This window comes from Gemmatimonadaceae bacterium, assembly GCA_035533755.1.
Lineage (GTDB): Bacteria > Gemmatimonadota > Gemmatimonadetes > Gemmatimonadales > Gemmatimonadaceae > JAGWRI01.
Map to the genome: position 1 here is coordinate 57,672 of DATLTC010000089.1, position 50,269 is coordinate 107,940.

At 70.7% G+C, this 50,269-nt stretch carries 45 protein-coding genes and 1 tRNA gene (1 of these 46 running past the window's edge); 4 read left to right on the top strand and 42 right to left on the bottom strand.

What is annotated here, in order from left to right:
* From mraY to tilS, 42 genes are all read right to left on the bottom strand, one after another.
* On the bottom strand, positions 1 to 268 hold the 5' end (the start) of the coding sequence (gene mraY / locus VNE60_12535; GenBank protein ID HVB32349.1) for a phospho-N-acetylmuramoyl-pentapeptide-transferase. Its footprint begins 878 nt before the window's first position; 268 of the gene's 1,146 nt are visible here — the first part of the coding sequence; the start codon lies at positions 266 to 268; its stop codon lies off the left edge, out of view.
* 102 nt (positions 269 to 370) lie between these two features.
* Positions 371 to 1,774, bottom strand: coding sequence for a UDP-N-acetylmuramoyl-tripeptide--D-alanyl-D-alanine ligase (murF, locus tag VNE60_12540; protein ID HVB32350.1), 1,404 nt, complete (start codon positions 1,772 to 1,774; stop codon positions 371 to 373).
* Positions 1,771 to 3,237 carry a UDP-N-acetylmuramoyl-L-alanyl-D-glutamate--2,6-diaminopimelate ligase gene (locus tag VNE60_12545; protein ID HVB32351.1) on the bottom strand — a complete coding sequence of 489 codons (1,467 nt, stop codon included), beginning with the start codon at positions 3,235 to 3,237 and terminating at the stop codon, positions 1,771 to 1,773. The genes murF and VNE60_12545 overlap by 4 nt, the downstream gene beginning before the upstream one ends.
* A complete protein-coding gene (locus VNE60_12550) occupies positions 3,237 to 5,270 on the bottom strand; it encodes a penicillin-binding protein 2 (GenBank protein ID HVB32352.1) in 2,034 nt (677 codons plus the stop codon). Before VNE60_12550 ends, VNE60_12545 begins: the two co-directional genes overlap by 1 nt.
* On the bottom strand, positions 5,257 to 5,565 hold the full coding sequence (locus VNE60_12555; GenBank protein ID HVB32353.1) for a hypothetical protein: 309 nt from the start codon (positions 5,563 to 5,565) through the stop codon (positions 5,257 to 5,259). Before VNE60_12555 ends, VNE60_12550 begins: the two co-directional genes overlap by 14 nt.
* Positions 5,550 to 6,497, bottom strand: coding sequence for a 16S rRNA (cytosine(1402)-N(4))-methyltransferase RsmH (rsmH, locus tag VNE60_12560; protein HVB32354.1), 948 nt, complete (start codon positions 6,495 to 6,497; stop codon positions 5,550 to 5,552). The genes VNE60_12555 and rsmH overlap by 16 nt, the downstream gene beginning before the upstream one ends.
* 133 nt (positions 6,498 to 6,630) lie before the next feature.
* Positions 6,631 to 8,349 (bottom strand): tetratricopeptide repeat protein, encoded by a 1,719-nt coding sequence (locus tag VNE60_12565; protein ID HVB32355.1) that lies wholly within the window; start codon positions 8,347 to 8,349, stop codon positions 6,631 to 6,633.
* A gap of 65 nt (positions 8,350 to 8,414) precedes the next feature.
* Positions 8,415 to 8,488 (bottom strand) — tRNA-Val (locus tag VNE60_12570).
* A gap of 257 nt (positions 8,489 to 8,745) precedes the next feature.
* Entirely contained in the window at positions 8,746 to 9,786 is a 1,041-nt protein-coding gene (locus VNE60_12575) for a hypothetical protein (GenBank protein HVB32356.1), read from the bottom strand.
* A complete protein-coding gene (locus tag VNE60_12580) occupies positions 9,729 to 10,577 on the bottom strand; it encodes a tetratricopeptide repeat protein (GenBank protein ID HVB32357.1) in 849 nt (282 codons plus the stop codon). The genes VNE60_12575 and VNE60_12580 overlap by 58 nt, the downstream gene beginning before the upstream one ends.
* Positions 10,570 to 11,052: a chemotaxis protein CheW gene (locus VNE60_12585; GenBank protein ID HVB32358.1), complete on the bottom strand. Its 483-nt coding sequence runs from the start codon at positions 11,050 to 11,052 to the stop codon at positions 10,570 to 10,572. The genes VNE60_12580 and VNE60_12585 overlap by 8 nt, the downstream gene beginning before the upstream one ends.
* Positions 11,049 to 11,738, bottom strand: coding sequence for a chemotaxis protein CheW (locus tag VNE60_12590; protein ID HVB32359.1), 690 nt, complete (start codon positions 11,736 to 11,738; stop codon positions 11,049 to 11,051). Before VNE60_12590 ends, VNE60_12585 begins: the two co-directional genes overlap by 4 nt.
* Positions 11,735 to 12,532 carry an AAA family ATPase gene (locus VNE60_12595; protein HVB32360.1) on the bottom strand — a complete coding sequence of 266 codons (798 nt, stop codon included), beginning with the start codon at positions 12,530 to 12,532 and terminating at the stop codon, positions 11,735 to 11,737. Before VNE60_12595 ends, VNE60_12590 begins: the two co-directional genes overlap by 4 nt.
* Complete coding sequence (locus VNE60_12600) at positions 12,529 to 13,593, bottom strand: chemotaxis response regulator protein-glutamate methylesterase (protein HVB32361.1); 1,065 nt, start codon at positions 13,591 to 13,593, stop codon at positions 12,529 to 12,531. Before VNE60_12600 ends, VNE60_12595 begins: the two co-directional genes overlap by 4 nt.
* Positions 13,583 to 14,065: a chemotaxis protein CheD gene (locus VNE60_12605; protein HVB32362.1), complete on the bottom strand. Its 483-nt coding sequence runs from the start codon at positions 14,063 to 14,065 to the stop codon at positions 13,583 to 13,585. The genes VNE60_12600 and VNE60_12605 overlap by 11 nt, the downstream gene beginning before the upstream one ends.
* Positions 14,062 to 14,886: a protein-glutamate O-methyltransferase CheR gene (locus VNE60_12610; GenBank protein HVB32363.1), complete on the bottom strand. Its 825-nt coding sequence runs from the start codon at positions 14,884 to 14,886 to the stop codon at positions 14,062 to 14,064. The genes VNE60_12605 and VNE60_12610 overlap by 4 nt, the downstream gene beginning before the upstream one ends.
* The gene (locus tag VNE60_12615; GenBank protein ID HVB32364.1) at positions 14,886 to 16,505 is read right to left on the bottom strand and encodes a DUF4388 domain-containing protein; all 1,620 of its coding nucleotides are present in this window, start codon (positions 16,503 to 16,505) and stop codon (positions 14,886 to 14,888) included. Before VNE60_12615 ends, VNE60_12610 begins: the two co-directional genes overlap by 1 nt.
* Position 16,506: 1 nt before the next feature.
* A complete protein-coding gene (locus VNE60_12620; protein HVB32365.1) occupies positions 16,507 to 18,453 on the bottom strand; it encodes a DnaA/Hda family protein in 1,947 nt (648 codons plus the stop codon).
* Positions 18,454 to 18,474: 21 nt separating this feature from the next.
* Complete coding sequence (locus VNE60_12625) at positions 18,475 to 19,080, bottom strand: GTPase domain-containing protein (protein HVB32366.1); 606 nt, start codon at positions 19,078 to 19,080, stop codon at positions 18,475 to 18,477.
* A gap of 19 nt (positions 19,081 to 19,099) precedes the next feature.
* Entirely contained in the window at positions 19,100 to 19,573 is a 474-nt protein-coding gene (locus tag VNE60_12630) for a hypothetical protein (protein HVB32367.1), read from the bottom strand.
* Positions 19,570 to 19,917 carry a roadblock/LC7 domain-containing protein gene (locus tag VNE60_12635; GenBank protein ID HVB32368.1) on the bottom strand — a complete coding sequence of 116 codons (348 nt, stop codon included), beginning with the start codon at positions 19,915 to 19,917 and terminating at the stop codon, positions 19,570 to 19,572. The genes VNE60_12630 and VNE60_12635 overlap by 4 nt, the downstream gene beginning before the upstream one ends.
* Positions 19,914 to 20,765: a tetratricopeptide repeat protein gene (locus VNE60_12640; protein HVB32369.1), complete on the bottom strand. Its 852-nt coding sequence runs from the start codon at positions 20,763 to 20,765 to the stop codon at positions 19,914 to 19,916. Before VNE60_12640 ends, VNE60_12635 begins: the two co-directional genes overlap by 4 nt.
* A complete protein-coding gene (locus tag VNE60_12645) occupies positions 20,758 to 21,906 on the bottom strand; it encodes a DUF4388 domain-containing protein (GenBank protein ID HVB32370.1) in 1,149 nt (382 codons plus the stop codon). The genes VNE60_12640 and VNE60_12645 overlap by 8 nt, the downstream gene beginning before the upstream one ends.
* Before the next feature lie 2 nt (positions 21,907 to 21,908).
* The gene (locus VNE60_12650) at positions 21,909 to 24,614 is read right to left on the bottom strand and encodes a tetratricopeptide repeat protein (GenBank protein ID HVB32371.1); all 2,706 of its coding nucleotides are present in this window, start codon (positions 24,612 to 24,614) and stop codon (positions 21,909 to 21,911) included.
* Position 24,615: 1 nt separating this feature from the next.
* Positions 24,616 to 25,236, bottom strand: a complete 621-nt coding sequence (locus tag VNE60_12655) for a chemotaxis protein CheC (protein ID HVB32372.1) — start codon at positions 25,234 to 25,236, stop codon at positions 24,616 to 24,618.
* Between the two features lie 10 nt (positions 25,237 to 25,246).
* On the bottom strand, positions 25,247 to 27,241 hold the full coding sequence (locus tag VNE60_12660; GenBank protein HVB32373.1) for a chemotaxis protein CheA: 1,995 nt from the start codon (positions 27,239 to 27,241) through the stop codon (positions 25,247 to 25,249).
* An 8-nt stretch (positions 27,242 to 27,249) separates the two neighbouring features.
* Positions 27,250 to 27,612, bottom strand: a complete 363-nt coding sequence (locus tag VNE60_12665; GenBank protein ID HVB32374.1) for a response regulator — start codon at positions 27,610 to 27,612, stop codon at positions 27,250 to 27,252.
* Between the two features lie 52 nt (positions 27,613 to 27,664).
* Positions 27,665 to 28,084 carry a chemotaxis protein CheW gene (locus VNE60_12670; protein HVB32375.1) on the bottom strand — a complete coding sequence of 140 codons (420 nt, stop codon included), beginning with the start codon at positions 28,082 to 28,084 and terminating at the stop codon, positions 27,665 to 27,667.
* Entirely contained in the window at positions 28,077 to 29,066 is a 990-nt protein-coding gene (locus VNE60_12675; GenBank protein HVB32376.1) for an RluA family pseudouridine synthase, read from the bottom strand. The genes VNE60_12670 and VNE60_12675 overlap by 8 nt, the downstream gene beginning before the upstream one ends.
* Positions 29,059 to 29,574, bottom strand: coding sequence for a signal peptidase II (lspA, locus tag VNE60_12680; protein ID HVB32377.1), 516 nt, complete (start codon positions 29,572 to 29,574; stop codon positions 29,059 to 29,061). The genes VNE60_12675 and lspA (VNE60_12680) overlap by 8 nt, the downstream gene beginning before the upstream one ends.
* The gene (lspA, locus tag VNE60_12685) at positions 29,571 to 30,113 is read right to left on the bottom strand and encodes a signal peptidase II (GenBank protein HVB32378.1); all 543 of its coding nucleotides are present in this window, start codon (positions 30,111 to 30,113) and stop codon (positions 29,571 to 29,573) included. The genes lspA (VNE60_12680) and lspA (VNE60_12685) overlap by 4 nt, the downstream gene beginning before the upstream one ends.
* Positions 30,100 to 30,513 (bottom strand): TraR/DksA family transcriptional regulator, encoded by a 414-nt coding sequence (locus VNE60_12690; GenBank protein HVB32379.1) that lies wholly within the window; start codon positions 30,511 to 30,513, stop codon positions 30,100 to 30,102. Before VNE60_12690 ends, lspA (VNE60_12685) begins: the two co-directional genes overlap by 14 nt.
* 1 nt (position 30,514) lies before the next feature.
* On the bottom strand, positions 30,515 to 33,772 hold the full coding sequence (gene ileS / locus VNE60_12695; protein ID HVB32380.1) for an isoleucine--tRNA ligase: 3,258 nt from the start codon (positions 33,770 to 33,772) through the stop codon (positions 30,515 to 30,517).
* Positions 33,769 to 34,617, bottom strand: a complete 849-nt coding sequence (locus VNE60_12700) for a purine-nucleoside phosphorylase (GenBank protein ID HVB32381.1) — start codon at positions 34,615 to 34,617, stop codon at positions 33,769 to 33,771. Before VNE60_12700 ends, ileS begins: the two co-directional genes overlap by 4 nt.
* A gap of 23 nt (positions 34,618 to 34,640) precedes the next feature.
* Complete coding sequence (locus VNE60_12705) at positions 34,641 to 35,144, bottom strand: DivIVA domain-containing protein (protein ID HVB32382.1); 504 nt, start codon at positions 35,142 to 35,144, stop codon at positions 34,641 to 34,643.
* A complete protein-coding gene (locus VNE60_12710) occupies positions 35,141 to 35,824 on the bottom strand; it encodes a YggS family pyridoxal phosphate-dependent enzyme (protein HVB32383.1) in 684 nt (227 codons plus the stop codon). Before VNE60_12710 ends, VNE60_12705 begins: the two co-directional genes overlap by 4 nt.
* A gap of 11 nt (positions 35,825 to 35,835) precedes the next feature.
* Positions 35,836 to 37,743 carry a DUF2723 domain-containing protein gene (locus tag VNE60_12715; GenBank protein HVB32384.1) on the bottom strand — a complete coding sequence of 636 codons (1,908 nt, stop codon included), beginning with the start codon at positions 37,741 to 37,743 and terminating at the stop codon, positions 35,836 to 35,838.
* A gap of 35 nt (positions 37,744 to 37,778) precedes the next feature.
* The gene (cdaA, locus tag VNE60_12720; GenBank protein ID HVB32385.1) at positions 37,779 to 38,579 is read right to left on the bottom strand and encodes a diadenylate cyclase CdaA; all 801 of its coding nucleotides are present in this window, start codon (positions 38,577 to 38,579) and stop codon (positions 37,779 to 37,781) included.
* Positions 38,576 to 39,481, bottom strand: coding sequence for a dihydropteroate synthase (gene folP / locus VNE60_12725; protein ID HVB32386.1), 906 nt, complete (start codon positions 39,479 to 39,481; stop codon positions 38,576 to 38,578). The genes cdaA and folP overlap by 4 nt, the downstream gene beginning before the upstream one ends.
* A 23-nt stretch (positions 39,482 to 39,504) precedes the next feature.
* Positions 39,505 to 41,493 (bottom strand): ATP-dependent zinc metalloprotease FtsH, encoded by a 1,989-nt coding sequence (ftsH, locus tag VNE60_12730; protein HVB32387.1) that lies wholly within the window; start codon positions 41,491 to 41,493, stop codon positions 39,505 to 39,507.
* Complete coding sequence (hpt, locus tag VNE60_12735; protein ID HVB32388.1) at positions 41,494 to 42,015, bottom strand: hypoxanthine phosphoribosyltransferase; 522 nt, start codon at positions 42,013 to 42,015, stop codon at positions 41,494 to 41,496. It lies immediately after the preceding gene.
* A gap of 10 nt (positions 42,016 to 42,025) precedes the next feature.
* Positions 42,026 to 43,321 carry a tRNA lysidine(34) synthetase TilS gene (tilS, locus tag VNE60_12740; GenBank protein HVB32389.1) on the bottom strand — a complete coding sequence of 432 codons (1,296 nt, stop codon included), beginning with the start codon at positions 43,319 to 43,321 and terminating at the stop codon, positions 42,026 to 42,028.
* A gap of 103 nt (positions 43,322 to 43,424) precedes the next feature.
* Here tilS and VNE60_12745 point away from each other — a divergent pair, with 103 nt between their 5' ends.
* From VNE60_12745 to VNE60_12760, 4 genes are all read left to right on the top strand, one after another.
* Complete coding sequence (locus VNE60_12745; protein HVB32390.1) at positions 43,425 to 43,607, top strand: hypothetical protein; 183 nt, start codon at positions 43,425 to 43,427, stop codon at positions 43,605 to 43,607.
* A gap of 43 nt (positions 43,608 to 43,650) precedes the next feature.
* The gene (locus VNE60_12750) at positions 43,651 to 46,581 is read left to right on the top strand and encodes a hypothetical protein (GenBank protein HVB32391.1); all 2,931 of its coding nucleotides are present in this window, start codon (positions 43,651 to 43,653) and stop codon (positions 46,579 to 46,581) included.
* A gap of 259 nt (positions 46,582 to 46,840) precedes the next feature.
* Entirely contained in the window at positions 46,841 to 48,226 is a 1,386-nt protein-coding gene (locus VNE60_12755) for an outer membrane protein transport protein (protein ID HVB32392.1), read from the top strand.
* Between the two features lie 60 nt (positions 48,227 to 48,286).
* Positions 48,287 to 49,504, top strand: a complete 1,218-nt coding sequence (locus VNE60_12760; GenBank protein HVB32393.1) for an SGNH/GDSL hydrolase family protein — start codon at positions 48,287 to 48,289, stop codon at positions 49,502 to 49,504.
* Positions 49,505 to 50,269 lie beyond the last annotated feature (765 nt).

Genomic DNA, 50,269 nt, shown 5'->3' on the forward strand with positions numbered 1-50,269 from the left:
AGAGCATTGTGGACGCGATCGTCGCGAACAGGATGATCAGCCCCCCCATCGTGGGCGTGTCTCCCTTGCCCACGTGCGTGTCGGGCGTCCCGTCTCTCACGCCCTGCGTCACGGCGCCGCCGCGCAGCCGGCGGATGATCACCGGCCCGGCGATGAACGCCAGCACCAGCGCGGTCACCGCCGCGCCGGCCGCCCGGAAGGTGATGTAGGTGAACAGGTTCAGGACCTTGAACTGCCTGACCAGCGGGACCAGAAAATGATAGAGCACGGATGCTTGGGCAAACGGTGAGAGAATGAGGCGGTGAGACCATGAGCAACACGCAGCGCGACAGTGAGTCCGGACGTCCTACCGCCCTACCGCCCTACCGTCCTACCGGCTTTCCGCACCGGCCCACTGCGCCACGACCGGCACCAGTCGCTCCAACCGCACGCCGCGCGAGCCCTTGAGCAGGATCGCCGCGTTGGGTTCGAGTCGAGGCGCGAGCGCCGACCATGCCGACGCCGCGTCCGGCGCAGTGATGACGCGCGAGACCGGCGCTCCGGCACGACCGAATGCGTCCGCGAACTCGCCGATCCCCACCAGGAGTTCCACCGGCGAAGCCAGCGCGGCCCGCGCCACGGCGTCGTGCACCCGCGCCGAATGCCCGCCCATCTCGAGCATCGACCCCAGCACGGCCACCCGCTGGCGCCCCTCCCCCGCCTGCGCCAGCAGTTGCAGCGCGGCGAGCGTGGACTCCGGGTTGGCGTTGTAGGCGTCGTTGATCAGGAGCGCCGCCCCCACCGCGTCCACGGCGCCGCGCATCGCCGGCATCTCGGCCATCGCCATGCCCCGGGCCGCGTCGTCCATCGACACCCCGCACGCATCGGCCACCGCGAGGGCGAGCATCGCGTTGCGCAGGGTGTGCGCCCCACGCGCCGGCGGGCGAACCTCCACCCCGGCCACCCACAGCACGCCCTGCCCGCCGGCCTCCACGAGCCACCGCTCCGGCTTGAACTCGCCGGCGTCCAGTCCCGCCGTCAGCACGCGGCCGGCGCGGCCCGCCGCCGCCGCGGCCACCTCGGGCTGCGAGGCCGGCACCACCGCCAATCGCACGCCGTCGCAGGCCGACAGCTCCTCGCGCATCACGCCGGCCAGATCGCCCAACCCCTCCAGGTGCTCCTCGCCGATCGACGTCACCACCACGATGTCGGGCTCGGCCGCCGCCCGGAGCGCCGCGATCTCGCCCGGCTGGTTGGTCCCCATCTCCACCACCGCGATGTCCGCGTGGTCGGGAATGGCCAGCAGCGTGAGCGGCACGCCCACGAGGTTGTTGAAGTTGGCCGCCGAGGCGTGCACTTCGAGTCGCGCCCCCAGCGCGGCCCGCAGCAGCTCCTTGGTGGTCGTCTTGCCGTTCGATCCGACCACCGCCACCACGGGGCCGTTCCACACGCGTCGCCGGAAGCGCCCCAGAGCGGCCAACGCGCGCCCCGTGTGCGCCACCACGTACACCGGCACCCCGAGGTTCGCCGCGCGCTCGGGACGCGAGACGACGACGCCGCCCGCCCCCGCCGCCACCGCCTGGGCCAGAAAATCGTGCGCGTCGAAGCGTTCGCCCGACAGCGCCACGAACAGATCCCCGCGCTGAACGGTTCGCGTGTCGGTCCACACTCGGCCGAACGCTCCGTTGCCGCGCGGCCCGACGCCCAGCGCCCGGGCCACGCGGTCCCGCGTCCAGAAGACCGGCGCCGACGCCGGCGGCTCCCGCCGCTCCGGAGCGCGCACATCGATACTCATACCGCCCGATCCAGTACGTCGTGCACGATCTGCTTCTCGTCGAATGGAACGTTCGTGGTGCCGATCACCTGATACGTCTCGTGCCCCTTGCCGGCGAGGAGCACCAGATCGTCGGGCGCGGCCAGCTCCAACGCGCGCGCGATCGCGTCCCGGCGGTCGGCCATGCGAAGGTAATCGGTGCGCGCGATGCCGGCCACGACGTCGTCGATGATCTTCTCGGGATCCTCGGTGCGCGGATTGTCGCTGGTGACCACCACCACGTCGGCCTTGTCGGCGGCCACCGCACCCATGAGCGGACGCTTGCCGCGGTCGCGGTCGCCGCCCGCCCCGAACACGCAGATCAGCCGGCCGCGCGTGAACGGGCGGAGAGCATCCAGCGCCCGGGCGAGCGCGTCCGGCGTGTGGGCGTAGTCGCGCAACACCGCCGGCCGTTCCGCGATCCGCTCCAGACGGCCCGGCACCTGCGGCAGCGACGCGAGCCGCTCGGCGATGGCGGCCGGCGCGTGCCCCATCCCCCACGCCGCGGTGGCCGCGCCGAGCGCGTTGGAGATGTTGAAATCCCCGATCAGCGGAAGCAGGAGGCGATGACGTTCTCCGCCCATGACGAGCGTCCACGCGCTACCCGACGGTCCCAGCACCACCTCCTCGGCGCGCACCTCGGCCTCGGGCGATGCGACGCCGAACCGGAGACGCCGCCCCACCGCCGGCAACGCCCGCCACGCCGGATCGTCGGCGTTTACCGCCACCGTGCCGCCGGACACCAACTGCTCCAGCAGACGCGCCTTGGCGCGGAAGTACGCGTCCATCGTCTGATGGTAGTCCAGATGATCGCGCGTGAGATTGGTGAACACCGCCGCGGCGAACGCCACGCCTTCGGCGCGCCGCTGATCCAGCGCGTGCGACGACATCTCCATCGCCACCGTGCGCCCGCCCGCGTCGACGAGCGCGCGGAACACCCGCTGCAGCTCCACCGGCCCCGGCGTCGTCAGCCCCGATCCGCCCGGCAGCACCGCGCCCTCACTGCCCACGAGCACGCCGAGCGTTCCGATCGACGCGCTCCGCGCCGCCGGCTCGTCGAGCAGGTGGCGCAGCATGTTCACCGTGGTCGTCTTGCCGTTGGTGCCCGTCACGCCCAGCACCTGCAGCGACCGCGCCGGCCATCCGTACGCCGCCGCCGCCGCCACGGCGGTGGCTCGCCGTCCTTCGCGCACGACGATCGCCGGCAGCGCGGTGCGCGCCGCGTCTTCGACGATCGCCGCCGCGGCGCCCGCCGCCGCCGCCGCCCCCAGGAAGTCGTGCCCGTCGCGCAGCGACCCGCGCACCGCCACGAACAGTCCGCCGGCGCGCACCATGCGGCTGTCGTCGCCGATGCCGGTGACCGTGGGCGGCAGCGCGCCCCGCGTCTCCAGCAGCAGCCCCGCCGCGCGCAGCGCGCCCACGATCTCACGCGTCTCGATGGCCATCAGAAGTCGTATCGGAGTTGGACCATCGATCCGGCGGCCGCCATCGCGCCCGCCGCCGGCCACGTCTGCATCGGCGCGCCGCGCACCAGCCGCACGCGGAACCCCGCTTGGTGCAGCGAGAGCACGGCGTCGCGCAGCGGAAGGCCGGCCACATCGGGCACCGGGCGCGGCGGCAACGATACGGCGGCCGGGGCCGGAGGGGCCGGCAGCGCGATGGTGACCGTGGCCGGCAGCGCGGCGAGGTCCGCCGCCGCGGCCGCGCGCGCGGCCACCGACTCGGCCAGCACGGCCGTGTCCGTCGGCGCCGGGCTCGTGCCGCCCGACGCGACCCGCGCCCCCACCCCGGCGCTGTCCGGCGGCCGCTTGATGACGTCCTCCATGAGCGCGCCGCGATCGAGCGCCGCGTCGCGCGCCGCGAGCGCCGCCTGGAGGATCGTCTTGGTGAGCGGCGCCGCGGTACTGGCGCTGTAGTACACCCCCTGCGGGCTGTCCAGCTTCACGACGATCACGAACTGCGGTGCTTCACCCGGAAAGAGCCCCACGAAGTTCGGCGTGTACGCCAGCGGCACATAGCGGCCGTTCACGGTGCGGCGCGGCGTGCCCGTCTTGCCGCCCAGCAGATAGGTGGCCAGATCGGCCTGCACCGCCGTGCCGTCCTGCACCACGCCGAGGAGCATCTGGCGCACCTGGGCGGCCACGGCGGGTTGCATGACGCGGCGCACCACGGTGCGCGTGTGGCGGTACAGCACCCGTCCGCCGGGGCTGCGGATCTCCTTCACGAGCGCCGGCTGCAGCAGCTCGCCGCCGTTGGCGATGGCGGCGTACGCCACCGCGAGTTGCATCGGGGTCACGGCGATCTCGTAGCCCATGGCCATCGAATTGGCCGACTGCGCCGACCAATCTCCGGGCGGGCGCAGCGTGCCGTTGGACTCCGAGGGATACGCCACCTCGGTCGGCGTGCCGAACCCGAAGTCGCGCAACGCCTGGTATTCCTGCCCAGGCGTGAGCCGCTCGGCGAACTGGATGATGCCCACGTTGCTGGATCGCCGGATGACATCGGCCAGCGACAGCTCGGCGGGCTCCGGCGCGCCCTCCTGGTCGTCGTGCACCGTGCGGCCGTTGATCGTGAGTTGGCCGCCGAAGGTCTGGATCATGTCGGTGGGCTTCACGAGCCCGCGGGCCAGGAGCGCCGAGGCGATGATCGGCTTCATCGTCGACCCGGGCTCGAACGGTTCGGTGAGCGCGGTGGCCGACGTGGACCGGGGATCGAGCCGGCGACTGGCCATGGCCAGCACGTCGCCCGTGGCCGGATCGAGGATCACGATGTCGCCGCCCTGCGCGCCCATCTTCGCCACCGCGTCGTCCAGCGCGCGCTCGGCGATCTGCTGCAGATCCGAGTTGAGCGTGAGCACCACCGTGTTCCCCTCGCGGGGGGCCACGCCGGGCTGCGTGGGCGACGCGTAGCTGCGCCCCGAGCCGTCGCGCACCATCGCCGCGGCGCCGTCCCGGCCGCGCAGCAGGCTGTCCAGCGCCAGCTCGATGCCGTCGAGCGGCTTGCCGTCGGCGTCCACGCGGCCCACGATGCGACGCGTGGCGTCGGAGCCGGGATACACGCGGTCGGCCACCGGATCGGTGTACACGCCGCGCATCGCCGTGAGCAGGGCCACGTCCATCGCCCGGAAGTGCCCCGGAATCACCACCCACTTGCGCGTCGTGTCGGTGGCGCGCGCGATCCAGCGGCCGTCGACGCCGGCGCGCACGAGCGCGTTGGCCATGGCGCGGCGCTGCAGCACCTCGCGCGGCGCGATCGACAGCGTCACCATGTCGCGGCTCTCGGCCAGCGTGTGGCCGGCCGCGTCCAGGATCTCGCCCCGCAGCGCCGGCACGTCGCGCTGCGTGAAGTGCTGGCTGCGCGCCTGGTCGGCCCATGCCTTGCCCTGCACCAACTGCACCCGCGCCGCCTGGCCGATCACCATCACGGCGAAGAGGGCGAGCGAGAGGTGGATGATGCCGATGCGGCTACTCTTGATCATGCGGGCGCGGCCGCGGGATGTCGATGACCGTACTGTCGGCGGGAATGTGCATGTTCATGCGCTGGAGAATGGGCGCCAGCCGCGCGAGGCTCGAGGAATCGCGGATCTCGCCGCGCAGGCGAATCCGCTCGGCCCGGAGCGCATCGCGCTGGCGCTCGAGGGTGCGGAGCGTTCGCTGCTGGCCAATCCCGTAGCTCCTCCGTGCAATGACGCCCATGGCCACCAAAACGAAACCCACCAGCACGGCGGCGACGATCGCCCGGGCGCCCCACGGGCGGTTCACGCGGCGCGCCATGCCCGGAGCCGCGCGCTGCGCGAGCGAGGGTTGACGTCGAGCTCGGCCGGCGTGGCCTGCACGGCGCGCTTCGTGACCAGCGTTCCCAGCGCCCGGCCTCCACACGTGCACACCGGCTGGCGCGGCGGGCAGGTGCAGGCCGTGCTCCAGTCGCGGAAGGCGTGCTTCACGATCCGGTCCTCGCCGGAGTGGTACGAGATCACGGCGAACACCCCGCCCGGCGCCAGCCGATCGCGCAGCGCCGGCAGCGCCCGCTCCAGCCCCGCCAGTTCCTCGTTGATCGCGATGCGCACCGCCTGGAACAGTCGCGCGAACTCCGCGGGCCCGCTCCGCGGGCCGAGGGTGGCGCGGATCGCGCCCACGAAGTCGTCGCTCGTGGCGAACGGCCGGTTCCCGCGCCGCCGCACCACCTCGCGCGCCAGACGAATGGCGCGTCGCTCGTCGCCGTACTCCCTGAACACCCACGCCAACTCGCCCTCGTCGGCCGTGTTGAGAAAGGCCGCGGCGTCGAGCCGCGCGTCCGGCCCCATGCGCATGTCGAGCGGCGCGCCCTCGCGAAAGCTGAACCCGCGCGCCGTGGCGTCCACCTGATGCGACGAGATGCCGAGGTCGAGCAGGATGCCGTCAAAGCGCTCGCCGCCGATCGCGGTGTCGTCGAGCTCGGCGTAGTTGCCGAGCACGAGCCGCAGCCGCCCCGTGGCGAGGAACCGGACCAGCCGCGCGCCCGCCGCGGCGATCGCGTCGGGATCGCGGTCCACCGCGGTGACGTGCGCGCCCGCGTCGAGCAGGGCCTCGGTGTGTCCCCCGCCGCCCAGCGTCCCGTCGAGCACGCGCCCGGCGCCCGCCAGCAGCGCCACCACCTCGCGCGCGAGCACGGGCGCATGGAACGCGCTCGCCCACGCCAGCGGCGCGTCGTCGGTCGCGGCGGTCATGTCAGCGATGGCACGGCGTTCGGCATCGGACGGCACGGGGAGAAAGCAACACACAGCGGGCGCCCCCCACAAGCGACGAAGCCCGCCGGCGGCTGCCGGCGGGCTTCGCATCGCGCGGGGACCGCAGGCTCGGTCATTTTCCCTTGCAATAGAACTTCACCATCTTGCCCGTCGCGTCGAGCAACTGCGGCAGATACTGCAGGATGCTGGCCGCCGACTGCGGCGACACCGACCCGCCCTCGGGCAGATCGAGCTGCACGGTCGTGAACAGGTCGTTGGCCTGCTTGGAGAGATCGCAGCTCTTCTGGGCGGTCGCCCGCCGGTAGGTATCGGTCCCGATCTGGAACGCCGAGACCGCGGCGAAAAACTTGGTGTACTTGGACGGCGCCAGGCTGTCGGCGTGCATCGCGTACTTGTATGCCTTGGTGTAGTTGGCGATGGCGTTCGTCGAGTCGGCCTGCGCGGCCGTGAACGCATCCTGCGCCGGCTTGAGCAGCATCGGCCCCCAGACGTCCTTGTTGCCGCCGGCCGCGAGCGCCGCGTCGGCGATCGCCACCACGCTGTCGGTCTGCCCCAGATCCGAGTACGTCTGCGCCAGGTAGAGCTGGGCGTTGGAATTCTTGGGATCGAGCGCCAGCGCCTGGCGGAACGAGGCCGCGGCGGCCGGGAGCTGCTTGACGTTGCGGAGCGCCACGCCGCCCAGGTACGGGAACTGCGGATCCTTGGGGAACTTCTTCTGTCCGTCGGCCGCGTACTCCGCCACCTTGGCCCAGTTGGTGTCGGTCGTGGCCATCGCGATCTGGCGATGGTAGTACGCGCTGTCGGCCAGGGCCGTATCGGCGCGCACCATCTGCTCGCCGGTGATGAGCGCGCCCGGGAAGTCCTTGAGCAAGGCCTGGAGCTTCCACTTCTGGGCGAGCATGTTCGGGTCGCCCGGATTCTGCTTGAGCATGTCGTCCAGGATCGGCAGCGCCTTGGCCGGATCGGGCGACGCCGCCAGCGCATCGACGATCCGGGTGGCGAGCGACTGATCCTGCGGCTGCAGCTTGTACAGCTTGAGCAGCGTCTGGATCACGCCGTCCTGGTCGTTCTTGCGATCGTAGGCGCCGAGCGCGATGCGCAAGGCGAAGACGTTCTGCGGATCGATGTTCATGATCGCGCCGGTCACGGCGAGGACCGAATCGGGCGGATAGTGCAGACTGGAGTCGGCGTACGCCGAGGCCAGGCACAGCCGCGCGAGCGTGGCCTGCGGGTAGGCGCGAATCGCGTCGAGCGCGCGCTTGGCGGCGTCGGCCGGCTTGCCGTCGCGGAGTGAATTGCGGCAGTCCTTGTTGCCGTCGAGCTGCTTGCGAGCCGCCGTGTGCTCACGCTCGACCTGCGCCGCCGCCGCGCCCACATCCTTGGCGTCCACGACCGGGAGCGGCTGCGCCTGGGTGACGTCGTTGGCCAGCAGCATGCGCACCTCTTCGTGCACGCCAGACGACGTCTGGGACACGCTGCAATCGAGGATCTCGTCGGCGTGCACCATCTTGCCGAGCGCGCCGAGGTCGGACGTGCTGAGCGCGGAATCGGCCGAGTAGCCCGACGCGGTGAGCGCCTCGTTCACGGTCTTGTTCGGCACGACGTACAGGTCGCGCACATTGTTCTCATTCTGGATGCGGTCGCGCAACGCGGCGGCGGCGTCGATGCCGAGTTGGCGATTGGTGCTCTGGCAGGTTCCGATGAGGAGATGCGGCGTGTCCGGCCCGGGGCCGAGATTGCGGGTATACTGGGCGACGGCGCGCGCGGGCGCACCGGCCACCACCGCGACGCTGACGACGACCACCACTGCGTGGCGCTGCAATGCCTTCACTTTCCGCTCCTCCGAACTGTTTGAGTCATACCAACCGCGACGGACCGTAGTTCCCCAGCCCCGAGTGGGCGAAGAGGGACTCGAACCCCCGACATCCTGCGTGTAAGGCAGGCGCTCTAACCAGCTGAGCTATTCGCCCCGAGAGAACGCCGACGCCCCGAGATTTACTTGAGTATGGCCAGCGGAACGAGCACACAGTAGCCGACGACGAGGAGGATCGGTGCGATGGTGTCGCCGCCGCGCGCGAGATCCGCGTAGCCGGCGGCGATGGTCACGAGCGCGATTCCCCACCAGAGGAGACTGCGAGAACGGGTCGAAGCGTCGGTTTCTGCCATAAACGAGAAGACTAGAGACCGCCAAATCGAGTGTCAAGGCAACCCCAACCGCGGCGTGCGTTTACGAACGGTCGTCCGGCTCCTCGTCGGGGGGCGTCGGCGGGAGGCCGAGCAGTTCCGCCAGCACGCCCTCCCGCGCCGCCCGATCGGTGGCGACGTCGGCCGCCACCATCGCCGCCAGCCGGGCGCGATCGCGCCGCCGCCGGGCGATCCAGAGCGGCAGCACGAACACCAGCACCACCAGCCCGAGCACCGTCAGGTCCTCCATCAACGCCAACGCGCCGTACCGGCGCCGCGTGCGGGCCCGCCACTCGGCCTCGAATCCGTCGAGCGTCGTCCCGTCGGCCCGCCGCAGCGCCTTGTCCAGCGAGCCCGTCGCGCGCCACGCCGCGAGGACGTGGGCCAGCCCGTGGCGCGGATCGATGGCCGCCATGTCGGCCACGGCGCTGGCCGAGAGCGCGTAGGCGGCCTGCGCCGTGGTCGCACCGCCGGAGAAGTCGCGTTCGAGCGCGTCGAACGTCGGCACCCCTTCGAGCGCCAGCGCCAGGTTCGCCGCGATCGCGTCGTCCCGGTTCTCCTCGTGGGCCGCGTAGCTCGCGTAGCCCTCGTCGAACCAGCGCGGGACGATGTCGCCCAGATATTCGTGCAGCGCGAGGTGCGCCAGTTCGTGGCGCACCACCTCCAGCGGATTGCCGGCCCCGGACCCGGCGCGGCTGCCCTGCAGCACGATCCGCCGCTGATCGGGAAACGCCAGGGCCGCGCCCCACTCCGGCGCCAGCGGCCCCACCCAGTCCCGGAATCGCGTGAAGTCGGGGGCGATCGCGATCAGCACATGCTCGCGGGGGCGCGGCAGCCCGGGAAAGGTGTCGTGCGCCTGCGAGGCCGCGAGGATCGCGTGGGCGAGCGTGGCGTCGCTCGGATACGCCACGACGGTGAACCGGCCGGCGTCGAGGCGCAGCGGCGCGCCCGCCTGCGCACCCGCCGGCCAGGGCCAGAGCAGCGCGAACGCGGCCGCGCGCAGGGCCCGCCACGCGCCGCGAACTGCTACGGCTCGCCCCCCTCCTCGACCGTCTTCAACACGTCCGCGCAGCGCTTGCCCCATGGATTGAACTTGTTCTGCGCGAACCCGCCGCGCCACGCCTCCATCGCCTCGTCCCGCTGCCCGTTGAACCAGTACGCCCGCCCCAGCTCGTAGTGCGCCTCGATCAGATTGGGCCCCAGCGCGATCGTCTTCTGGAAGAACGTCTGCGCGTCCTCGAACATGTCCCGCTCCAGATACACGAGCCCGAGATAGAAGTGCGCGTACAGCGTGGCCTTCTTGTCGTTGTCCAGCCGGATCGCCTTGGACAGGTGCTCGATCGCCTCGCCGAAGATCCCCTTCTTCAGGCAGATGTAGCCCACGTTGATGCGCGCCAGCGCATTCGTCGGCTCGCGCATCAACACCTTCTGGAACATCATCAGCGCGTCGTCGTACTTCTCCTGCAGCATCTGCGCCCAGCCGAGCAACGCCTCCGACTGCGGGTCGTTGGGCGACAGCTCGATCGCCTTGTGCAGCGCCGCCTCGGCGCCGTCGTAATCGCCCAGCGACAACCGGCTCCACCCCTTCTCGATGAACGTCGACGCCCCGATGTGATCGGCGTGCACCACCGGCCGCGCGGCGCTGAACTCGGGGGCCAGCGACTGACTGGCCACCAGGCTCTTCCACTTGTCCACCAGCGTCCTGATCTCGTCCTTGAGCTGCGCCAGCTCGGCCACCTCCTGTTCCACCGTCTTGAACAGGGCCACGATCTCGGTCTTGAGCGCGTCCCGTTCGGTGGCCGCCGAGGGCGCGTCGAGCCGCGCCTCGAGCGCCGCGTACCGGGCCCGGTGGTCGTCCAGAGTCCGATCAGCCATTCGGCAGCGCCTCCTCGGCCACCCGCTCCAGCGCCAGCCGTTCGTCGGACGAGAGCAATCGATCCACGTCGAGATACACCAGCAACCGGTCGCCCAGCCGGACGATGCCGCGCAGATACTCGCCGGCGAGTCCGCGGAACAGCGTCGGCGGCGGCGACAGCTGCGCGTCGGTGAAGCTCGTGACCTCGAGCACGGCGTCGACCACCATCCCCACCCACTCGGCGCCCGACTTGAGCACCAGAATGCGCGTCTCGGACGTCGGGTCGGCCCACGGGAGCTGGAACCGGCGCCGCAGACTCACCACCGGCAGCACCCGGTCCTGATATTCGAGCACGCCCACGATCCACTCGGGCACGTTGGGCACCGCGGTCGGCGGCTGATAGCGCAGCACGCGCTCCACGGAAAAGATGTCGGCCGCGAAGTAGTCGTTCCCCAATCGGAACGACACGATCTTGGCGTCGCGAGGTTTGATCATGCGATCTCCAGAACTGGTTCTCTTCGGAACGCGGCCACGAGGGCGTCGGCGTCGAGCACGCCGATGAGATCGGCCCCGCGCCGGGCAATGCCCACCATCACGCCGTCGCCCAACTCCACGGGCGAGCGGCGCACCGCCTCGCGGCCCAGCGTGAGCACGTCGTCCACGTCGTCCACGGCGAGGGCCGAGCGCCCCTCCGGCGTGGCAAGGATCAGCGCCGCGCGCGGCGCCGCGTCGAGCACCGCGCCGAGCGGACGCGACGGCCCGTACAGCGGCACCAGGCCGGAGCGGTAGGCGATCACCCCGAGCATCGTCTCGCTCATCTCGGGCAGCCGCTGCACGCTCTCCACGTCGATCGCCTCCTCCACCCGGTCGAGGAGGAGGGCGAACAGTTCGCGTCCCACGCGGAACACCAGAAAGTCCCGCGCCTCCTCGACGGCCGGATCCGCGCCCGGCGTCGGGTCGGCCGCGGCGAGTTCCGGCTCGGGGTCGGGGCGCGCGTCCGCCGCTTCCACTAGCGGAGCCGGCGCCTCCACGGGGACGTCGGCCGAGACGGCGGGCGCCTCGGCGTACACGGGCTCCACGGGCTCCACGGGCTCCACGGGCACCGAAGGCGCCTCGTCGCTCGGCGCATCGGGCCCACGGGCGAGCCAGTCGCGATAACTGATCCTCGGTTGCTTCTTCATTGTCGGTCGTCCGCCACGTCGTGTATCAGCGCCGCGTCCACCCGCGGCAGTCCGCGCATCGCCCCCACGAACAGGGCCTGCATGGCCAGGTTGTTCACCAGGCGCGGCACGCCGCCGCTCCGTACCGCCAGCGCCGCCATGGCGTCGGGGGTGAACACCTCATGGGCCGCGCCGGCCACGCGCAGCCGGTGCCGCACGTACTCGCGCACGTCGTCGTCGTCGAGCGGGTCGAGGTGGAAGCGGAGGCTCACGCGCTGGTCGATCTGCGGACGCTTCACGATCCGTTCCCGCAACTCGGGCTGTCCCAACAGGACCACGTGCAGGTGCTTCTCTGTGCGGTCCTCGAAGTTGGTGAGCAGCCGCAGTTCCTCGAGCAGGGTCGGGCTGGCGAGCTGGGCTTCGTCCACGATGATCACGGGCCGCCGCCCGCCGGCGTGCAGCTCGCCGAACCGCCGCCGCAGCGCCTCCACCAGGGCCGGCTTGCTGCGCGGCGCCCGCGCGAGGCCGGCCGACGCGGCGAGGAGTTGCAGCAGCTGGGCGCCGGTGAGCCGCGGATACGGCAGGATCCACGGGTCGAACGCCGTGCCGGCCAGCCGCTCGCGCAGCGCCTCGACGAGCATCGTCTTGCCGCACCCGATCTCCCCCGTCACCAGCGACAGGCCGCCGCGCAGATCGGTCACGTCGTAGAGCAGGCGCGCGAAGCCCTCGTCGAACACCGGCGAGTGATATACGAACGCCGGGTCGGGCGTGTTCGCGAACGGCTTGCGGAGCAGGCCCCAATGCTCGTCGATCATATTGCTTCGCTCATGGCGTCGAGCTGCTCCACGATCGCCGCCGCCACGCCGCCCAGCGGCGCCACGCGGTCGGCGCCGGCCTGCTGCAGCGCCGCCTGCGGCATGCCGTAGATCGTCGACGTCGCGCGGTCCTGCACCACGGCGCGGCCCCCGGCGTCGCGGATGGCGCGCAACCCGTCGGCGCCGTCGCGCCCCATGCCGGTGAGCACCACGCCCACCGCCCGCGGCCCGAACAGCTCGGCCACCGAGTGGAACAGCGGGTCGGCCGACGGCCGCACCCCCCACACCGGCGCCGAATCGAGCAACGCGATCGTCGGCTCGGCGCCGTCCACCACCCGCATGTGGTGCCCGCCCGGCGCCACGTACACGTGGCCGCTCTCCACCACCTGCCCCTGCTCCGCCTCGTGCACCGGCAGCGGCCCCATCGCGTCGAGGCGCTTGGCCAGGCTCCTGGTGAAGCCGGCGGGCATGTGCTGCACGATGAACACCGCCGCATCGAGCGTTCGCGGCAGGCTCGGCATCACCTCGCCCAGCGCGCGCGGTCCGCCCGTGGAGCTGGCGATGGCCACGGCGCGCGCCGGACTGTGCGGCAGGCGACCCGAGGCGCGCCGGGGCGGTTCGCGATGCGGGGCCAGCATCCCGAGCCCTCCCAGATTCGCCTCGCGGGCGGTGCGCAGCGCGCCCACCAACCGTTCGGCCACCACCGCCAGATCGAGGCTGATCGGCCCCGACGGCTTGTGCACGAAGTCCACCGCGCCCAGTTCGAGCGCGCGCAGCGTGGCGTCCTGCCCGTCCACGGTCTCGGCCGCGCTCAGCATGACCACCGGACGCGGGCACTCGCTCATGATGTAGCCCAGCACCTGGACGCCGTCCATCTCCGGCATCTCGATGTCCAGCGTCACGAGGTCGGGATTGAGCGCGTGCACGCGCTCGATGGCCTCGTGCCCGTTGCGCGCCGTGCCGATCACCGTGAACTCGCCCGACGCCGTGATCAGCTCCGACACCATGCGGCGCATGAAGGCGCTGTCGTCCACCACGAGCACCGACGGCTTAGAGGTCACGATTGCCCCGCGACAGCGACCGCACCTCGACGCGGCCGTCCCCCAGGTGCAGGTACACGCTGCGGCCGTACTCGTCGCCCACGTCCTCGGCCACCAGGCGAAGGCCGGCCGCGGCCAGGGCGCGCCGCGTCGCCTCGACGTTGCGGGTCCCGATCGTCACCGTGCCGCGCGGCACGAGGCTGGCGAACATGCTCGCGCCGCCGGCGATCCTGGCCACCACGCGACCGGCGTCGGCGCCGAGGGCCACCATGCGCTCGAGCAGCGCCGGCACCGCGGTCTCGGGAAACCGGGCCGGATTGTGCTGTTCGCGCGACATCGCCGGCTCGGGGAGGAGGATGTGCGCCATCCCGCCCACGCGCGCCTCGGCGTCGTAGAGCGCGATCGCCACGCATGATCCCAGACCGATCGTGGACAGCGTGCCGTTGCCGACGCCGGTGGCCAGGTCGGCCACGCCCACCCGGTGATCGCTCATGCAGGCCGCCGGAAGATGCGTTCGCGGCCGTTCACAGGCGCGAACAGCTGCCGAGCCGGCCCGAACAGCGTTTCCACCTTGCCGAGCACGAGGAATCCGCCCGGCGCCAGCGCCGCGTGAAAGGCTTCGAACAGCCGCTCCTGCGACGGCCGGTCGAAGTAGATGATCGCGTTGCGGCACACGATGAGGTCGTTCACGGGGCGCGGCGGCGCCTCGCGCAGCATGTCGTGCGCCTTGAACCGCACCAGGCGGCGGATCTCCGGCACCGCCGTGAACGGTGCGGTGGCCGTGAAGTACCGGGCCCGCAACACGGGCAGCGTGTCGCTGAAGTCGCGCTCCTCGAATTCGGCGCGCTCCGCCGCCTCGAGGCTCCGCCGGTCGACGTCGGTGCCGAGGATGTCCACGCGCGATAGCTGGGCGAGCGCGCCCCGCGCCTCGGCGTGGCGGTGGAACAGCGCCGCCAGCGAATACGGCTCCTCCCCCGACGCGCAGCCGGCGCTCCACACGCGGATGCGCGGCTGCGGCCCGTCCCAGAGCACGGGGATCACCTCGCGGGCGATCGCCTCGTACACCTCGGGGTTCCGGAACAGCTTGGTGACGTTGATCGTCAGCGCGTCGAGCAGCAGCTCGTACTCGCCGGCGTCGGCGTCGAGCACCCGCGCGTAGCCCGGATAGTCGTGCACGCCGCGGGCCCGCATCCGCACGGCCACGCGCCGGCGGAGGCAGGTGGTCTTGTAGCTCGCGCACCGGAACCCGCGCTCGCGCGAGATCTTGTCCAACAGCGCGGTGAAGCCGTCGTCCTGGGGTTCGAGTGCCGTCATCACAGCGTCTGCCGGACGGCGTCGAGGTTGGTGCGCACGATGGCGTTGGACGGATCGATGGCCAGGGCGCGTTCCCAGAACTTGACGGCCTCGTCGCGGTGGTGCTGCCGGAACTGGATGTTGCCGAGCTTGAGGTACACGTCGCCGCCCAATTCGGGATCCACCTTCACCGCGCGCTGGTACGCCTCGAGCGCGTCGTCGAACCGGCCGGCGCGGTAGGCCATGTCGCCGAGGTTCTTGTGGATCTGGGGCACGGCGGGGTCCTCGGTGAGGGCCCGGTCGAGCGCCGCCAGCGCCGGCGCGGCGGCGTTCCGGCGCTCCAGCACCACGGCCAGGTTGTTGTGCAGCACGGCGCTGTGGGGATGCGCCCCCACGCCCTCCTCGAGCGTTGCCTGCGCGCGCGGCAGATCGCCGAGCAGCGCCGCGGTGAGCGCCGCGTAGTGGTACCAGGCCGGCGACGGCGGGCGCGCCGCCCACAGCGGGCGGGCCGCCGTGAGCGCTTCGTCGGCGGCGGCGAGATCGCCGACCCGCAGCGCCACGACGCCGATCGACGTCTGGATCTGCGCATTCTTGCCGCCGCTCCGCTTGCCCGCCTCGTGCAGGGCGCGTTGCGCTTCTCCGAACCGACCCAGCCGCTCCAGCGCGTAGGCCATGTTGTGGTACACCGCCGCCGCCACGCCCGGCCGCGCCGTGGCCTCCTCGTACACGGCCAGCGCGTCGGCCCACCGTTCCTGGCGCAGCAGCACGAGCCCGATGTAGAAGCGCGCCGCCGCGTCGTTGGCCCGCAGATCCATCACGCGCCGGAATTCGCGCACCGATTCGTCGAACATCCCCGTCTTGTAGAACGCCACGCCCAGGTTGTAGTGCTCCTGCACGCGCGCCTCCGACACCTGCGGCTCGCCGGCCTTCGACGTGCCGATGCGGTGCAGGAATCCCGTGGTCGCCAGGCCGTACAGCAGCTTGCCCACATCGAACTCGCCCATCCCCGACGCGTCGATGATCTGCTGCACGTCGCGCTGCCCGTCCACCAACTCGAGCAGCGCCCGCTGCTCCGCCGTCAGCTCCACCTCGGCCTTCTGCAGCTTGGGCCGGTCCACCTCGAACACGATGTCGAACGTCGGGATCTTCTTCTCCACCAACGTCCACTCGTCCACCCGGCGCGCGCCTTCGAGCAGCAGCGACTCGGGGTTGATCGAGACCAGGAACTCCTGCTCCTCGGGCTGGACGTCGGCTTCGAAGTTGAACGTCCCCTGATTCCACGTGAACAGGAAGTACACCGCTTCCTCGATCTGCTCGCGGATATGCTGACGCAGTGCCTCGCGCGACAGATACCCCATGTCCATGAGCAGCTCGCCGATGCGCCGGTCGCGCTGCCGCTCCTGGGCATCGATCGCCGCCTGCAGCTGCTCGGCGGTGACGATGCCGTTCTTCACCAGCAGATCGCCCAGCCGGTCGCGGCGATTCACGATCGACGCGTACGAGATCCGTCCCTTGTCGAAGTAGATGTACCCGAAGTTCGACCGGTGGTTGACGCTCAGACACCCGGTCTTCTTGCCCATCGCGAGGAGCTGGAGCACGTCGGGAAGGCTCGCTTCCTTGAGGCTGCCTTTGATCGCCATGTCAGCGCAGCTCCTCGATCACCCGCGACGCCACGTCTCCCCACTCCCACACGATCTTCTCGTCGTCCAGGAAGAACACGTCGGCCGCCGACCGCACCGCCGGCGCCGCGCGCATCGGCGTGGGCATGGGCGCCGGCGCCGGCGCCGGCTCCGGGCCGTCCAACTCCCGCCGGGCCATGTCCACGGTCAGCGCCGCGCCCACCGCATCGGCCGCGGCCGTGAGCCGGTGCACGGTATCGAGAATCTCGGACACGCTGGTCGATCCCCGCCCCGCGAGATAGCTCGCCAGCGGCGCGATCTGGCCGGCCGGGACGCCGTCCAGGAACCGCCGGTACAGCTGCTCCCGCAGCGCCGGATCGGGCGGCCCCATCTCCACCACCAATCCGCCCTCGAACCGCGACCGCAGCCGCTCCTCGAGTCCGGTCAGCTCCCGCGGCGCCCGTTCGCTGGCGAATACCAGCTGCTTGCCGGCGCTCGCGAGATCGTTGAACAGGTGGAACAGCTCGTCCTGCGTGCGCTCCTTGCCCGCCACCACCTGCATGTCGTCCATCAGCAGCGCGTCGGCCCGGCGACAGCGCGCGCGCCACTGCTCCACGGTGCCGTCGCGCAGCGCGGCGATGAGCTCGTCGGTGAACTGCTGGCCCGTCACCAGCGCCACCACCGCCGCCCCCCCGCTGGCGTTGGACAGCTCGTTACCCAGCGCGTTGAGCAGGTGCGTCTTGCCCACGCCGCTCGGGCCCACGATCACCAACGGGTTGTAGCGGCGTCCCGGTTCGGCCGCCACGGCGTCGGCGGCGCGGACGGCCAGCAGATTGGACTTCCCGACTTCGAAACCCGTGCGCGAGAACTCCACCGACGGAGCGGACAGCTGTCCCGATCCGCTGTTCGCGCGGTGCGCCAGCGCCTCGGCTTCCCGCAACCGCTCGGGATCGTGGAACGCGTCGTGGCCGGCGAGCGCCGGGTCGGCGACGATCGCCTCCGCCTCCAGCTCCTTGAGGCGCCGCACCGTGGCCGCGAACCCGCGCAGCACGGCTTCGTAGTTCGCCGGCGCCGAAGCCTCCTCCATCAGCCGCTCGAGCGCCGTGGTGCGGTAGCCCGCGGCGTTCCACTGCGACGTCGCCTCGGCCACCCGCATCTTCCAGCCCTCCACGTGCTCGGCCACCGCGCTCGCGATGTCGGTGAGGAAGCTCTGGAAGTCGAGCGTCGCGGTGGCCGGCGACGGCGCCGAGTCGCCAGCGGCGGCGTGCGCGTCCGGCACGTCGTCGAGCAACGCCAGCACGTCGCCCGCCTGCACCGGTTCGCCCCCCAGCGCCTGGAACGCCACCACGCGGTGCAGCAGCCCCTGCAGCTCACGCACGTTGCGCGCCTCCACGCGCCCGATCTCCTCAATCACGCCGGGCCCGAGCGTCACGCCGCGCTCCTCGCACTTGGCGTGCAGGATCGCCACCCGCGTCTCGTAGTCGGGCGCGCCGATGTCCACCACCAGCCCGCCGGAGAGCCGCGAGATCAGCCGCTCGTCCACGTCGGCGATCTCGGCCGGCGGCCGGTCACTGGTCATCACGATCTGCCGCCCCGTGCCCTGCAGGGCTTCGAGCAGCCGCAGGAGCTCGGCCTGCGTCTGGCGCTGCCCGGTGAGGAACTGCACGTCGTCCACCAGCAGCACGTCGGCGCGTCCCCACCGCTGCTTGAACCGGTCCGTCTCGCGCGCCGCGACCGCCGCGTGCAGTTGGTCCACGAAGTCGTCGAGCGTGAGATACTCGACGTTCAGCGACGGCTGCGCCTCGTGCACGCGGGCGCCGATGGCGTGCAGCAGATGCGTCTTGCCCACCCCGCTCCCGCCGTAGACGACGAGCGGATTGTAGCTCAGCCCCGGCGCATCGGAGACGGCGCGCGCCGCGGACACGGCCATCCGGTTGGCCGCGCCCACCACGTACGTCTCGAACCGCATCCGGGCATCCAGCGGCACACGCTACCTCGCCGGGCTGGAGGGAGAGCTCAACCGCTTGAGCACGAGCTCGGAGATCCCGCGCAGGGTCTCGAACACTCCCGGCCCGTGCAGCGCGTCGGCCGGGAAGTCGGGCACGCCGCGGAAGTTGATCGCCTCGGCCAGCTCGGCGGTGGACAGGATCAGGTCGCGCGGCAGATCCTGCTTGTTGTACTGGATCACCAGCGGAATCGCGCGCACGTCCACGCCCTGCTCGGCCAGGTTCGCGTGCAGGTCCTGGAAGCTCTCGATGTTCTCCTCGAGCTGCCGCGTCTGGCTGTCGGCCACGAACACCACGCCGTCGGCGCCCTGGAGCACCAGCTTACGCGTGGACTGGTAGTACACCTGCCCGGGCACCGTGTAGAGCTGGAACTTGGTGGTGAACCCCGAGATCGTGCCCAGATCCAGCGGCAGGAAGTCGAAGAACAGGGTGCGATCGGTCTGCGTGGCCAGCGAGACCATCTTCCCTTTGCGGTCGTTCGGCACCTGCCCATAGATGTGATGCAAGTTGGTCGTCTTTCCGGACCGGCCCGGCCCGTAGTAGACGATCTTGCAGGTGATCTCGCGCGTGGCGTAGTTGACGAGGGACACGGGGCGATGGGAAGTGGGGTCAGGCGCGGCCGAACAGCGTGGCGAGATTGCGGTTGAGGTCCCGTTCGAAGTGCTCCGCCAGCACCGGCTGCGATTCCGCTTCCTCAGCCGGCGCCGCCGCGACCAGGTGGGCGACCAATTCGTCGAAATACAGTCGGACCAGTCCGAGCGAACTTTCCCGGTCGAAGACCGTCAAGAAAATGTAGGCGCCACGGGGCGTTCGCGCTTCGGCCAGAAACAGTTGGCGGTCCTGCCCCGCATGGTGGAGGCCGCTGAACGGCCGCCCGTCCAGCATCCGGCCCAGTTCGCCCCCCGACGCGTGGATCGCCGCCGCCAGCGCGCAGGCCGACGCCACGTCCAGTGACCGCGTAAACCCGTACTCGGCCAGCACCTGCCCGCTCGGCAGCAGGAGCAGGGCCAGCGTCACCCGGGCGTCGTCCACGAACTGCTGGAGCGGCCCTTCGATCCAGGATTCGACGACGCGCGTGGTCATCCCAGCCCCCGGACGGCCTTCAGCATCTCCACGCGCACCAGCCCCACGTTGGCCGCCGACGCCGCCACCACCACGAGCACCATGTCGTCCCGCCCCGCCGCGCAGATCCGCCCCGCCTCGGCCTCGAGCTGCATGAACGACACGGCGCCCAGCCCCGCCGCCGCGGACGAGAGCCGCGCCTTGCGATGGAGCGAGGCCGCGAGCGCCGCCACCCGGTCGCCGTCCTGCCCGAACTGCAGCACGGAATCCACGATCATCCCCTCGTGTTCGTCCACCAGCAGCGCGGCGGTCACGCCCCGCAGCCGCAGCAGACCTTCGAGCATGGCCTGGAAGGGTGACGTCATGCGCCCCCCTCCGGTCCGCCGCTCCACCCGTGCGCCGCGAGCCAGCCGCGGGCGCGCGCCGTGCACCGGTCGAGCAGCAGGCGCAGCAACCCCAGCGGCGTGGCGCGCGACGCGGCCAGCACCAGCAGGCCGTCGCCCGCCGCCGGTGCCATGGCCACCACCGCCGAATCGGTCTCGAAGACAATGGATTTCCATGTGCCGATGCCCAGATGACGCGTGGCGCGATCGGCCTCGTCCGACACGCCGCTCAACTGCGCCCCCACCTCCTGGGCAACGTCGCGCCCGTCGCTCGTCATGTACAGCCCGCCGAGCACCATGCCCGAGCCGTCGAGCAGGAGCGCCGTCTGGTCCGCGCCCTCGAGCACGGGCGCGAACAGGGCGCGGGGATCGTTGGGATCGTACCGCCCCTCGGCCTGCAGCGCCTCGACCTGGGCCACGCTCAGGCTGGCCGAGCTGCGCCGCACCGTGTCGAGGGCCGCGCTGATGCCGGCATCGGGCGTCTCGCCCACCGCCGCACGGCGCAGCAGTTCCTCGGCCTCCTCGAACCGGCCCTGCTGGAAGCGAATGAACCCCATCCCCTTGAGCGACCCGACGTGGTCGGGCGCGATGCGCAGCGTCATGTCCCATTCGTCGTACGCGCGCTCGAGATCGCCGCGGTCCACGTAGATCCGGGCCAGAAGGTCGTGGGCGTCGGCGTGGTGCGGATGCCGCTCCAGCCCGCGCAGCGCCACGCGCTGCGCCAGGTCGAGCTGACCCTGGCGGCGCAGCGTCTCGCCCAGCGGCAGGAACGCCAGGCTGGACGGATCCCGCGCCATCTCGTCGCTCCAGCGGCGGACGTCGTCAGCCATCGGCGTGCGCCTCCACCAGATGCATCAGCCGGGTGAGCGTGTCGAGGCCGGCGCGGGCGCGGGCTGCATCGCCGCCCGACGCCGAGAGCCGCAGGTAGTGCTCCCAACTGGCGCGCGCCGTGGCGAACTCCCCCATGCGCACGGCCGCGAACCCCAGGTCCAGGTGCACGCGCGCCGTGAGCGGATCGGCGTGCACGGCGCGGCGGAGCTCCTCGAGCGCCTCGGCATGGCGATCGAGCCGCGCCAGGGCGCGGGCGGCGACGAGCCGGGCCTCGGTGCCGTGCCGCTCGGTCGCGGCGCGCGCGGTCTCGAGGGCCAGGGCCCAATCGCCGCCCGCCAGCGCCTCGCGCGCGCGGGCCAATCCGTCGTGCTCCATGTCGGGCTCGGCGATGGCCACGCCGCCCACACTCGCGCGCTTGGGCACCGCCAGATCCACCACCCCCGTGGTCACCAGGCCATAGGCGATCTTGGCCACCTCGAAGTCGCTGCGCCCGAGCGCGCCGGCAATGCCCCGCAGATCGCGCTCCCCGTCGATCATCGTCAACACTTCCCACTCGTGCGGCAGGAGGTCGAGTTGCGCCTCATGGTGGTCGGCCACGGGCGCGAACCTCGGCACCACGGCCAGGTTGGGCACCTTGTCGGCGATCCGCGACCACTCGTCGATGCGTCGCGCCCCCTCCATGAGCAGCGATTCGGTGGACACGCTGATCCGCGTGTCGGCGGGCAACTCCCCCGCCGACACCTCGGCGAACGAGAAGAATCCCTCGCGCCACGACATCAGGTCGAACACCACCGTCTCGATCTGCTGGCGAACCTGCCGCTCCAGTTCGCGTTGCGACACCGCGCCGGCCGCCACGAGCGCGTCGGCCAACTGCGCCGGCGAGGCATCGGGCCCGCACCGGGCGCGGGCCGCGACCACGTCGGACTCGGCGAGCTTGCCGGCCGCGATCAGGATCTGCTCGAGCGACGTGGGCAGGCTGCGGATGCTGGCGTGGATCACGCGCCCGTTGGCGAAGTGCACCACGCCCTCGTCGTCGCGCAATTCCGAGGTCACGCGCAGCGTGCCCGTCTTCCGGCTCAGGTCGAGCAGCTGGAAGACGTCGTGGATGCCGAGTTCGCGGAGTGGGCCTTCGATCGCCATGGTCAGGTCGCCTGCCGGTCGGCGAAGATGCGCTGGAGGTCGGTGGCGGAACGGATCTCGCGCCGGGCCCGCCGCGCGAAGTCCCCGCCCGGCTCCAGCGTGAGCACGCGCTGCCAGCGGTCCACGGCCTCGCGGTATCGCCGCCGCTCGGCCAACAGCACTCCCTCATGATACAGCGCGCCCACGTGGTTGGGGTCGAACCGCAGGACGCGCGTGAACGCCGTGACCGCGTCCTGCTTGCGACCGAGCACGAGCAGCGTCTCGCCGAGCGCGATCAGCGCGTCGAAGTGGTACGGGTCGCGCTGCAGCAGGTCGATGAGCAGCGGGAGCGCCGTGTCGGCGTGGCCGATCATGCGGCGCAGCGTGGCCAGCTCGAGCGTCGCCTCGGCGTACGTGGGGACGGCGTCGAGGGCGGCCAGCAGCTCGTCCTCCGCGTCCCGGTACTGTCGCTTCTCGATCAGCAGGCGCGCCAACTCGTAGCGCACGCCGGCGAAGGCCGGATCGAGGGAGAGGGCGTGGCGATAGGCCAGGATCGCGCCCTCCAGGTCGCCCAGCCGCCTGGCGATGGCCCCCATCTGCTGGTGCACGTCGGCCCGCATCGGGGCCACGCGCCGCGCCGTATCGAGCGTGGCCAGCGCCGCCGCCGGGTCGCCCGACGCCGCCCGCACCGCGGCGGCGAGCATTAGCGTTTCGATATCCTCCGAAGCGCGCAGGACCAACTCCTCGGCCAGCGGCCGCGCCTCCACCGCCTGGCCCAGCTTCACCAGCGACCACGCCTCGCCGCGCATCGCGGCCAGATCGTCGGGCGCCGCGCGCCGCGCTTCGCGATAGCGGTCCAGCGCCTCGCCGTGCAGCCCCTGCCGCGCGAACGTCTCGCCCAGCAGCACGTTGCCCGCGGTCCGGTCGGCGCCGTGGGCCAGGGCGCGCCGCGCTTCGACCTGCGCGCGATCGAAGAAACCCTTGGACAGGAAGTCCACCGCCATGCCGTACGGATCGGTTCCCACCGGCACCGACGGGGCGGGCGCCGGGGCCGGGGCCAGTTGCGTGAACACCGTGTCGAGCAGCGCCGGATCGAAGCTGAATTCCGCGATCCCCGCGTCGGCGCGCTTCTCCGCGCCCAGGTCCGGCTGGATGGAGAGGTCGGGATCCTCGTACTGCAGGTCGATCGCGAGATCGAACTTCTGGGCCACGTAGTACGGCTCCAGCTCCAGCGCCAGCTTGGTCTCGCGCAGCGCCCCTTCGAAGTCGCCGAGATTGGAGAGCGTGAAGCTCAGGTTGTAGTGGGCCTCGGCGTATTCGGGCCGCGCCTGGATGGCCCGCGCGAACGCGTTGCGCGCGTCCTCGAACTTGCGCATCTCGGCCAGCACCAGCCCGGCGCCGTTCCAGGCCACCGGCTGCTCGGGCTCCGTGACCAGCACCTGCCGGTACGCCTCGAGCGCCATCGGCATCCGCTTGGCCTTGGAGAGCAGCAGCGCCAGGTTGAGCCGCGCCTTGGCGAGCCCGGGCTGCGCCTCGAGCGCGGCGCGGAACTCGCCCAGCGCCGCGTCGCCGTGGCCGGCGTGCGCCAATGCCACGCCGAGGTTGTTGTGCGCCAACGCGTACCCGGGTTCCACCGCGATCGCGCGTCGGTAACTCTCCTCCGCCTCCGCGTACCGCCCGTCCTGGTGGAGCGTCACCCCGCGTTCGTTCCAGAGCTTGGGACTGGTCGCGTTGCGCGCGATCAACTGGTCGTACAACTCCCGCGCCGCGCCGAGGTCCCGCGTGACCAGGTGCACCTCGGCCATCGCCTGGCGCACCAGATCCTCGTCCTCGCCGCGGTCCAGCGCCAGCCGGTACTCGCGCAGCGATTCGGCGTAGTAGCCCTTCTGACGGAAGGCGAGGCCCAGGTTGTAGTGCGCGAGCTGCCCCTCCTGCGACACCTCCATGCGGCGCGACCGCCGCTCGCCCCGCGCCCCCACCAGCGCCTCGTAGCGCTCCGGCTTGTTCTGGTCGATCGACAGGTTGGCCTGGGCGCGCGACAGCGTGGGGTTCAGCTTGATGGCGCGCTTGGTCACCGCCCGCGCATCCTCGTGGCGCCCCATGTCGCCGAGCACGAATCCCATCAGGTACAGCGCGTCGTGGTTCTCCGGGTTGAGCTCGATGGCGCGGTTGAGCGACGCCATCGCCTCGTCGTTGAGCCCGCGGTTGTACGCGATCTCTCCGAGGTAGAAGTGGACCAGCGAACTGTTGGGGTCGAGCGTCCGCGCCCGCTCCAGCCAGCGCTGCGCCGGCTCCGTATGCCCCAGGGTGCGCTCGGAGAGGCCGAGCTGGACCATCGCCCCCACGTCGTTGGGCTGGTAGCGCAGCAGGGCCGTGAACTCCTCCACCGCCTGCCCGTGCTCGCCGAGCAGGGCATACGTGCGCGCCAACTCCCAGCGCGCTTCACGGTCGGCCGGAGTGGTCCGCACCCGGTCCTTGAGCTCCGGCACCCGCTCGTCGTAATACCCGGTGTTGAAGTACGCGATCTCGAGGTTCCGCTGCGCCACCTGCATGCGCGGATCCAGTTCCAACGCGCGCATGAACGCCTGCACCGCTTCCTCGTACAGGCCTTTGTTGAAGTAGAGCACCCCCAGATTGTTGTGCGCGCCGGCGTCCGACGGATCGATCCGTCGGGCGAACGACCTCAGGACCTCGCGGTCGCGCTCCGAACCCAGGGTGGTCGCCGCCATGTCACGTCACGCGAATGGCTCGCAGAATCGCCTGGAGCGATGCCGGATCGGGAAGCAGCAGGAAGAACCCGCGCAGCCGCTGATCGACGTCCTTCAGCATGAACTCGCTCTCCACGCAGAACACGTAGTCGCGGTCGGTGCCGAACTGGAGGTAGGCGGTGCTCAGCACGGCCGCCGACATGTCGATCGCCAGCGCTGGCGGCGAGGGCAGCAGCAGCATGCCCATGAATTCGCTCAGCGCGTTCATGTACGCGCTGCTCAGGATATTGCCCGCTTCCTTGATCGCCGACTGTTCGAGTTCGCCCAATTCCCCCGACGTGCCGACCGGGCGCCGCAGCATCATCTCGGCCAGCGTGATCGCCGCCGACTTCGGGAACACGAGCAGCGTGCGCCCCGACAGGTCGCCCAGGATGTGGAGCAGCACCGCCGCCACCGGCTCGTCGGGGTCGGCCACCAGCGGGGCCACGTCCTCGAGACGCTGGATGTTGATCCGCGGCACGCTGATCATGATCGTCCCGCCGATCATCTGCGACAGCGCCGTCGCGGCGTGGCCGGCGCCGATGTTGGCCACTTCGCGCAGGGCATCGAGTTGCAGCACCCCGAGGTTTTGAAGCTCGTCCATGAATGCTCCGTTAGGAGAGACTGCCTACGTCGAGGATCAGCGCCGGGGCCCCGTCCCCGAGAATCGTCGCGCCGCTGAACGCCGCGACGTCCGTCTGCACGGCGTCGTACTGCTTGACCACGATCTCCTCCTGCCCCGCCAGGCTGTCCACCACCAGCCCCGCCCGCCGGTCCGCCAGTTCGAGCACGATCACGTGCTCCCGCGCCGCGTCCGCGCGCCGCGGCAACCCCACGAGGTCCCGCAGCCGCATCAGCGGCAGCACGTCGTCCCGCAGCGTCAGGACCTCGCGGCCCCGCAGCGTGCGCAACCCGTCCGGCCTCAGCTCCACCGTCTCGCACACGTGCGTCATCGGCACCGCGTACATCTCGCCGCCCACCCGCGTGAGCAACGCCCGCAGGATGGCCAGCGTGAGCGGCAGCCGCAGCGTCACCGTCGTGCCCAGGCCCGCCTGCGTCCGGATGTCCACCGACCCGCCCAACGCGCGCACGCGCGTGAACACCGCGTCCACCCCCACGCCGCGACCCGACAGATCGGTCACCCGTTCGGCCGTCGAGAATCCCGGCCGCGACACGAGGCGCACCAGCTCGTCATCGGCGAGATCGGCCTTGGCCGCGTCCACCAGGCCGGCCGACTTGGCCTTGGCGAGCACGCGCGCTCGATCGATCCCCCGCCCGTCGTCGCTCACCCGGATCATCACCGCCGAACGGTCCCGCACCGTGGACAGCGTGAGCCGGCCGGCCGGCGGCTTGCCCGCCCGCAGCCGCTCCTCGGCGCTCTCGAAGCCGTGGTCCACCGCGTTGCGCAGCAGGTGGACGATCGGATCGCCGATCTCATCGAGCATCGACCGGTCCAACTCGATGTCCTTGCCCTCGATCACGAAGTCGATCTGCTTGTTGAGCGCCCGCGCGCCGTCGCGCACGAGGCGCGGGAACCGGTCGAATACCTGCCACACCGGCACCATGCGGCTGGTCACGATCTCGTCGCGCAGATCAGCGATGAGCCGCGACGCCTGCGACAGCGTTTCGTCGAGCGACGGATCAGCGAGCCTCGCCCCGATCTGCTGCAGCCGGCCGCGCGCGATCACCAACTCGCCGATCAGATTCATGAGCGCGTCCAGCCGGCGCAGATCGATGCGCACGTGGCGCTGCGGATGGGCCGCCGTCGCCGCATCGCCCCGCGTCGGCGCCCCCGGCGCCTCCTGCGCCTCCAGGCGCGCCACGTCGGCCGCCAGGAGCAGGCCCGACGGCCGCGCCCCCGCCGCGGGCTGGAGCGCGGCCGGCGCGCGCTCGCCGGCCGCGCGCCCCTCCTCGCCCACCACGACCAGGGCCACGTCCCCGGCGCCCCGCACCAGACGCGCGATCTCCTCCGCCGGCGTCTCCGTGCGAACGCGCACCGCGAAGTCGAGGTCGAACTCGTCGCCCTGCAGTTCGGCGAGCGTGGGGGCCACCGCCGTCACGTCGCCCAGCCGCTTCAGCGTCTGGACGATCAGGAACGCCCGCACGCCGCGCAGCGGCGTGTCCTTGGCCAGCCGCACGCGCACCAGCTGGCCGTCGCCCGCCGGCGCCAGCACGGTCCACAACTCCTCGGTCAGCGGCAGCGCCGCCATCGCGGTGGAGCTGCGCGGGGTGGCCCGGCCCATCGCCCGCAGCCGCGTGAGCACCGTCTCGGCGTGGATGTCCTCGACGTGTCCCGCCACCGACGCCTCCACCGCCTGCTCCAGCACGTCGGCGGCGCGGAACAGCACGTCCATCACCTCGGGCGTGATCTGCATCGCGCCGCGGCGCACGCGGTCGAGCAGCGTCTCCATCTCGTGCGACAGCTCGGCGACCACGCCATAGCCCATCGTGGCGCTCATCCCCTTCACCGTGTGCACGGCGCGGAAGATCGCGCTCACCGGTTCATCACCGCCGCCGCCGCGTTCCAGCTCCAGCAGCCCGTGGTTGAGCGCCGAAACGTGTTCGCGGCTCTCGGTGAGGAATAGCTCGGCGTATTGGGTGGTATCCAACGGCCTGATTATCCCAGCACGCGCTGGACGGCTTCGAGCACGCGGCTTGGCTGGAAAGGTTTGACCACGAAGTCCTTGGCGCCGGCCTGGATCGCTTCCACCACCAGCGCCTGCTGCCCCATCGCGCTGCACATGAGGATCTTCGCCTGCGGATCGAACTTCGCGATCTCCCGCACCGCGTCGATGCCGCCCATGTCGGGCATCACGATGTCCATCGTCACCAGATCCGGCCGCAGCTGCTTGTACTTCTCCACGGCCTGCAGGCCCGTCTCCGCCTCGCCCACGATCTCGAACCCGGCCGACTGCAGGATGTCCCCCACCATCGTCCGCATGAAAATCGCGTCATCACAGATCAGCACGGTATGGCTCACGCTACTCCCCCTACGAGGATGTTCGACGCTCCACCGTCCTACCCAGCGCCACTCACACCAACACCTGTCCAACCAACACCGGGATATCAAGTACTATGACGACTGTCTCCCCCAGATGTCCCAGTCCGCGCACCACCTCGTCGGCCCGTTCTCCGGCCGCCCGCTCCACCCGCAGTAGCGCGACGTCCATCACGTCGCCCACGGCCAGCCCCAGATGCCGGCCGCCCACCTCGACGATGATGATCGAGCCCTCCTGGGTGAGCGTCCGGTCGCCCTCCAGCCGCACGCCCAGATCCACCACGGTCAGGATCGCCCCGCGCAGATTGATCAGCCCGTTGACGTAGGGCTTGGTGCCGGGCAGCCGCGTGGCGGCGCGCACGGGAATGATCTCCCGCACCGCGGCGATGTCGCATCCGTAGACCGCCTGCCCCACGCGGAACAGCAGCGTCCGCGTGTCCGTGGGCTCACGCATCGACTCGGTAGAAACCAAAGTACTCCAGAGGATCGGTGTCGCCGACGACGGCGTCGCGGCCGGCCACGGCGGCCAGCGCTCGGCGCAGATCATCGGGCAGGGGCGATCGCAATTCGATCCTGGCACCCGTCGCCGGATGCCGGAATGCCAGCCATGCCGCATGTAGAAAATGCCGCTTGGGAGGCAGCGAGACCAGACTCCGCCCCCCGCCGCCGCCGTACGTATCGTCCCCCACCACCGGATGCCCGATCGACGCCAGGTGGACGCGGATCTGATGGGTCCGCCCCGTGTGCAGGTGCGCTCGCAGCAGATCGGCGGCGTCGAACCGGGCCAGCCGGTGGAAGACGGTCTTGGCGGCGCGCCCCGTGGCCACGATCGCCATCCGTTTGCGGTCGTTCGGATCGCGGGCCACCGGACGGTCCACCGTGATCACGTCGGCGCTCAGGTGGCCCCACGCCAGAGCCGCGTACCGCCGCACGATCTCGCGGCGCGCCAGCGCCGCGCCCAGCACGCGGTGCGCGCGATCGGTCTTCGCCACCAGCAGCAGCCCCGAGGTCTCCTTGTCGAGACGATGGACGATCCCGGCGCGCTCGTCGTCCCCCTCCCCCGACAGGGCCCCGCCCCGCCCCTTGAGCGCGTTCACGAGCGTGCCCGTCCAGTTGCCGGGCGCCGGATGCACCACCATGCCGGCCGCCTTGTCGATCACCAGCACCTCGTCGTCCTCGTACGCGACGACGAGCGGGATCGCCTCCCCCAGCACGTCGCGGGGGCTCGGCGCCGGGATCGTCACCTCGACCACCATGTCCGGGTCGGCGCGGAAGCTCGCCTTCTCGTGGCGGCCCCGCACCAGCACGTGCCCCTGCGCGATGAGCGTGGCGGCCTGCGTGCGCGACAGGTTCAGCCGGCCGGCCACCAGCAGATCGAGCCGCGGCGCCGACGCCGGCGCGGAGAACCGCTCGACGCGCGCCGCCCGGTCACTCACCGGCCCGCGCGCGCTGACGCTCCTCGATCCACAGCGCCACGGCCAGCAGGCAGGCCCCGATCGTCACGCCCGAGTCGGCCACGTTGAACGTCCAGAACCGCACCGTCCCCACGCCGAGATCGATGAAATCCACCACGCCGCGCCCGGAGCGCAGCCGGTCCAGGAGGTTGCCCGCCGCGCCCCCCCATGCCAGCCCCAAGCCCAACACCTTGAGCCGTTCCTTCGGCCCGCTGGACCGGTACATCTGCCAGAGCACCACGAGGGCGATCGCCGCGAAGCTCCCGAAGATCACGCGCGAATAGCGCCCCAGCGACATGCTGAACGCCGCCCCCCGATTGTAGGCGAGGGTGAACCGCCCGTACGAGCCGATCACGTCCTGGGCCACGTGCGGCGTGAGGTACCGCACGGCGAGCATCTTGGTGATGGTGTCGAGCACCACGATGCTCACCGCGGCGATCCAGAACCACCGGCGATTGGAGGACGGGGCGTCGGGCATGCGCGCGGTCACGGCGCCTGGCCGGCGGACCCGTGCCCCACCGCGGTCGACGACGCCACGGCGGCCAGCGACGCCTCGCGATCTTCGGACCACAGTACCCACGCCAGCAGGATCGCTCCCACGCTCACCGCCATGTCGGCCACGTTGAACGTGGGCCACCGCGCATTGCGGAGCCCGATGTCGATGAAATCCACCACGCCGAGTCCGCCGCGCAGACGGTCGATGAGATTGCCCAGCGCCCCGCCGCACACCAGCGCGAGGGCCAATGTGCGGGGCAGATCCCCGTCGCGGGTGGCCGCGTACAACCGCGCCAGGATGACCAACGCGACGACGGTGAGCGCCATGAAGATCCAGCGCGAATACCCACCCACGTTGAGGCCGAACGCCGCCCCGGGATTGTAGACCAGCGTGAACTGCACGGTGTTGCCGAGGACCTCGTGCGGCAGGCTCGGCAGCGGAAACAGGCGTTCGGCCAACGACTTGGTCACCGCGTCGGTGGCGGTGACCGCGCCCAGCACCGGCCAGAACAGGATCGCCTTACTTCTTGGCATCTTCCTCACGCTGCTTGCATTCGATGCAGTACCGCGCGTGCGGGAGCGCATCGAGGCGGTCGAAGCCGATCAGGTTGCCGCACGACTGGCACAGCCCGTAGCTCTCGGGCGCCCGATACAGGCGGCGCAGCGCCTCGTCGATGTGCCACAGGAAGCGCCCCTCCTGGCTGGCGAACAGGAACGCCTTCTCGCGCTCCATGGCGTCGGTGCCCTGGTCGGCCATGTGGAAGGAGTAGCTGCTGAGCCCCCCGTCCGCGGACTGCGGCGTGGCGCCGAACGCTTCGTCGTACTGGCCCAGTTCCTTCAGGACGCGTTTGCGCTCTTCGAGGAGTCGCTTTTCGAAGTGCTGCACCTGCTTCTTCGACATCCCCTTCGCCTTGTTCACGCTCTTGGTGGCCATGCTACTCCGCCTTGGTTATGGCGATCCGTGCCGCGATTCCGTCAACTTCCACGGTCGGCATCGTCGCCTGGTCCCCTGCCTCGCCGTCCTCGCGCCATACCACGCGCGTGGCCAGCACCTCGCCCGCGATCCACGCCCCGTGCGTCTCCACGGCCGCCCGTACGTCGGCGTCGCCGCCGACATACAGCACGATTCGGTCGCTCACCGCAAGCCCCGTCTCCTTGCGCCCACGTTGCACCCGGCTCACCAGCTCGCGGGCCAGCCCTTCGCGCCGCAACTCCGGCGTCACCACCGGATCCAGCGCCGCGAAGAATCCCGCCTCCTCCTCCACCACCAGCTCCCCCGACGCCCGCCGCACGATCGTGACGTCGTCGGCGTCCAGCTGGTGCGACTCGCCGCCCGCCGTCACCGCCAGCGGCGCGCCGTGCACGAACGCCCGTAACTCCTCCGGCGTGAACGCCCCGATCGCCTGCGCCGCCAGCGGCGTCTGCTTGCCGAACTTCTTACCAAGCGTGCGGAAGTTTGGTTTCGCTTCCAGCGTGACCAGCGCGTCGCCGGTCCGCGCGAACTCCACGCGCTTCACGTTCAACTCCGTGGCCAGCAGCGGCACCAGCGGCGCCAACTCGGCCTCGTCGGCGTCGGGCGCCACGCACACCAGACGCGACAGCGGTTGCCGCACCTTCACCCCCGCCGCCTCCCGCGCCGCGCGCCCCAGCTTGGCCAGCATCCGCACCCCCGCCATCGCCCGCTCCAACGCCGGGTCGCGGTCCGCCGGCCGCTCGCGCACGAACGGCGCCAGGTGCACCGACCCCCCGGTGAGCGCGCGGTGCATCCAGTCGCTCAGGAACGGCGCCAGCGGCGCCAGCAGCCGGCAGGTCGTGACCAGCACCTCGTGCAGGGTCGCGAACGCCGCGCGGTTGTCCTCGCCGTCCACCTCGTAGAAGCGCGACCGGCTCAGCCGCACGTACCAGTTGGCCATGTCGTCGTCCACGAACCGGATGAGCGCCCGCGCCGCCGCCGTCGCGTCGTATCGCTCGAGCGCCCCGTCCACCTCCGACTCCACGCCGGCCAGCCGCGACAGCATCCATCGGTCCATCGCCGGACGGTCGGCGGGCGCCGGATCGCGGTCCGAGGGCGCCCACCCGTAGTTGGCGTACTGCGCGAACATCCCGCTGTACACGTTCTTGAGCGTGAGCAGGAACCGCACGGCCTGCTCGCGGATCGCCCGCTCGTCGAACTTGCGCGGCACCGACACGTCGGCCGACGCGACGAGGAACAGCCGCACGGCGTCCGCGCCGTAGGCGGCGATCACGCTCCACGGATCCACCACGTTGCCGCGGCTCTTGGACATCTTCTGGCCGTCGGCGTCGAGGATGAGATCGTTCACCACCACGTGCCCGTACGGCGCCGCCCCCGCGCCCGGCTCGCGCGTGCCCGTGCCCTCGTTGCGCGGCAGGGCGTCGCCCAGCCCGGTGGCGATCGCCAGCAGCGAGTAGAACCACCCGCGCGTCTGGTCCACGCCCTCGGCGATGAAGTCCGCCGGATACTGCCGCTCCAGCCGCTCCCGGCTCCCCGCCACGTGCGGATAGCCCCACTGCGCGAACGACATCGCGCCCGAATCGAACCAGGTGTCGATCACCTCCGGCGTGCGGCGCATCGTGCCCCCGCACCCGGCGTGCCGGCACGCCCATTCGTAGCGGTCCACGCCCGGCTTGTGCGGATCGAAGTCCGCCGGCAACGGCGCCCCGCGGCGCTCCGCGAGATCGGCAAAGCTGCCGATCACGTCGAGATGGGCGTGGTTCGCGTCGCACACCCACACCGGCAACGGCGTGCCCCAGTACCGGTCGCGCGAGATCGCCCAGTCGATGTTGTTCTTGAGCCACTCGCCGAACCGCCCCTCGCCCACTTCGGGCGGATGCCAATCCACCCGCGCGTTCCGCGCCAGCATCTGATCGCGATACGCCGTGGTCTTCACGAACCACGACGTGCGCGCGTAGTACAGGAGCGGCGTGCCGCAGCGCCAGCAGTGCGGATACGCGTGCGTGATCTTTCCCGCCTTCCAGAGCACGCCGCGCCGCTTCAACTCCTCGATCAGCAGCGGATCGGCGTCCTTCACGAACGCGCCCCCCGCCACCGGCAGGTCGGCCGGGAATTGGCCCTGCGCGTTCACCGGTTGCAGGAACGCCAACTGGTGCCGCTTCCCGGCCGCGTAGTCGTCGGCCCCGAACGCCGGCGCCAGGTGCACCACCCCCGTGCCGTCGTCGGCCGAGACGAACTCCTCGCCCACGATGATCTCGTGCGCGCCCGGCGGATATGGCAGCCAGTCGAGCGGGCGGCGGTAGCGCATGCCCACCAGCTCCGCGCCGGACAACAGGCGCACCAGATCCCACCGCGTCGCGAAGTCCTCGCCCAGCACCGGCTTCACGCGCGATTCGGCGAGGATGACGGTGCGCGCGTCCTTCCCGTCCTTGCGCGCCAGCTCCACGTAGCCCAGCGTCGGGTGCACGGCGAGCGCCGTGTTCGACACCAGCGTCCACGGCGTCGTTGTCCAGACCAGGATGCGACGCCCGCGCCCGTCCGGCGCGCCCTCCGCGTCCACGAGATCGAGCGCCACGTACACGCTCGGATCTTCCACATCCTCGTAACCCTGCGCCACCTCATGGCTCGACAGCGCCGTGCCGCAGCGCGGACAGTACGGCAGGATCTTGTGCCCGCGGTACAGGTAGCCCTGGCCGTGCAGCGTCTTGAGCGCCCACCACACGCTCTCCACGTACTCGTTGCTGTACGTCACGTACGGGTGCTCGTAGTCCAACCAGTAGCCGATCCGCGCGCTCAGCTTCTCCCAATCGCCGCGATAGGTGAACACGCTGTCGCGGCACAACTGGTTGAACTCGGCCACCCCCAGCGCTTCGATCTGCTGCTTGCCGCTGATCCCCAGCCGCTTCTCCACCTCGATCTCCACCGGCAGCCCGTGCGTGTCCCACCCCGCCTTGCGCAGCACGCGGAACCCCTTCATCGCCCGATGGCGGCAGAACAGGTCCTTGATCGTCCGCGAGAACACGTGGTGGATGCCCGGCTTGCCGTTGGCCGTGGGCGGACCTTCAAAGAATACGTATGACGGCCGGCCCTCGCTCTCCACGAGCGTCCGCGCGAACAGCCCCTCCGCCTCCCAGCGCGCCAGCACGTCGCGCTCCAGGTCGTCCGCCGATCGCTCGGCGGGCAGCATCGCGAACCGCGTCGCGTCGGGAGCCGCCGTCACATCCGCTCCAGCACGCCGTGCACCAGACGGCCCAGCGTCGGCTCGGCCCGCCCCGCCACCGCGATCACCTCGGCCAGGCTCGTGGGCGTGAGCGTTTCGGGAACGCACTCGTCGGTGATGATCGAGAAGCCCAGCACCCGCATCCCCTCGTGCACGGCCACGATCACTTCCGGCACCGTGGACATCCCCACCACGTCGGCGCCCATCCCGCGCAACATGCGGTACTCGGCGCGCGTCTCCAGGTTCGGCCCCGCCACCGCCACGTACACGCCTTCGCGCAACACCACCCCCTCGGCGCGCGCCGCCTCGCGCGCCAGAGCCGCGAGCCCCGCATCGTAGGGCGCCGACATGTCCGGAAACCGCGGCCCCCGCCGATCGTCGTTGGCGCCGATCAGCGGATTGTCGCCCAGAAGATTGATGTGGTCGACGATCAGCATCACGTCCCCCGCCTTCCACGCCGGGTTCATCCCCCCGCACGCGTTCGACACCACCAGCACCGGCGCCCCGAGCGCGTGCAGCACGCGCACCGGAAACGTCACCTGCCGCAGTGTGTAGCCCTCGTACCGGTGGAATCGCCCCTGCATCATCAGCACCGTCTTGCCCGCCAGCGTGCCGCACAGCAGACGCCCGGCGTGCGCCTCCACCGTCGCCACCGGAAACCCCGGAATCTCGCCGTATGGAATCGCCGCCTCGATGGCCATCTCCTCGGCCAGGCGCCCCAGCCCGGTCCCGAGGATGATCGCCGCATCCGGACGGCGCGGAAACCGCGCCCGCACGACCTCGGCCGCCGCGTCGATCGGCGCCTCCATCGTCGCTGCGGTGTCCGGTGCTGCGTGCGTCGTCATCGTGGTCATCATCGCGGCGTTCGTCAGACGTCCTCTCCGGCGCCGGCCGGCGCGTCGGACGTCGCCATGCTGTCGGCCGCCGTCAGCTCCGCCAACTGCCGCTCGATGAGCACCCGGAACTGCGTCACGAACGTGCGGCGGGCCCGTTCCAGAGCCAGCAGCTCCTGCTCCAGGCCCCGCGCGTCGGCCCGCGCCTGATCGAGCAGCCGTTCGCCCTCCGCCCGCGCCTCGCGAATGATCAGCTGCCCCTCGCGCTCGGCCTGCTCGCCGATCTCGGAGCGCAGCTGCTGCGCCGAGACCAGCGCGTCGTTCAGCGCCTTGTCGCGTTCGCGGAACGCGCGCAGCTGCTCGTGGAAGCCCTTGGCCTTGGCCTCGAGCTCCTGATTCACGCGCATCAACCGCTCCAACTCCTCCGCGACCTGCTCCCGGAACTGATCCACGCGCTCGGGATCGTACCCGCGCAGCGCCTTCCCGAAGTCGTACCGCCGTACGTCGAGTGGCGTGAGATGAAACGTTTCATCGATCATGCGGCCCTCGCTCCGAAGAGGATCGTCCCTAGACGAACGCAGGTGGCGCCCTCCTCCACCGCGATCTCGAAATCGTTCGACATGCCCATCGACAGGCCCGTGGCGTCGTGCCCCGCCGCGCGCAGCACCTCGCGCGCCCCACGTGCCCCCGCGAACACCCGGCGCAGCAGCGCCTCGTCGGCGTCCAGCGGCGCCATCGTCATCACACCTCGCACGCGCAGTCCCGCCATCCCCCGCAAACGCTCGGCCTCCGTCGGCAACGCCTCCGGCAGGTACCCGCCCTTCGACGCCTCACCCACCACGTTCACCTGCACCAGCACGTCGAACACCAGCCCCGACGACCGCCCATAGGCATCCACCGCGTCGGCCAGCGAGGCCCGGTCCAGCGAATGCGTGAGCACGAATCGCGGCAGCGCCTTCACCTTGTTCCGCTGCAGATGACCGATCAGGTGCCAGCGCGCCGCCACCGACACCGCATCCATCTTGGGCAGCGCTTCCTGCACGCGGTTTTCCCCTACGTCCGGCACGCCGGCCGCCACCGCCGCCGCCACCGCGTCCGGTCCGTGCGTCTTGGTGACCGCGATCAGCGTCACCGCCTGACCGTGTCCTCCCCGCCGCACCGCAGCCGCGATCCGCTCGCGCACTTCGGCCACCCGTTCCGGAAGGTCCGAAAATGGCATAACACAATAACTTACCGGAGGTTACACGTTGAATCAAGAGCCGCGGCCACCTTCCCCCTGGCCCGTTCCAGCACATACGACGGACACCCCAGCAGCGACTGGAACAGATCGTCCACCCCGTCGATAGACGGCCGCACGGCGGCGCCCATCGGACCGAGTCGTGTCACCAGCTTGGCGGCCATGGCCGTATCCAATCCCGCCAACGGCGACGTGGCCCCGGCGTTCGAATCGAGCACGAACGTGATGCCGTTGTCCGTCCACGCTCGCCCGATGGCCTCGCGGTCCGGACGGTCCACATACACCGACGCCGCCACGGGGCGGCCGCCCGCCAGCGCCCGCCGCGCCACCTCCGCTCCCACCAGCGCGGGGTCGTCATCCCACGCGTCCACCATCGCCGCCGGAATCAGCCCGCCCCGGCGCACCAGCTCGGCGCGGTACCACCCAGCGGGGATCAACGGCAGCGTCACGACGCGCACGTCGCGACGCACGCCCAGCACCTCCTGCGCGTACCACACCGGATACGTGTCGTTGTCGCCGGCCGCGAACAGGACGCCGTTTCGCGGCGTCGCCTCGAGCAGCGACGCGGCCCACCGCGTGGGCAGCGTCGCTTCGGGCTGGTGGCGCCGCGACACCGCGCTCCAGTTGAGCGCGATCGGCAGCCCCGCGAACGCCAACCCCATCCACTCGCGCCCGCGCAGCCGCCGAGCCAGCGCCACCGCGCCGTACCCGGCCCACAATCCCCACGTCCAGAAGGCGAGCGCGAAGAAGTAGTCGCGTTCGCGTGCCTCGTGCGGCGCCGAGTCGGGCAACACGCCGGCCCCGATCGACGGCCCGGCCTTGAGGTTCAGGTAGGCCGCCACGCCCAGCGATCCGCACGCCAGCAGCACGAGCAGCGCGCGCCAGGTGCGCCGATCGTTCTCGCGATGCCGCGCCGCGCCGTACACGCCCAGCGCAAGGAACGTCACCGTCGCGATGCTCCGGCCCACGCTCGGCAGCACGGTGGCGCCGAGCCCCAGCGCCACCTGCCAATCGGCGTACTGTCCCACGTTCGCCAGTTGGATCCACGCCGGCGCCTGTCGCGGCCACAGAGGCGCCACGTCGTACTGGCGGCGGGCCACCGCGTCGGACAGCGCCGCCCACGTGGACGGATCGCCCTGATTGATGAACGGATCGAAGCGCGCGCGGATCAACAGGAACAGCACGGCGGACAGCGCCACCACGCTCACGCCGAGCAGCGCCGCCGCCGCGCCCCCCGCCCGGCGCGCCCCACGTCGCACCCCGAGCGCCACCGCCGCCGCGATGACGGCGACCACGCCGATGGCCGCCAGCGGCAGGCTCACGCGGCCGGCCCCGATCGTGAGCAACCACACGCCGCCCAGCATCGCCGCGCGCTCGATGTCGATCCCTTCGGCGCGTTGCGCCGCGAGCACGATCGCCGCCGGCGTGGCCACCAGCGCGCTCAGATGCAGCGGCACCGACAGCGCCACGAGATACGCGGTGAGCGCCAGCCACCGATACCCATCGTCGCGCGACGAGCGCTCGGCGGCGGCCAGCGTCAGCATGGCCAGCAGGAGGGACGCCGAGTATACCTCGGTCTCGGTGGCGTTCATCCACACCGTGGACATCGCGGCCGCGCACACCGCGCCCGCCACGGCCGCCATGCCCATCCCGCGGCGCGACGCCAGCAGCCAGGCCGCCGTGCCCGCCGCCGCCGCGGCGCATGCCGCCGAGAACAGATTCGTGGCCACCGCGTACGGCAGCACCGTGCCGAACAGCCGCGCCCAGACGTTGAGCAGGAGCACGAACAACGGGGTGCCGGGCGGGTGCGGAATACCCAGCGAGTGCGCGGCGGCGATGAATTCGCCGGCGTCCCAGAACGTGACGCCTGGGGCCAGCGTGGCGGCGTACACCACGAGCATCACGCCCGCGCTGAACGCGGCCGCGCGGCGCGCGCTCAGAGGGACGCCGCGGACAGCGGCACCTCGAACCCGTCCTCGGTGGCCACGCCGGCCAGGCGGTCCCGCACGTACCCCGGCGTCACGTCGCGCCACAGGCGGCCCTGCGCCGCCACGGCGATCTGCGCCGTCTCCTCCGACACCACGATCACCACGGCGTCGGTTTCCTCGGCAATTCCAAGCGCGGCCCGGTGCCGAGTGCCCAGGGCGCGGTCGCGCATCGCATGCTGCGTGAGCGGCAGGATGCACGCCGCGCCGACAATCGTGTTGCGGCGCACGATCACCGCGCCGTCATGGAGCGGCGAATGCGGCGTGAAGATCGTGACCAGCAGATCGGCCGACACCCTGGCCTTCATCGCCGACCCGGTTTCGATGTAGTCGTCCAGCGGCACCTTCCGCTCCATGACGATGATCGCGCCCAGGCGGGCCTGGCTCAGGCGCTCCACTGCCTCGGCGATCACGTCAGCCACCTCGCCGGCATCGATCCGCGGCAGGAAGCGGGCCATCGGCGTGCGCCCCAGATGCGCCAGCGCCGCGCGCAACTCCGGCTGGAAGATCACGAGCAACGCGAACACGCCGTAGGAGAACAGCAGTCGCAACAGCTCGACGATCATCCCGAGCTTGAACAGCCAGGCCACCGCATAGGCCGCCAGCAACAGCAGCACGCCGAACAGGATCTGGATGCCGCGCGTGCGCTGGAACAGCAGCAGCACGCGGTACATCACGATCGCCACGATCACGATCTCGATCGCATCGCGCCATCCGGGGTGCATCAACCGGAACGTCTCCAGAACGGTCATACCCTCTCGCGTGCCATGGGGTACGGGTCCGCTCCCGCGCCGTCGCCCGCCACGAGCACGGCCCATGCCGCGTCGAGCGCCTGCCGGTTGGCGAGCACGTCGTGCACTCGGAACAGGCTCGCGCCGCGCATCAGCGCCGCGACGTTGGCGCCGATCGTGCCGGCCACCCGCTCCGCCGGCGCCGCGACGCCCGTGATCTCGCCGATGAATCGCTTGCGGGAAACGCCGATCAGGATCGGACGGCCCAGCGCGCCGAGGCGCGGGAGGCCGGCCAGCACCGCCAGCGAGTGCGCGGGGCGTTTGGAGAATCCGATCCCGGGATCGACCACGATCGCCTCGGCGCGCACGCCCGCCGCGCGCGCTTCCTCCACTCGGGCGCCCAACTCTGCCGCCACCTCGCCCACCACGTCGTCGTAGTCGGCGTGCACGTAGGTGGCCATGTCGCGCACCGTCCCCCGCGAATGCATCACCACCAGCCCCGCTCCGTGCTGCGCGCACACCGCGGGCAGCCGCTCGTCGAGCCGGCCCCCCGACACGTCGTTCACCACGTGCGCGCCTTCGACGAGCGCGGCCGCGGCCACCACCGCCTTGGTCGTATCCACCGAGATCAGCGTGGCCGGCATCCGCCGCGCGATCTCGCGGATCACGGGCAGCACCCGGCGCATCTCCTCCGCCGCGTCCACCGGTTCGGCGCCCTGGGGTCGCGTGCTCTCGCCCCCCACGTCGATCACGTCGGCCCCCTCGGCCGCCATCTGCTCGGCGCGCGCCACCGCGGCATCCACGGAAAAAAAGTCACCCCCGTCGCTGAAGCTGTCGGGGGTAACGTTGAGAATTCCCAGGATCCGGGGCCGGTCCAGCCGGAGCGCGCCACCGCGCACCATCCATACGCGCCCGTCCGTCACCGGCCGTCGAGGAGGGGCCGCCGTCACGCCGGCGACGGCTCCGGCCCCCCCAACAGCGGCGGGTTCACCGCGCGCGGCTCGGCCGCGATCGGAGCGGCCATCGGCGGCGCCACCACCAACGACGGCGGCGGCGTCAGCGGCGGCAGCGTCTCGCCGCGCATCAGCACGGCGATGTCGTCGCGCGTCAGCGTCTCGCGCTCGAGCAGCGCCGCCGCCACCAGGTGCAGCAGCTCGACGTTTTCGTGCAGCGTCGCCTTGGCCCGCTCGAACGCGCGGTTGATCACCCGCTTCACCTCGGCGTCCACCAACTGCGCCGTCTGCTCGGACACCTCGCGCCGATGCTGGATCTCGCGACCGAGGAACAGATCGTGCTCGTTGTCGCCCACGAGGATCGGGCCGATCGCGTCGGACAATCCCCACTGGGTGACGTAGCGGCGGGAGATCGACGTCGCCTTCTGGATGTCGCTCGCCGCGCCCGTCGTCACGCGGTCGTGGCCGAAGACGATCTCTTCCGCCGCCCGTCCGCCGAACGCCATCACCAACCCCGCCTCGATCTGCAGGCGGGTGATCGACACGCGATCGTCCTCGGGCAGCGTGAACGCGAGGCCCAGCGCGCGCCCGCGCGGCACGATCGTCACCTTGTGCAGCGGATCGTTGCCCGGCGTCTTGATGCCGCAGATGGCGTGCCCCGCCTCGTGGTACGCGGTGAGACGGCGTTCGTCCTCCTTCATCACCATGCTCTTGCGCTCGGCGCCCAGCATGACCTTGTCCTTCGCTTCCTCGAGGTCGGTCATGAAGATCTTGTCGTGCCCGCGGCGCACCGCGAGCAGCGCCGATTCGTTCACGAGGTTGGCCAGGTCGGCGCCCGCCATCCCCGGCGTGCCGCGGGCCAGCGTCGTCACGTTCACGTCGGGCGCGATCGGCTTGTTGCGCAGGTGCACCTTGAGAATGCCTTCGCGCCCCCTGAGGTCCGGCGCGTCCACCACGATCTGCCGATCGAACCGGCCCGGACGCAGCAGCGCCGGGTCGAGCACGTCGGGCCGGTTGGTGGCCGCGATCAGGATCACCCCGTCGTTCGACTCGAAGCCGTCCATCTCCACCAGCAGCTGGTTGAGCGTCTGCTCCCGCTCGTCGTGCCCGCCGCCCAGCCCGGCGCCGCGGTGCCGGCCCACGGCGTCGATCTCGTCGATGAAGATGATGCACGGCGCGGTCGCCTTGCCCTGCTCGAACAGATCGCGCACGCGGCTCGCGCCCACGCCCACGAACATCTCCACGAAGTCGGAGCCCGACATCGAGAAGAAGGGACGGTTCGCCTCACCGGCCACGGCCCGCGCCAGCAGCGTCTTGCCGGTGCCCGGCGGCCCCACGAGCAACGCGCCCTTGGGCAGCCGTCCACCCAGCTTGGTGAACTTCTGCGGATCGCGCAGGAACTCGATGATCTCCTCCAACTCCTCCTTGGCCTCGTCGGCGCCGGCCACGTCGGCGAACGTCACCATCGGCGTGTCGCCCGTGAGCAACTTGGCTTTGGACTTGCCGAACGAGAACGCCTTGGCCCCGCCCTGCTGCATCTGGCGGAAGAAGAAGATGTAGATGCCCAGGAACAGCAGCCACGGCAGGAACGTCATCACCATCGACAGGATCGACGGCCGCGCGTCCTCCGCCTTGATGTCCACGTTCTTGGCGTTGAGCTTCGCCACCTCGGCCTCGGAGTTCTCCACCGGGTAGCGCACCGTGAACTTCTTCACGTCCTGCCCCGCCACGCTCACCGGCTGATTGAAATCACCCGTGCCCGTCTTGCCGGCCGTGATCGTGATGTCCTTGATGTTGTCGCGCGCGAGCTCGTTGTTGTATTGCGTGTACGAGATCTCCGGCACCTGATCGCTCCGCCCGCCCGAGAGCTGCAGCAGCGCCACGGGAATGAGGATGATCAGGATCCAGAACGAGATCGTCTTGGACAGGCGGCCCCAGTTGGCGCCGTCTTTCGGTTGTTTCGGAGGGGTCGATGCTGGCATTTACTGCAGGCTCGCGATGTACGGGATGTGCCGAAAGTTTTCTGCGTGATCCAGACCATACCCCACCAGGAACTCGTTCGGCGCGTCGAACCCGACGAACCGCGTGGGGTGATGCAGCTCTTCGGCGATGTGCTTGTGGAGCAACGCGCAGATCTCGAGCGACCGCGGATTCCGCCCCTTCAACAACTCCAGCAGACGATTCAGCGTCCGACCCGTGTCCACGATGTCCTCCACCAGCAGGATGTGCTTCCCTTCCAGCGTCGTCTCGGGATCGTACAGCAAGCGCACCGCCCCACTCGAGGAGGTCCCGTCCCCGTAACTCGACGCCACGAGGAAATCCACTTGCAGCGATCGCCGAACCTGCCGGACGAGATCACTGAGAAATATAAAACTCCCCTTCAGCAGCCCGAGCACGAGCAGCTCGCCGTCCGGATACGCGGCGGTGATCTCCTCGCCCAACTCGTGCACGCGCTGCGCTATCTGCGCTTCGGTGAAGACGATGCGCTTGACGGATCGACCCATCAGGCGCGGATCAGCCGCGGTCGTCGAACTCACACTCATAGGACACTTCCGGCCTCCCGGGCCGGGCGGTTGCCGCATCGCCGCGGCGCACTCCGGGAATCCACACCACCGTGCCGTCCAACACCACCACCGGCCACAGCACCCGCCGGGCCCCCGAGATGCGGGCGTCGCTCAGGAACCGCTTCACGCGCCGGGCCTGCGTCGCGCCCGCCGCGATCATCCGGTCGCCCGGCCGCCAGCGCCGGACCACCAACTCTCCATCGGCCGGAAGGGTGGCCGTCCACGGGTCGTCCGGTCGATCCGGGCCGGCATCGAATCGCCACCTGCCCCAGCGGCCCACGCCCCGCAACGCCAACTCCGCCAGTCCATCGCCACCCGTCCGCCGCAACTCAAACCGCTCGCGCCCGGCATGGAGTTCCCAGCCGCCCGAAACCTGCACCCGGCGCCCAACCCTACCATTAATAGTAAACGCGACGACTCTTTCGGTTCCCCTTCGGTCCAGCGTCAGCCCCACCCGCGCCGCCATCGCCGGCCACGCCGCCGCCAGGGATTCCCGAGAATACCCGGCCAGCTTGGAGGCCGCAACGTCCAACCCCCCGTCCGTCGTCACCACCGACAACTGCCGCGCGCGCGCCTCCAACTTCCGCCGCACCGCCGCCGCCCCGCGCGAGACATCCAGCAACTCGTCGTCGATTCCCGGATGCGCCCGCCGCATGGCCGGCAGCAGATCGAGGCGCACCCGATTGCGCAGATAGCGCCGCGAATCGTTGGCCGGATCGTCCACGAACGGCACGCCCACCTGTTCGACAAACGCACGGACCGTGCCGCGATCCAGTGACAGAAACGGCCGGACCACTGCGCTTTCGGCATGGAGACCCGCCAATCCGCGGGCGCCGCTCCCGCGCAACGCCCGCATGAGCACGGTCTCCACGTGGTCGTCCCGCGTGTGCGCGGTGGCGATGCGGGCCCCGTGCGCTTCGGCCACGCCGCGCAGGAATTTCCAACGCGCCGCACGCCACGCGGCTTCGGTGCGCGGCAGATCCGTGCCGCCGCCGCAGACCATGGGCAGCGACAGCCGCGCGCACGCCGCGCGCACCACGCGCACCGCGCGCCGCGCCGCCGCCCCGGTGCCGTGGTCATACGTGGCCACCACCGCGATCCGCCCGCGGGCCGCATGCGCCGCCGCCTCCAGGAGCGCCATCGAATCTCCGCCCCCCGACACGGCAAGAACCAACGGCCCGTCCACCGAAGCGAGCGCGCGCCGGACCTCGCCCACCACCTGTCGCACCAGCCGGGATTCCCGCACGCCCCAAAGCTAGCGCGCCCACTCCGCGCGGCCAGCGCCCTCTGGTACATCGCCGCGTTCGATGATATCTTGGCACACGATCTTTCGAACTCAGGAGCGTCCGTTGAACACCCAGGGTCCTCTCGCCACACTGTGGGTCGGCATCGCGCTCTGCGCGTTCTACATCGCGCTCGTGTGGATCAACACGCTGCTGCCGATGTTCCTGCAGCCGCTGTTCGTCATCCCGGCCACGTGGCTGATCGAGATCATGCAGGGCAAGAAGCCGGGCGCCGGGGGCGAAGGCTGATCGCCGTGCGGTGACCCACGGCCCACGCACTACCACTCGAGGGGTGAGGCGAAGAGCCTCGCCCCTCTCGCGTATTCCGCTCCCGCTGCTCCTGGCCGCGCTCCTCCTGCTGGGCGCCGCGCCGCCCGCCTCGAGCCAGGACCCCGCGCGCGCCTACCTCGACTGGCGCACGCTCCAGACCCCTCACTTCCGCTTCCACTACCCGGTGCAGTTCGAGCGCTGGGCGCTCGACGCGGCCGAGCACATGGAAGGGGTCGACTCGGCCGTGTCTCGCCTCGTCGGGTTCACACCCACCCACCGCGTGGACATCGTCATCGACGACCCGTACAACCTGCCCAACGGCTACACCCTCCCGTTCATCGATTCGCCGGTCATCACCTTCTGGCCCGTGCCCCCCACCCCGCGCCAGGCCATCGGCAACGTCCGCACGTGGGGGGAGATGCTGTCCGTACACGAGTTCGCGCACATGGCGCACCTCGCGCGCCCGTCGCGCAATCCGCTGGACCGCCTCGCCTGGGCGCTCCTGCCCGCCAACGTCGGCCCGCTGGTGCGCAAGCTCCCACGCTGGGCCATCGAGGGCTACGCCACCTACGTGGAAGGACAGGTCACCGGCAGCGGCCGGCCCAACGGCGCGTGGCGGGCCGCCGTCCTCAGGCAGTGGGCGCTCGAAGGGCGGCTCCCCACGTACGCGCAGCTGAGCGACTGGGGCGCGTTCGAAGGCCAGGACTTCGCCTACCTCGCCGGCTCGGCATTCCTCGAATGGCTGGCGCAGCAGCAGGGCGACTCCAGCCTTGTGCACGTGTGGCGCCGCGCCACGGCGCGCGTGGAGCGGCCGTTCGACGACGCCTTTGCCGGCGTGTTCGGCGATTCGCCGCGCGCGCTGTACGGCCGCTTTGCCGCACAGCTCACCGCGCAGGCCACCGACGCCGAGCGCGCCGTGGCGGCGCAGGGCGTGGTGGCCGGCCACATGGTGCAGCATCTCGATTGGGCCACCGGCGACCCCGCGCTGTCGCCCGACGGCCAACGCGTGGCCATCGTGCTCCGCTCCGCCGCCGGCCCGCCGCGGACCGTGGTCTGGTCCACCAAGGCGCCGCCGCCCGATACCGCCGCCGAGCGCCGGCAGCGCGAGATGCTGGCGCGCGACCCCGAAGATGTGGCGGCCAGGCGGTTCTATCCGGCGCCGCGATCGCCGATCGCGACGCTGCGCGCCGTGGATGGCCGCGGATTCGTCCAGCCCCGGTTTCTCCCCGACGGGCGCCGCGTGCTCGTGAGCCACCTCACCGCGCAGGCCAACGGTACGATGCGCCCCGATCTCTACATATGGGATAGCGCGCGCGGCGGCCTCCGCCGCGTGACCTACGACGCGGCCATCCAGGACGCCGATCCCTCACCCGACGGTCGCATGGCCGTGGCCACGCGGTGCGCTGCCGGAAGCTGCGACGTGGTGCGCGTGGATCTCGAATCCGGTCGCGTGACGACGCTGCTGGCCGGCACGCCGGAGCGCTCGTACTTCCGGCCCCGATTCTCGCCCGACGGCACGCGGTTCGTGGTGAGCGCGTCGGCCAACGGACATTGGGAATTGCTCATTTCCGACAGCGACGGCCGCCGGCCGTCCGCCCTTCCCCTGGCCGACGACGCCAACCGCTACGATGCCACCTTCACGCCTTCGAGCCACGCGCTGGTGTACGCGTCCGATCGCGGCGGCATGATCAACCTCGCGGAGTTTGACTTCGCCACGCGCGCCGAGCGAACGCTCACCCGCGTCACCGGCGCCGCCGTCGCGCCGGCGGTGGATCCCGCGGACGGATCGGTGTGGTTCCTGAGCCTGCACGCCGGCGGCTATGATCTGCGCCGCCTGCCGCGCGACACGACCGCAGGCACCGCGCCCGACATCCTCGGTCGCTTCGGCGCCGCGTCGCCGCCACTGCCACAGGCGCGGAACCCGATGCCCACGAATTCGGTGGTGGGCCCCACGCCGTACGGCCTCGGTCCACGGCACACGCGCTACCTCCCGGGAGAGACCGTGGGCGCCGACGGCACGGCGCTCAGCGTGAGTGCCGTGAACACCGACGTGATCGGACGCCTGACCGGATTGCTCACCGCGGCGGTCGGCACCGACGCGCAATGGCACGGCGCCGCGGTTGCCCTGGCGTGGCGCGGCGAGCGCGTGGCCCTGGAGTTGAACGCGCACTGGGCCGCGCAGACGGTATCGCGCGGCCCGATCGACGAGGCGCTCGGCACCGCGCTCGATGGTTCGCGGCGCGGCGCGGCGTTGGCCGCCACGTTCCAGACGCGGGGCGATCTGTGGGGGTGGCGCGCTCGCGCCGGCGCCGGCGCGGAACGCCTGTCCCTGGCCGAAGCCGCCTGGCCGCTCACACGAACCGTGGCGTTCGCCGAGTGGGACGGCACCCTGCGACAGTCGAGCGGCACGCGCAACACGGCCGAACGGTTGGCGGTGCACGTGGACGGCGGACGCGCCGGCCTCGACGACGTGGCGCGAGCCATCGTCGGCGCGTGGATCGGATCGTCCGGCGTGGGCCCGGTGCCGTTCTCGGCGCACGTGACGTACGGGCGGATGTCGGGAAGCACGCTGGCCTCCGAGCGGTTCGCGGCGGGAGGGTTCGCGTCGCCGCTCGTGGACTCGAGCCTCACCGCGGCGCGCTTCGCCATGCCGGCCCTGCCCACGGGCGCCGCGCGCCCGAGCCAACCGGGCACACAAAGTTCCCTTCTCGCCTATCGGGCCGCGCTTCCATTCGGTTTCTTCACGCCGTTCTACGAGGGAGTGAGCGTGAGCTCCGGCACGCGCTTCTCGACGTGGCACCGCGCGTTTGGCATTGAGGCGCGGATGGCCATGGGCCGCCTGTCCCAGGCCTATCTGCCGGGCTTCGACATCCGGCTGGGAGTGGCGCGATCGCTCGACGCCCCCTTCGCCGCCCGGACAACCCTGTTTTCCACCGTTCGGTACACGCCGTAGCCGGTCGCACCCCTCCCCCCCGCATGCCAGACACTGGGAATGGGAGTGTCCCAATAGGAATTCGGGAAAATTCCCCCCTGCCGGACGGGAGAGAAGAGTGTACACTTTTGTTCCTATGTAAGAGGCGCTCGTGCGTGTCCGTCTTCGTTCGTGACGCGGCAGCGGGTTGCGCGGAACACGACGGTGACGTTTCCCAGCAGGTAGTCCCCCCAGATCCGACCGCGCACCGTGCACGGCCGGGACTCACAGGAGGATGGAGATGAGTCTTCACCGTTTTTCGCGATACGGCCTGGCACTGGCCGTCCTCGCGCTACCCGCGACGGCATTCGCTCAGGGGTTCGGACTGAACGAGATGAACAGCTGCGGCATCGGACGCGGCTACGCCGTCACCGGCTCTCCGTGCCAGGATGCGTCCACCATATTCTCGAATCCCGCGTTCGCGGCCGCGCTTTCCGGCAACTCGCTCGTGCTCGGCGCCACCTCGATCGCCGTCAAGGGCACGTTCACGCGGGACAGCCTGCTCGGGCGCTGGCAGACGGACATCCCCACGGCCTACGTCCCGAACGTCTACTTCAATCACAAGCAGAGCGACAACCTGGCGTGGGGATTCGGCGTGTACGTGCCGTATGGCCTCACGTCGGAGTGGCCGGGCAACTTTCCGGGCCGGTTCGTGGCCGATAAAGCGGCCATCCAGACCATCTATTTCCAGCCCAACATCGCGTGGAAGATCAACGACAACTGGATGATCGGCGGCGGCCCGGTGATCGGGCACTCCACGGTCGAACTCATCCAGAGCGCGGATCTATCCCAGCAGACCGCGAGCGCTGGACCAACCGGCCCCATCACCTTTGGCATGCTGGGCATTGCGCAGGGCACCGAGTTCGCACGCGGCACGCTCAAGGGAAGCGCCATGTCCTACGGGTTCGCGCTCGGCGTGTACGGAAAGATCGCCAAGCACTGGACCATGGGCGCTCGCTATCTGTCGTCGCTGAACTTCAACTACAGCAACGGCAAGGCCACCTTCCAGCAGGTTCCCACGGGCCTCACCCTGTCCAACGGCAACCCGCTGGGTGCGCCCGCCGGAACGCCGGTCGACGCGCTGGTGGCCAGCCAGTTCACTTCCGGCGCCCTCGTGGCGCAAAGCGGCGCCACAGAGATCGCGCACCCCGACCAGGCCGAGGTCGGCGTGGGCTACGACGGGTTCGACCGCTGGCTCCTGAGTGCCGACTACTACTGGGTGGGTTGGAAGCGGTTCCACTCGCTCGACGTGCAGTTCGCCAACCCGGCGCTCAATACCACCCAGGTCGAGGACTACAACAACTCGTCCGCCATCCGAATGGGCGCGCAGTACACCGGCGCCAACAGCTGGCAGTGGCGCGTGGGGTTCGCGGGGGTCGCGGCGGCAGCGCCTGACCAGACCGTAACGCCGATCCTTCCCGATCAGGACCGCATGAACTACACCGCCGGCCTCGGCATCCCACTCGGCAAGGCGTGGACGATCGACGCCGCATACGCCTACGTGTGGACGCCTGGGCGTCGTGGCCGCATCGTCGGGCGGTCAAGCGCCAGCCAGCCGTCGTTCAACGACGGCGTGTACACACTGTCCGCCAATATCATCTCGGTCAGCCTCAAGGCCTCGTTCTAAGACCAGCCACCCGGAGAATACGGAATGTCTCGCACTTCGAATCTCCTTCGCGGCGCAGCGGTGGCTGGGCTCCTTGGGATCCTGGCCGGCTGCCAAGCCGAACACACCACGGGCCCGCTGTACACCGGCGGCGCCATGTTCCAGAGCTATGTCGCGCTCGGAAACAGCCTCACCTCGGGCTATCAATCGGGCGGCATCGACGACTCCACCCAGCAGCGCGCCTTTCCGGTACTGCTGGCCCAGCAGTTCGGCACGCGGTTCACGTACCCGTCGCTGGCCAACCCGGGGTGCCCGCCGCCGATCGCCAACTTCCAGACGCAGGCCCGCGTGACGCCGCCGGGCTACCCGCCCAGCACGAGCACCAGCTGCTACCTGCGTACCCCGACCTCGATCACCGACGTGCTGAATAACGTCGCGGTGCCGGGGGCCAATTCGATCGACCCCACGTCGATCCTTGGCAGCGGCCCCAACCCGCTCACCACCTTCGTCCTTGGCGGCATGACGCAGGTTCAGCGCGCGCTCGTGGCCAAGCCCACCTTCGCCACCATCTGGATCGGCAACAATGACATCCTGGCCACGGCGCTGGCCGGACTACCGCCCGCGGCAGCAGGCATCACCGCGCCGCCCACGCCCGTGCCCACGTTCATCACGAACTACGCGGCGATGATGAGCCAGTTGATTGCCGGCGCCCCGAACATCAAGGGCGTCCTGCTGGGCGTGGTCCAGGTGGCTGCCGCCCCTCAGCTCTTTCCGGCGGCGGCGCTCCAGAGCCCGGCCTTCGACGGTGGGCTTAGCTTCGCGGCAGGTACGGCGGTCTCACCCGCCCCGGACTGCCTCACCCCACCGGGCGTGAACTCGCTGATCAACATCCAGATCACGGGTGCCATCAAGGCCGGCCTGGTCTCGGCCACCATCCACTGCGTCAAGACGCCCAGCGCGCTGCACCCTCTGGACGGCGACCTCTTCGTACTCGATGCCGCCGAGCAGGCCACCGTGTACAACACCATCAGCGCGTATAACGCCTACATCAAGGCCAAGGCCGACAGCGTTGGGTTTGCCTACTGGGACCCGAACCCCGTGCTGGCCCAGTTGGCGGCGGTTCCGGGCGCGATCAACTATCCCCCCAATCTGGCCAGCGCCACGCAGACATTCGGCACCGCCTTCTCGCTGGACGGCGTCCATCCCAGCAGTTCCACGCATATCCTGATCGCCAACTCCTTGATCGACGCGATCAACGCCAAGTACGGGACTTCGGTGAGGCACGTGCCTGGGTCGTAGGCAAGGCGGGTCCACACGGAATGAAAGGAGGGGCGGTCTCTGACCGCCCCTCTTTTTTTGTCCGGTCCGCCGAGGAGCCCATGGCCTGATCATGCATGACATCATGACATGACCGGCGGCCGGCAAGCTGGAAGCTCTGGTCGAATGGAGTGGGGACATGTCCTGGTCGGATTCCGCCTGGCACGCTGGCCAAGCGATGCCTGGCGATCCAGCCGGAGCACCTGACCGGTGGCGCGATGCCTGGCTGAGCGCGTCGGGCCGATCAGAATCCGGCGCTGGACGGGGTGTGGATAACTGCCAGCGTCGTCAACTACAGCCTGCGCGGCCGGCGACTTGCCGAGCCCGAGCGAACGTACGGCGCGATGGCGCATCCCACTGAGAAATGACGCGCGTACGGGCCATGAACCACTAGACGTAATAAATGTGATGTTGTGTTAACTGACGTGTTGATATGATTTATAAGACACATGAGAAAGTACATCACCATATCTTCATCAACACGACAATTCTTCCAGTCCGGTGACAGCGCCGTCGCGGCTTGGCCGCGAATCTGGCGCCTGGATGCAGCATGCGACCACGATCCGAGTACGAGCCGCCGGGCCCTTCCCGCCGCACCGGACCATGCCCGCAGCCTGCACGGCGTGAGGCTCCGTTCACCTCCTGCAGCTATCCAATCGCCGTCGGCCGCGTAGAGAGTTGCCGCCGTCCGGTGCAGACGCCACCAACGATTGCCGGTCGAATGCCCACAAGCGGACCGGTTCAGGC

Excerpts from the sequence above, each read along its gene's own strand:
- murF (HVB32350.1), bottom strand. The coding sequence starts at position 1,774 with ATGAGTATCGATGTGCGCGCTCCGGAGCGGCGGGAGCCGCCGGCGTCG.
- VNE60_12545 (HVB32351.1), bottom strand. The coding sequence starts at position 3,237 with ATGGCCATCGAGACGCGTGAGATCGTGGGCGCGCTGCGCGCGGCGGGG.
- VNE60_12550 (HVB32352.1), bottom strand. The coding sequence starts at position 5,270 with ATGATCAAGAGTAGCCGCATCGGCATCATCCACCTCTCGCTCGCCCTC.
- VNE60_12555 (HVB32353.1), bottom strand. The coding sequence starts at position 5,565 with ATGGCGCGCCGCGTGAACCGCCCGTGGGGCGCCCGGGCGATCGTCGCC.
- rsmH (HVB32354.1), bottom strand. The coding sequence starts at position 6,497 with ATGACCGCCGCGACCGACGACGCGCCGCTGGCGTGGGCGAGCGCGTTC.
- VNE60_12575 (HVB32356.1), bottom strand. The coding sequence starts at position 9,786 with ATGGGGCAAGCGCTGCGCGGACGTGTTGAAGACGGTCGAGGAGGGGGG.
- VNE60_12580 (HVB32357.1), bottom strand. The coding sequence starts at position 10,577 with ATGGCTGATCGGACTCTGGACGACCACCGGGCCCGGTACGCGGCGCTC.
- VNE60_12585 (HVB32358.1), bottom strand. The coding sequence starts at position 11,052 with ATGATCAAACCTCGCGACGCCAAGATCGTGTCGTTCCGATTGGGGAAC.
- VNE60_12590 (HVB32359.1), bottom strand. The coding sequence starts at position 11,738 with ATGAAGAAGCAACCGAGGATCAGTTATCGCGACTGGCTCGCCCGTGGG.
- VNE60_12595 (HVB32360.1), bottom strand. The coding sequence starts at position 12,532 with ATGATCGACGAGCATTGGGGCCTGCTCCGCAAGCCGTTCGCGAACACG.
- VNE60_12605 (HVB32362.1), bottom strand. The coding sequence starts at position 14,065 with ATGAGCGATCACCGGGTGGGCGTGGCCGACCTGGCCACCGGCGTCGGC.
- VNE60_12610 (HVB32363.1), bottom strand. The coding sequence starts at position 14,886 with ATGACGGCACTCGAACCCCAGGACGACGGCTTCACCGCGCTGTTGGAC.
- VNE60_12615 (HVB32364.1), bottom strand. The coding sequence starts at position 16,505 with ATGGCGATCAAAGGCAGCCTCAAGGAAGCGAGCCTTCCCGACGTGCTC.
- VNE60_12620 (HVB32365.1), bottom strand. The coding sequence starts at position 18,453 with ATGCGGTTCGAGACGTACGTGGTGGGCGCGGCCAACCGGATGGCCGTG.
- VNE60_12630 (HVB32367.1), bottom strand. The coding sequence starts at position 19,573 with ATGACCACGCGCGTCGTCGAATCCTGGATCGAAGGGCCGCTCCAGCAG.
- VNE60_12635 (HVB32368.1), bottom strand. The coding sequence starts at position 19,917 with ATGACGTCACCCTTCCAGGCCATGCTCGAAGGTCTGCTGCGGCTGCGG.
- VNE60_12640 (HVB32369.1), bottom strand. The coding sequence starts at position 20,765 with ATGGCTGACGACGTCCGCCGCTGGAGCGACGAGATGGCGCGGGATCCG.
- VNE60_12645 (HVB32370.1), bottom strand. The coding sequence starts at position 21,906 with ATGGCGATCGAAGGCCCACTCCGCGAACTCGGCATCCACGACGTCTTC.
- VNE60_12650 (HVB32371.1), bottom strand. The coding sequence starts at position 24,614 with ATGGCGGCGACCACCCTGGGTTCGGAGCGCGACCGCGAGGTCCTGAGG.
- VNE60_12655 (HVB32372.1), bottom strand. The coding sequence starts at position 25,236 with ATGGACGAGCTTCAAAACCTCGGGGTGCTGCAACTCGATGCCCTGCGC.
- VNE60_12670 (HVB32375.1), bottom strand. The coding sequence starts at position 28,084 with ATGCGTGAGCCCACGGACACGCGGACGCTGCTGTTCCGCGTGGGGCAG.
- lspA (HVB32378.1), bottom strand. The coding sequence starts at position 30,113 with ATGCCAAGAAGTAAGGCGATCCTGTTCTGGCCGGTGCTGGGCGCGGTC.
- VNE60_12690 (HVB32379.1), bottom strand. The coding sequence starts at position 30,513 with ATGGCCACCAAGAGCGTGAACAAGGCGAAGGGGATGTCGAAGAAGCAG.
- VNE60_12700 (HVB32381.1), bottom strand. The coding sequence starts at position 34,617 with ATGACGACGCACGCAGCACCGGACACCGCAGCGACGATGGAGGCGCCG.
- VNE60_12705 (HVB32382.1), bottom strand. The coding sequence starts at position 35,144 with ATGATCGATGAAACGTTTCATCTCACGCCACTCGACGTACGGCGGTAC.
- VNE60_12710 (HVB32383.1), bottom strand. The coding sequence starts at position 35,824 with ATGCCATTTTCGGACCTTCCGGAACGGGTGGCCGAAGTGCGCGAGCGG.
- VNE60_12715 (HVB32384.1), bottom strand. The coding sequence starts at position 37,743 with ATGCTCGTGGTGTACGCCGCCACGCTGGCCCCAGGCGTCACGTTCTGG.
- cdaA (HVB32385.1), bottom strand. The coding sequence starts at position 38,579 with ATGACCGTTCTGGAGACGTTCCGGTTGATGCACCCCGGATGGCGCGAT.
- ftsH (HVB32387.1), bottom strand. The coding sequence starts at position 41,493 with ATGCCAGCATCGACCCCTCCGAAACAACCGAAAGACGGCGCCAACTGG.
- hpt (HVB32388.1), bottom strand. The coding sequence starts at position 42,015 with ATGGGTCGATCCGTCAAGCGCATCGTCTTCACCGAAGCGCAGATAGCG.
- VNE60_12755 (HVB32392.1), top strand. The coding sequence starts at position 46,841 with ATGAGTCTTCACCGTTTTTCGCGATACGGCCTGGCACTGGCCGTCCTC.